The 57,671-nt window shown below is 34.4% G+C and carries 52 protein-coding genes, 2 tRNA genes and 1 pseudogene (1 of these 55 only partly in view); 17 read left to right on the top strand and 38 right to left on the bottom strand.

The window, feature by feature from the left end; all coding sequences use genetic code 11:
- From QZ657_RS02035 to QZ657_RS01975, 13 genes are all read right to left on the bottom strand, one after another.
- Positions 1 to 276, bottom strand: partial view of a hypothetical protein gene (locus tag QZ657_RS02035; protein ID WP_291963667.1) — the 5' portion only. 159 nt of this gene lie to the left of the window's left edge; the window shows 276 of its 435 coding nt (coding positions 1-276); it begins with the start codon at positions 274 to 276; its stop codon lies beyond the left edge, outside the window.
- A gap of 72 nt (positions 277 to 348) precedes the next feature.
- Positions 349 to 951: a hypothetical protein gene (locus tag QZ657_RS02030; protein ID WP_291964626.1), complete on the bottom strand. Its 603-nt coding sequence runs from the start codon at positions 949 to 951 to the stop codon at positions 349 to 351.
- A 7-nt stretch (positions 952 to 958) separates the two neighbouring features.
- Entirely contained in the window at positions 959 to 1,333 is a 375-nt protein-coding gene (locus QZ657_RS02025) for a hypothetical protein (protein ID WP_291964624.1), read from the bottom strand.
- Between the two features lie 233 nt (positions 1,334 to 1,566).
- Entirely contained in the window at positions 1,567 to 2,661 is a 1,095-nt protein-coding gene (locus QZ657_RS02020) for an alpha/beta hydrolase (protein ID WP_291964622.1), read from the bottom strand.
- 170 nt (positions 2,662 to 2,831) lie between these two features.
- Entirely contained in the window at positions 2,832 to 3,959 is a 1,128-nt protein-coding gene (locus QZ657_RS02015) for a nuclear transport factor 2 family protein (protein WP_291963706.1), read from the bottom strand.
- 109 nt (positions 3,960 to 4,068) lie between these two features.
- Positions 4,069 to 4,968, bottom strand: a complete 900-nt coding sequence (locus QZ657_RS02010) for a helix-turn-helix transcriptional regulator (RefSeq protein ID WP_291964621.1) — start codon at positions 4,966 to 4,968, stop codon at positions 4,069 to 4,071.
- Positions 4,969 to 5,154: 186 nt separating this feature from the next.
- Positions 5,155 to 5,709 carry a hypothetical protein gene (locus QZ657_RS02005; RefSeq protein WP_291964619.1) on the bottom strand — a complete coding sequence of 185 codons (555 nt, stop codon included), beginning with the start codon at positions 5,707 to 5,709 and terminating at the stop codon, positions 5,155 to 5,157.
- 330 nt (positions 5,710 to 6,039) lie between these two features.
- Positions 6,040 to 6,249 (bottom strand): hypothetical protein, encoded by a 210-nt coding sequence (locus QZ657_RS02000; RefSeq protein WP_291964617.1) that lies wholly within the window; start codon positions 6,247 to 6,249, stop codon positions 6,040 to 6,042.
- Positions 6,227 to 6,817, bottom strand: coding sequence for a DJ-1/PfpI family protein (locus QZ657_RS01995; protein ID WP_291964615.1), 591 nt, complete (start codon positions 6,815 to 6,817; stop codon positions 6,227 to 6,229). The genes QZ657_RS02000 and QZ657_RS01995 overlap by 23 nt, the downstream gene beginning before the upstream one ends.
- 88 nt (positions 6,818 to 6,905) lie before the next feature.
- Entirely contained in the window at positions 6,906 to 8,543 is a 1,638-nt protein-coding gene (locus QZ657_RS01990; protein WP_291964613.1) for an ABC-F family ATP-binding cassette domain-containing protein, read from the bottom strand.
- A gap of 93 nt (positions 8,544 to 8,636) precedes the next feature.
- The gene (locus tag QZ657_RS01985; RefSeq protein ID WP_276473307.1) at positions 8,637 to 8,795 is read right to left on the bottom strand and encodes a lmo0937 family membrane protein; all 159 of its coding nucleotides are present in this window, start codon (positions 8,793 to 8,795) and stop codon (positions 8,637 to 8,639) included.
- A gap of 2 nt (positions 8,796 to 8,797) precedes the next feature.
- On the bottom strand, positions 8,798 to 9,142 hold the full coding sequence (locus QZ657_RS01980; RefSeq protein ID WP_291964611.1) for a hypothetical protein: 345 nt from the start codon (positions 9,140 to 9,142) through the stop codon (positions 8,798 to 8,800).
- A gap of 132 nt (positions 9,143 to 9,274) precedes the next feature.
- Positions 9,275 to 10,438 carry a DUF3095 family protein gene (locus tag QZ657_RS01975; protein ID WP_291964609.1) on the bottom strand — a complete coding sequence of 388 codons (1,164 nt, stop codon included), beginning with the start codon at positions 10,436 to 10,438 and terminating at the stop codon, positions 9,275 to 9,277.
- A gap of 595 nt (positions 10,439 to 11,033) precedes the next feature.
- Between QZ657_RS01975 and QZ657_RS01970 the strand changes: the two genes are divergently transcribed.
- From QZ657_RS01970 to QZ657_RS01960, 3 genes are all read left to right on the top strand, one after another.
- Positions 11,034 to 11,711 carry a DUF481 domain-containing protein gene (locus QZ657_RS01970; protein WP_291964608.1) on the top strand — a complete coding sequence of 226 codons (678 nt, stop codon included), beginning with the start codon at positions 11,034 to 11,036 and terminating at the stop codon, positions 11,709 to 11,711.
- Between the two features lie 141 nt (positions 11,712 to 11,852).
- Positions 11,853 to 12,914: an endonuclease/exonuclease/phosphatase family protein gene (locus tag QZ657_RS01965; protein WP_291964606.1), complete on the top strand. Its 1,062-nt coding sequence runs from the start codon at positions 11,853 to 11,855 to the stop codon at positions 12,912 to 12,914.
- Between the two features lie 296 nt (positions 12,915 to 13,210).
- Positions 13,211 to 13,834 carry a LysE family translocator gene (locus QZ657_RS01960; RefSeq protein ID WP_291963511.1) on the top strand — a complete coding sequence of 208 codons (624 nt, stop codon included), beginning with the start codon at positions 13,211 to 13,213 and terminating at the stop codon, positions 13,832 to 13,834.
- Between the two features lie 170 nt (positions 13,835 to 14,004).
- On the opposite strand, the gene QZ657_RS01955 is transcribed toward QZ657_RS01960, so the two are convergent.
- Positions 14,005 to 14,078, bottom strand: a tRNA-Met gene (locus QZ657_RS01955).
- Between the two features lie 138 nt (positions 14,079 to 14,216).
- Between QZ657_RS01955 and QZ657_RS01950 the strand changes: the two genes are divergently transcribed.
- On the top strand, positions 14,217 to 14,600 hold the full coding sequence (locus tag QZ657_RS01950; RefSeq protein WP_276473313.1) for an START-like domain-containing protein: 384 nt from the start codon (positions 14,217 to 14,219) through the stop codon (positions 14,598 to 14,600).
- 52 nt (positions 14,601 to 14,652) lie between these two features.
- The gene (locus tag QZ657_RS01945; RefSeq protein WP_291964603.1) at positions 14,653 to 15,510 is read left to right on the top strand and encodes an aminotransferase class IV; all 858 of its coding nucleotides are present in this window, start codon (positions 14,653 to 14,655) and stop codon (positions 15,508 to 15,510) included.
- Here the strand turns inward: QZ657_RS01945 and QZ657_RS01940 are convergent.
- The 5 genes from QZ657_RS01940 to QZ657_RS01920 form a co-directional block, all read right to left on the bottom strand.
- Complete coding sequence (locus QZ657_RS01940; RefSeq protein ID WP_276473315.1) at positions 15,507 to 16,067, bottom strand: YqgE/AlgH family protein; 561 nt, start codon at positions 16,065 to 16,067, stop codon at positions 15,507 to 15,509. The two genes, QZ657_RS01945 and QZ657_RS01940, sit on opposite strands and share 4 nt — an antisense overlap.
- Positions 16,068 to 16,178: 111 nt before the next feature.
- On the bottom strand, positions 16,179 to 16,454 hold the full coding sequence (locus QZ657_RS01935; RefSeq protein ID WP_276473424.1) for an HU family DNA-binding protein: 276 nt from the start codon (positions 16,452 to 16,454) through the stop codon (positions 16,179 to 16,181).
- Positions 16,455 to 16,624: 170 nt separating this feature from the next.
- Positions 16,625 to 17,572 (bottom strand): methionyl-tRNA formyltransferase, encoded by a 948-nt coding sequence (fmt, locus tag QZ657_RS01930; RefSeq protein ID WP_291960370.1) that lies wholly within the window; start codon positions 17,570 to 17,572, stop codon positions 16,625 to 16,627.
- Position 17,573: 1 nt separating this feature from the next.
- On the bottom strand, positions 17,574 to 19,469 hold the full coding sequence (locus QZ657_RS01925; RefSeq protein WP_291964600.1) for an ATP-dependent DNA helicase RecQ: 1,896 nt from the start codon (positions 19,467 to 19,469) through the stop codon (positions 17,574 to 17,576).
- On the bottom strand, positions 19,462 to 20,031 hold the full coding sequence (locus QZ657_RS01920; RefSeq protein WP_291964598.1) for an ATP-binding protein: 570 nt from the start codon (positions 20,029 to 20,031) through the stop codon (positions 19,462 to 19,464). The genes QZ657_RS01925 and QZ657_RS01920 overlap by 8 nt, the downstream gene beginning before the upstream one ends.
- An 87-nt stretch (positions 20,032 to 20,118) precedes the next feature.
- Here QZ657_RS01920 and QZ657_RS01915 point away from each other — a divergent pair, with 87 nt between their 5' ends.
- The 3 genes from QZ657_RS01915 (at position 20,119) to murA (ending at position 22,468) form a co-directional block, all read left to right on the top strand.
- Complete coding sequence (locus tag QZ657_RS01915; RefSeq protein ID WP_291964596.1) at positions 20,119 to 20,406, top strand: DUF493 family protein; 288 nt, start codon at positions 20,119 to 20,121, stop codon at positions 20,404 to 20,406.
- 81 nt (positions 20,407 to 20,487) lie between these two features.
- Positions 20,488 to 21,144 carry a DUF4290 domain-containing protein gene (locus QZ657_RS01910; protein WP_276473320.1) on the top strand — a complete coding sequence of 219 codons (657 nt, stop codon included), beginning with the start codon at positions 20,488 to 20,490 and terminating at the stop codon, positions 21,142 to 21,144.
- Between the two features lie 16 nt (positions 21,145 to 21,160).
- Positions 21,161 to 22,468: a UDP-N-acetylglucosamine 1-carboxyvinyltransferase gene (murA, locus tag QZ657_RS01905; RefSeq protein WP_276473321.1), complete on the top strand. Its 1,308-nt coding sequence runs from the start codon at positions 21,161 to 21,163 to the stop codon at positions 22,466 to 22,468.
- Positions 22,469 to 23,100: 632 nt separating this feature from the next.
- Here murA and QZ657_RS01900 read toward each other — a convergent pair.
- Entirely contained in the window at positions 23,101 to 24,528 is a 1,428-nt protein-coding gene (locus tag QZ657_RS01900) for an amidohydrolase (RefSeq protein WP_291964595.1), read from the bottom strand.
- A 260-nt stretch (positions 24,529 to 24,788) separates the two neighbouring features.
- Between QZ657_RS01900 and QZ657_RS01895 the strand changes: the two are divergent.
- Positions 24,789 to 25,838 (top strand): annotated as a pseudogene (locus QZ657_RS01895) (DUF6340 family protein).
- A 1-nt stretch (position 25,839) separates the two neighbouring features.
- On the opposite strand, the gene QZ657_RS01890 reads toward QZ657_RS01895, so the two are convergent.
- From QZ657_RS01890 to QZ657_RS01880, 3 genes are read right to left on the bottom strand one after another with little or no spacing between them, the layout of a single operon-like run.
- Entirely contained in the window at positions 25,840 to 27,150 is a 1,311-nt protein-coding gene (locus QZ657_RS01890; RefSeq protein ID WP_291964593.1) for a cryptochrome/photolyase family protein, read from the bottom strand.
- Entirely contained in the window at positions 27,151 to 27,840 is a 690-nt protein-coding gene (locus QZ657_RS01885) for an SDR family NAD(P)-dependent oxidoreductase (RefSeq protein ID WP_291964591.1), read from the bottom strand.
- Positions 27,841 to 28,338 carry an SRPBCC family protein gene (locus tag QZ657_RS01880; protein ID WP_291960384.1) on the bottom strand — a complete coding sequence of 166 codons (498 nt, stop codon included), beginning with the start codon at positions 28,336 to 28,338 and terminating at the stop codon, positions 27,841 to 27,843.
- Positions 28,339 to 28,507: 169 nt separating this feature from the next.
- Here QZ657_RS01880 and QZ657_RS01875 point away from each other — a divergent pair, with 169 nt between their 5' ends.
- Together QZ657_RS01875 and QZ657_RS01870 are read left to right on the top strand one after the other, a co-directional pair.
- Positions 28,508 to 29,716 carry a hypothetical protein gene (locus QZ657_RS01875; protein WP_291964589.1) on the top strand — a complete coding sequence of 403 codons (1,209 nt, stop codon included), beginning with the start codon at positions 28,508 to 28,510 and terminating at the stop codon, positions 29,714 to 29,716.
- 75 nt (positions 29,717 to 29,791) lie between these two features.
- A complete protein-coding gene (locus QZ657_RS01870; protein WP_291964587.1) occupies positions 29,792 to 30,637 on the top strand; it encodes a DUF2911 domain-containing protein in 846 nt (281 codons plus the stop codon).
- A gap of 74 nt (positions 30,638 to 30,711) precedes the next feature.
- On the opposite strand, the gene galK is transcribed toward QZ657_RS01870, so the two are convergent.
- The 8 genes from galK to QZ657_RS01830 form a co-directional block, all read right to left on the bottom strand.
- A complete protein-coding gene (gene galK, locus QZ657_RS01865) occupies positions 30,712 to 31,869 on the bottom strand; it encodes a galactokinase (protein WP_291964586.1) in 1,158 nt (385 codons plus the stop codon).
- A 19-nt stretch (positions 31,870 to 31,888) separates the two neighbouring features.
- On the bottom strand, positions 31,889 to 33,625 hold the full coding sequence (locus tag QZ657_RS01860) for a sodium:solute symporter (protein WP_291964584.1): 1,737 nt from the start codon (positions 33,623 to 33,625) through the stop codon (positions 31,889 to 31,891).
- Positions 33,626 to 33,736: 111 nt separating this feature from the next.
- A complete protein-coding gene (locus tag QZ657_RS01855; RefSeq protein ID WP_291964582.1) occupies positions 33,737 to 36,268 on the bottom strand; it encodes a PIG-L family deacetylase in 2,532 nt (843 codons plus the stop codon).
- 83 nt (positions 36,269 to 36,351) lie between these two features.
- A complete protein-coding gene (locus QZ657_RS01850) occupies positions 36,352 to 36,930 on the bottom strand; it encodes a mechanosensitive ion channel domain-containing protein (RefSeq protein ID WP_276473333.1) in 579 nt (192 codons plus the stop codon).
- 3 nt (positions 36,931 to 36,933) lie between these two features.
- A complete protein-coding gene (locus QZ657_RS01845) occupies positions 36,934 to 37,881 on the bottom strand; it encodes a septum formation inhibitor Maf (RefSeq protein ID WP_291964580.1) in 948 nt (315 codons plus the stop codon).
- A 13-nt stretch (positions 37,882 to 37,894) separates the two neighbouring features.
- Positions 37,895 to 38,491, bottom strand: coding sequence for a Maf family nucleotide pyrophosphatase (locus QZ657_RS01840; RefSeq protein WP_291964578.1), 597 nt, complete (start codon positions 38,489 to 38,491; stop codon positions 37,895 to 37,897).
- A 3-nt stretch (positions 38,492 to 38,494) separates the two neighbouring features.
- The gene (locus QZ657_RS01835; protein ID WP_276473336.1) at positions 38,495 to 39,022 is read right to left on the bottom strand and encodes a KdsC family phosphatase; all 528 of its coding nucleotides are present in this window, start codon (positions 39,020 to 39,022) and stop codon (positions 38,495 to 38,497) included.
- The gene (locus QZ657_RS01830; RefSeq protein ID WP_291960392.1) at positions 39,006 to 39,770 is read right to left on the bottom strand and encodes a Rossmann-like and DUF2520 domain-containing protein; all 765 of its coding nucleotides are present in this window, start codon (positions 39,768 to 39,770) and stop codon (positions 39,006 to 39,008) included. Before QZ657_RS01830 ends, QZ657_RS01835 begins: the two co-directional genes overlap by 17 nt.
- A 139-nt stretch (positions 39,771 to 39,909) precedes the next feature.
- On the opposite strand from QZ657_RS01830, the gene ccsA reads away from it, so the two are divergent.
- Positions 39,910 to 43,089, top strand: coding sequence for a cytochrome c biogenesis protein (gene ccsA, locus QZ657_RS01825; protein WP_291964648.1), 3,180 nt, complete (start codon positions 39,910 to 39,912; stop codon positions 43,087 to 43,089).
- 169 nt (positions 43,090 to 43,258) lie between these two features.
- Here the strand turns inward: ccsA and QZ657_RS01820 are convergent, their stop codons facing one another.
- Positions 43,259 to 44,527 (bottom strand): M14 family metallopeptidase, encoded by a 1,269-nt coding sequence (locus QZ657_RS01820; RefSeq protein ID WP_291964576.1) that lies wholly within the window; start codon positions 44,525 to 44,527, stop codon positions 43,259 to 43,261.
- A gap of 273 nt (positions 44,528 to 44,800) precedes the next feature.
- On the opposite strand from QZ657_RS01820, the gene QZ657_RS01815 reads away from it, so the two are divergent.
- Together QZ657_RS01815 and bshB1 are read left to right on the top strand one after the other, a co-directional pair.
- Positions 44,801 to 45,952, top strand: a complete 1,152-nt coding sequence (locus tag QZ657_RS01815) for a trans-sulfuration enzyme family protein (protein WP_291964574.1) — start codon at positions 44,801 to 44,803, stop codon at positions 45,950 to 45,952.
- A 25-nt stretch (positions 45,953 to 45,977) separates the two neighbouring features.
- Positions 45,978 to 46,694, top strand: coding sequence for a bacillithiol biosynthesis deacetylase BshB1 (gene bshB1, locus QZ657_RS01810; protein WP_291964572.1), 717 nt, complete (start codon positions 45,978 to 45,980; stop codon positions 46,692 to 46,694).
- Here bshB1 and QZ657_RS01805 read toward each other — a convergent pair.
- Both QZ657_RS01805 and QZ657_RS01800 read right to left on the bottom strand, forming a co-directional pair.
- Entirely contained in the window at positions 46,691 to 48,781 is a 2,091-nt protein-coding gene (locus QZ657_RS01805; protein ID WP_291964570.1) for a tetratricopeptide repeat-containing sensor histidine kinase, read from the bottom strand. The genes bshB1 and QZ657_RS01805 overlap by 4 nt on opposite strands.
- Before the next feature lie 205 nt (positions 48,782 to 48,986).
- A complete protein-coding gene (locus QZ657_RS01800; RefSeq protein WP_291964568.1) occupies positions 48,987 to 51,035 on the bottom strand; it encodes a tetratricopeptide repeat-containing sensor histidine kinase in 2,049 nt (682 codons plus the stop codon).
- Between the two features lie 156 nt (positions 51,036 to 51,191).
- Between QZ657_RS01800 and QZ657_RS01795 the strand changes: the two genes are divergently transcribed.
- Positions 51,192 to 51,267 (top strand) — tRNA-His (locus QZ657_RS01795).
- A gap of 132 nt (positions 51,268 to 51,399) precedes the next feature.
- Here the strand turns inward: QZ657_RS01795 and QZ657_RS01790 are convergent.
- From QZ657_RS01790 to QZ657_RS01780, 3 genes are all read right to left on the bottom strand, one after another.
- Positions 51,400 to 52,950, bottom strand: coding sequence for a M28 family peptidase (locus QZ657_RS01790; protein ID WP_291964567.1), 1,551 nt, complete (start codon positions 52,948 to 52,950; stop codon positions 51,400 to 51,402).
- Positions 52,951 to 53,041: 91 nt separating this feature from the next.
- Positions 53,042 to 53,710 carry an SGNH/GDSL hydrolase family protein gene (locus QZ657_RS01785; protein WP_291964565.1) on the bottom strand — a complete coding sequence of 223 codons (669 nt, stop codon included), beginning with the start codon at positions 53,708 to 53,710 and terminating at the stop codon, positions 53,042 to 53,044.
- 26 nt (positions 53,711 to 53,736) lie between these two features.
- Positions 53,737 to 54,159 (bottom strand): hypothetical protein, encoded by a 423-nt coding sequence (locus tag QZ657_RS01780; RefSeq protein WP_291960400.1) that lies wholly within the window; start codon positions 54,157 to 54,159, stop codon positions 53,737 to 53,739.
- 150 nt (positions 54,160 to 54,309) lie between these two features.
- Between QZ657_RS01780 and QZ657_RS01775 the strand changes: the two genes are divergently transcribed.
- Positions 54,310 to 54,765, top strand: coding sequence for a hypothetical protein (locus QZ657_RS01775; protein WP_291964563.1), 456 nt, complete (start codon positions 54,310 to 54,312; stop codon positions 54,763 to 54,765).
- 5 nt (positions 54,766 to 54,770) lie between these two features.
- Here QZ657_RS01775 and QZ657_RS01770 read toward each other — a convergent pair whose 3' ends face one another.
- Positions 54,771 to 56,255 carry a S10 family peptidase gene (locus QZ657_RS01770; protein ID WP_291964561.1) on the bottom strand — a complete coding sequence of 495 codons (1,485 nt, stop codon included), beginning with the start codon at positions 56,253 to 56,255 and terminating at the stop codon, positions 54,771 to 54,773.
- A 222-nt stretch (positions 56,256 to 56,477) separates the two neighbouring features.
- On the opposite strand from QZ657_RS01770, the gene QZ657_RS01765 reads away from it, so the two are divergent.
- Positions 56,478 to 57,614: a Gfo/Idh/MocA family protein gene (locus QZ657_RS01765; RefSeq protein ID WP_291964559.1), complete on the top strand. Its 1,137-nt coding sequence runs from the start codon at positions 56,478 to 56,480 to the stop codon at positions 57,612 to 57,614.
- Positions 57,615 to 57,671 lie beyond the last annotated feature (57 nt).

Raw genomic sequence — 57,671 nt, 5'->3', positions numbered from 1 at the left:
TTTGGGGTAAAAAGTGAGTCCTTTTTTTGTAATTTTTATATTATCGGCATCCATTTTAAGAACAGGAAATGTTAACTGCATTGCATGTTGTATTTCATTATAGAAGTAAACATTGCCTTGTGTGGCATTTATTTTTGCATAGTAATTTCTATTACCCTCACTATGTTCTTCTATAAAGGTATTTATAGTTTCCACTTGTGTTTGTAATTCTTGAGCTTTGATGGTTTTCACAAATGTGATGGTAAGAACAATGGCAATGAGTGCTTTTTTATACATGGTTTGTAATGTTTTATGTTGAATTTTATAAACGTTTGTAATACTACTTTGTTGCTTACTATAGGGTTGAGGTTATTTAGAGCAATTATTGTAATGTTCCACAACTGCAACGATATCCTCTTTTCTAACCGTTTTATTTTTTAATTTCTCAACCAGGGTAGGGCAATCCTTAAAATAGTCCATAGCACGACTTTTAAAAGATTTTGAAGGTCTCGCGGTCAATAGTGGCGTGGCAATATCTTCTTTTGCCCTTTGGACATAAAATTCATTTAAATGGTTGAAAGTAAAAGTGCCCGGTCTTGTTGTGGTCATGCTCACAGATCTGCCATATAAGGTAACTGCGCCCGTGGTTACAATGCAGAAAATTTCCTGTTTCTTTTTAGAAACCGGTATGTAATTAAAATAGGCTATTTCTCTTTCAGAGAATACAAATTTTATAAAGTCCACTTCCCCTGCATCAAATACAGATTTATTACCGGTAATTTTATCCCTGACCTTAACTTTTGATTTACCGTTAAAATGTATCAAATCTTTTGATACGACTGGTATTTTTACTTCGCCGGAAAAAGTGTTTCCATTTTTTAAGATTACTTCCCCATTTGTCCATGTATATTGAGAAAATGAAATAGCGTAATACAACAGGAAGGCAAAAGTTATTATGGTTTTGTGAATCACTTAAAATTTATTTGGTTATCTCCCAATCTGGACCTTCGTATTCTCCCCAGGAACAGTCTGCCGGTTCTTTTAATACACCTTTGACCATTTCAATAAGTTTAGAATCCTCATCCTTAAAAATGCCTTCACCACCCATAATTAGAGCCCTGCTTAAATCATCGTACATTTTCTCTTTGTTCTGTATTAAATAATTTAATTGTCCTAATCTTAAATGTAAAAACGGATTGCCTACTGAATCTTTAAATTTCATAGCAAAATTAAAATTGTCAATAGCATCTTCGATCAATCGTTCCGAAAAGCATACTTCCGCAATATGTATAATTACATATCTGCCTGCTCTAGTTCTTTTTTGTTCATCAGTTAAAGATTCATAAATTTTCATGAGCTTGTTAACCCTAGACTCCACATCTAAATCATTATTTGTAGTAATCTGGTCAATGTTGGCTACCTTATCTTTAATTGATGCTGGTATGTCAATGTATTGCTTGATTTTTGCAACGTCCGGTTCTTTTTTAGATTGTAATTGAACATTCTCCTGCTTTTATCACTCTTTTTTAAAAAATCAAATAGCCCCATGAAGTCAAGTACAGTTGTTGTTATTGATAAACTATGTTGTTATTCTTCTTCTTTCAATTTTAACAACACCTCTTTTGCATGTTCATTGTCAGGGTTTAACACAATTGATTTTTTATACATTCTTATACCTTCATCTTTCTTTCCCGCTATCAATAAAACTTCACCATAACTGTCATATGCATTAGCACTTTCAGGAAATAATAGTGTGTTTGTTTTAAATACGTTTAAAGCCTTATCTATTTCTTGGGTTTGTAAAAATGAATATCCCAAAGAATTTAAATCTTGTTCTGAACGATTTTGAACCTTAGTTTCAATTGTTAAGTCAATTGCATTGTTTAATGCCTTTTGTAATACTAGGTTTTGTTGACTTTTGTCTAAAGTTTCAGCATAGGCTTTAATAATGGCATTGATGACTAATGCAGGATTATCATGAAATACCGCATGCCCACTGTTTTCAGCTATTATGTTAGTTATGTTATTGTTTTTCTCGCCTAAATCTACATGCATCTTTTTCCATCTATCGGAATATTCTTTTGGAAATACTGGAGCAGATTTATCAGGGAAAATGTTTGTAACCGGAATATTTTCAGGAAACTGTGTGTTTCGTAATGAACGTATAATTTTGTTGTAATTATAATTCAAGTAATAATCTCCAGTACCTTTGGGTATGGTGTTAATGTCTACGTGCATATCTCTCATTGCCAAGAAATCTTCATTCCAAAAATCAGTAAGCGTTGCATCTATTAAAACAATGGATCTTACTTTTTTAGGATGTTTATTTGCATATAATAAATTATAGAGACCACCGTAAGAATGTGATACCAGAATAATATCATCGTAGTATCCTAATTTTGCGAGTGCGGTTTCTAATTCTTTAATCCCGTTTTCTATTCCGAAATCTGAATCGTTTTTTAGTTTGGGATTGAGTTCGCTTTGACCAAAACCCGATCGGTCATAAGTTATTAACGTAGTACCGGTAACCTGATGTATTCTTTCTAAAATAGGTGCCCAAACAGTACTGTTATCACCACCACCTGCTTCAAATAGAATAGGAGTGCCATTGCCTTTCATAATATTGAAATGCATGTTGTAATCACCAATATCTACCGTTGTAGCCGTAGTTTGGGAATGCATAGTAAAAATTGAACAAAAAAACATCAATAAGATACAATAGCACTGTTTCATTTTTTTTACTTTAATAATTCATAGATATAGGAGCTAATTAAAAATAAATTTCTTTACGTTCTCGTGCCCACTATTTTAGTTGCCTAAGTGTTAGACTTGTAAGATAGTATTCTTTCTGATCACTTGTTTTTAACAGCATTTAAACTTTCAATTATTTTTAATGCAACACCTCTAGATGATAAATAGTTCTGACCAGTAATTAACTTTCCATCAACTTCTACGTGAGCGTTGTTTCTTGGTGAAAAATTAAAAATGGCACCCCTGTCTTCTAAAGTTTTCTGTATTAAAAAAGGAAAATGTTTAAAATAATCCGCATCTTTTTTTTCAAAAGAATCTGGATATCCACTTACCGTTTTCCCTTTAAATAGATATTCCCCATCTTCAGTTTTAAGATGTACTACACCTGCAGTGCCATGACAAACAGATGAAACAATACCATTATGCTTTTCATATATTGCCATGGCAATATGCTGTATTTCTTTATTTTCTGGAACTCCGTACATGGCGGCACCGCCCCCTATATAATGCACTGCTTTATAATTTTTAGGTTCTATCTCATTTGGTTTCTGAGTATTTTTTAGAGCATACATGAAATCTGAATTATATAGATATGATAGGCTTAATGAATCTGATGTGTCTATATATGAAAGTGGAACGGTACCACCTTTTGGACTAACAAAATCTACCGTGTAACCTGCTTTCTTGAACGTGTCATAGGCATTCACTAGTTCAGAGAAGCTATTTCCGGTAGGAATATCTGAATTGCCGTACTTAGCCGCATTAGAAACTATGAATAGAATTTTATCTTCTACAGAACTAATGCCGTTGTTATCTTTTGTAGCGGCCTTGCTAATTATTTTCCAATGACTATCTATTTTTTTTAAAAGAAAAAGGTCTATATACCTTGTTCCATCTTCTGGAAATAGTATTTCTACTTTTGCGGTGGCAATAGTATTTGTATAGTCTATTGATACTACATTTCCTATTCTACCATTAAATTCCCCTTGCTTTTTATTTTTATACCAACTTTGGTATTCATTAATGGGAACGATCCAAAGTTCTTGTTCTTTATTATCTAAAAATAGGTTTGCGTTGGTATAAAATGCTTTTTCTAAAAGTTCAGGTCTATTATATGATGTTCCATTTACATAATCTAAAAGCACATTTTTAATTTTGGTCTCTTCTGTTTGACCATAAATTAAAGAGTTTAAAAGAATAAGACTAAATACTAAAATTGAATTTCTCATAAAATTATTATTTGTTTAGATGACAATTTTAGTTGAAATGTTATTCGTAGACATTAAGCACATATATTATAGAAGTCCTGATGTATACATCAAGAATCTATAACTAAGCTTATTTTCCAACGTATTTTGCTGGTGTAGTGTTAGTTATCTTCTTAAAAGTGGCATAGAAGGTACTGTTTGAATTGTAACCGCATTCCTCAGCTATGGTTTCAATTTTTAAATGAGGTTTTGTTCTTAAAAGTTTTTTTGCCTCTTCGATCCTATATTCGTTTATGAAAAGTGAAAAACTTTTGTTTAGATTGTTATTCAATAATTGCGAAAGCAATTGTGGACGAATGTTAATTTTTTTTGCCAAAAGCGGCATGGTTATATTGGGATTCTTATACAGCTTTTCGTTATCTAGTGTAAATTCAATCTTTTCTAATAGCTGTTCAACTTCGGCATCGTCAATAATGCTATTTGCATATTTCTCTTTCTTTTTAGAAACTACAAACTCTTTTTTTCTTTTATAATAAATAAGTAATCCGGTTAGATAAAAAATAAAGGAGAACGATAAAGCCCCAACAATATATGAAGTATAAGAAGCTGTGTTATAGGCTATCCAAATTACTAAAACTCCAAAGAAAATACTAACAAGCCAAACTTCATCATAGTTTAATCTTTTACTTTCTGACAGTAATTTTTTACAAACCGTATTTAATAAAAATGCCGAGAGGATAATATATATTAACCATTGAATATTGATAATGTAATAAAAGTAATCTACCCAAAGCTCTATATAATATTTGTAAGGGTATAAAATGCCAACGCCCAATATTACTATTATAATCAATAATAGGTGTAAGTTTAAAAAACTGTTTGATGCTTTTGTTTCTGAAACTTTAGATTTAATGTAAAAATATAAGAACGGACCAATTAGAAAACATGCGGAAAGCCCAATTTGTAAGTATGTTTTAGAAAGCTCTGGATTAAAATAGAAAAATAAAGATTTCCAAATTCGAGTACTCAAAGCTAAGAGTAACCCACCTAAGTAATAGCTAGCGTTATTTTTAGCGCTATTAAAAAACAAAAAATAAATACTTAATACAACGCTGTTAAAAGCACCTAATGCACTGAAGAAGAATACTAAGTTGTTATTTAGGTTCAATTGATTGTACTGATTTTTTAACCAACCTTATAATTTACTCGCGCAAGGTTATAAATTTTCATTAATGCAACTAGCTCCTTTATTGATTGCTTTTATTTTTTTCTTTGTTCGTCCTTTAGCTTTTAAATCTATAAATTCTCCTTCATCCGTATCCGGTATCCTTATAATATCAATTTCAGATTCTGCCAAATTTTTCAACTCTGTTTCTGTAAGATTAAAAACAAAGGAATATGCAGTAAAATTTTCAGAACTTGATGTCGTCATTCCGCCTCCAAGGCCAGAAAAGAATCCATTAGAAGATGTAATACTTTCAATCTTTGGTTTGGACTTTTTAACTGTTCTTAATTCAACTTTAGAACTATTTTCAAGTTTTAATAAAACTTCTGTATTCCTGTCAAATATATGTTCTCTTTCACCCCAGTAATTGAAGGTAATATCAAATGTTATGGTATCATTTTTAATTTCAAAATAGACCGTTTTATTATTGAAATTGAACGATGTTATTTTATCGTTCGTAAAAGGATCGCGGTCCGTTTTACATTTTTGAGAATAAGATGTTATTGATGATAAGATGAATAATACTAATGTAATATTTTTGGTCATATTTTGTTTTGCTGTTAGCGTAAAGCAAATAGGTTGAGCATTATAAAAGGAAAAAGAAATTTTTATTCCTGTTAGAAACAAAGCTATAGATTATTTTTTTTATGGTCAAAACTATAAGATTAAAGGGTACATAAATTGGACACGGTTAAATTTAATTTGAAGAAATTCATCTCTAGTACTATTTTATTGGCACCGCCAAAGGGTATAATACCCCTAGGCTTGCCTCGAATTTAAAAGTTTGTTTTTTTTGAATGTTTCCTGGGCTTTCCCTGAGGTGTTTTACTATTATTTTGATGCCTCTTAAACGTTTAAAAGCTCAGTTACTAAGGATTAATCGGTTTTATTGATCATTTTTAGAACTTCGTCAGCTACAAATTCTCCACTATTTGCAAAAGAGGCAGTTATTAATCTGTTCTCATAATCAACAATTTCATAATTTGTCCTCTTCTCGTGATCATATACTTTTAAATTGGCGCCTCTCTTGTATAATTCAGCTTCCATATCATAAGGTAATAGTTTACCATAGTCTGATTGTTTCATTATATTTTTTTTCATTCCATGAAGGAAAACTTGTCATAGTTTTATTCTTAACCAAAAATTCTCCAGATTTTAATTTTACATCGATTAGCGTAGCAGTTCCATGGCCAATAGATCCAATAATTCCACCAAAATCATATATCTCAGAAATTATATGAAGAAGGTTCTTATTTTTATGAGTGTCCCAGAATTGTCCGTATCCACCGGGAATTATAACGGCGATGTATTCTTTCGGATCAATGTCAAGTGGTTTTAAACTATTTTCTGTTTTATCTATGAATAATTCATTTTGTATAATAGACTTGACCAAACTTGTAGTGTCTCCACTATGATAAATGGGAATTTTTCCTCCTTTGGGTGAAACAATGTCTATATCGAGACTATTTTCTGAAAATTTTTTAAAGGGAATAGCTAATTCAATGAGGTAGGTGCCGTTTGGTTCGTTTTTCAATTCACTAACATTGGTTGTAATGAAAAGAATTTTCTTGTTTTCTTTATTCTTACTGCATGAAATTGTTAAAAAAACGAATATTAATATGGTAAGAACCCTGTTTATTATATTTTTTTTCATGTGTATCTCAATAAAATTAAACTAGTGTACTATATAGCTTGTTTTAATTTTTCTGAAATTTATGACTTTGATAAAAGGAAAGAAATAATTACTTCATCAAATTGATTTCTGCAATACTCTTTATTCTATTGCGCTCTAAGAAAGCATCAATTGTTTCAAAGTGTTCTATAACGCGCTGCTCTTTGAATTCAAATACTTTTTGCGATAAGCCTTGTAGAAAATCACGATCGTGAGAAACCAAAATAAGCGTGCCATCATAAGTGGAAAGTGCTTCTTTTAAAACATCCTTGGATTTTAGATCTAAGTGATTGGTGGGCTCATCCAAGATTAAAAGGTTTACTGGTTCTAATAACAATTTTACCATTGCCAAACGTGTTTTTTCTCCACCGGAAAGCATGCTAACTTTTTTATCGATATCATCGCCACTAAACATGAAACGGCCCAAAATATTCTTAATTTGGTTACGTATATCACCAAAGGCAACCTCATCTACGGTCTGGAAGATGGTTAAGTCCGGATTTAGCAATGATGCCTGATTTTGAGCAAAATATCCCACTTTAACATTGTGCCCTAGCTGACAGGTGCCTTCTACAGGAATTTCACCTAATATGGCTTTTATCATGGTAGATTTTCCTTCTCCATTTCGCCCAACGAAAGATACTTTTTCACCTCTGGAAATAGACATGTTCGCATCCTTAAAAACAATATGGTCATCATAAGATTTAGAAACATCTTTTACAGTTACAGGGTAATCACCAGATCTAGGGGCAGGAGGGAAGCGAAGTTTTAAAGATGAATTGTCTATTTCATCTATTTCTATAATCTCTAATTTTTCTAACATGCGCTCGCGCGAAGTTACTTGATTGGTTTTTGAGTAGGTACCTTTAAAGCGTTCAATAAAGGCCATGTTATCTGCAATGAATTTTTGCTGTTCCTGGTAGGCTTTTATTTGGTGTGATCTTCGTTCTTCGCGTAATTGTAAATAGTGGCTGTAATTTGCCTTATAATCGTAAATACGCCCCATGGTCACTTCTATGGTACGGTTGGTAATGTTATCTATAAAAGCCCTATCGTGAGAAATAACCATTACGGCATTGGCTTTGTTCAATAAAAAATCTTCTAACCAAATAACAGATTCTATATCTATATGGTTTGTAGGCTCATCTAAGAGTATCAAATCTGGTTTTTGTAATAGAATTTTAGCTAGTTCTATGCGCATTCGCCACCCACCACTAAACTCGTTCGTTTGTCGTTGAAAATCATCTTGCTTAAAACCGAGTCCTTTTAAGGCTTTTTCAACCTCGGCATCATAATTTACCTCTTCCAAGGCATAATATTTTTCTCCAAGATCGGAAACCTTTTCAATAATGCTCATGTAGGCATCACTTTCATAGTCCGTTCTAGTTTCTAATTCTTTGTTAAGCCTATCCATTTCGTCCCGCATATCAAAAACATGTTTAAATGCTTTTGCAGCTTCCTCAAAAACGGTGCAATTATCTTCGGTCAGCAAATGCTGCGGTAAATAGGCTATAACAGTATCCTTGGGTACTCTTACATTACCACTTGTACCATTTTGTTCACCGGCAATAATTTTCATCATGGTAGATTTACCCGCTCCGTTTTTGCCCATTAAGGCTATTTTATCGGTTGGGTTTATAACAAATGAAACGTCACTGAATAGGGTAGTGCCACTAAATTCTACGGCCAGGTTATCTACTGAAATCATGCTACTAGTTTTAAAAGCAAAACTAGTAATAAGTTATCATGCTTATTACCAAGTACATTAAAAATTTATAGCGCTACTAGCAGTATTTCAGTTTTACGTTGTGGTCTTGTTACTTAACCAATTGTAAACCAAAAGAACTACGGCCAACAAAAGTAGTAGATGTATTAACGCTCCCATTACCTTAAAAACAATAAAGCCTAAAACCCAACTTATGACCAGTGCAGCAACCAAAATATATATTATCTTTTTCATGGCTATTTAGATATGTTCCAGTTCATGATTTCATCATGGATTTCTTGTTCGCTTTTTTGCCTTCTTTTAGCAATATTACTGATTAAAGCCTCTACGACGTCTTGCTCTCCATTACTATCAATATCTTGCGTTTCAGGAAAATTGGAGAAATATTCATCTCGTACCGCTAACCACTGCTTTTCTAAATGTAAATCATATTTTGCCGTGGCTACTCCGCCATTATTTACTGGTTTTGTTGATGTTTCGTTGACATTTTCTTTTAAGAAAACACCTTTGTTTTGTTGTGTTTCATTTTCTAATCCGCCAGTGCTTTTAGTTTTATGAATACTTTTATCTTCTGTTATCATTTGTATATGCTTTTATATTATCAATGTCAGCAAGTTACCCACATCAACAGACATAGATTTGCTCTAATATTATATTAATTGACCTTATAAAAATGATAGCTAATTGCCTAAAACTCTTTTTTAGGGAAAAATTTATAGAGCGTTGGCCTTTCGCTTTACCTTAAGCATTTTGGCCGCAGATGTATAACCGCCTTCGGTTCCGTCTACAAAATGGGAGTGACTTGTTTTTCTGTCAAGTACATAGCAAGACATAACCGATGCGTGTGTAATATGAATGCCGTATATTATCTTATGTTCGCTTTCCAATTGGTTCAGAAAATCTATAAATACATCTATTTTATCCTGATCTGCGGTAAAAATGGTATTGATCATACCGTCTAACATAAAGGAATGTGACAGTTGACCTATTTGCTTTAAGTACTGTTTTCCACTTTTAGACAGGCTAAAGTACGCATGGCCAATATTGGTCTTTATCCAATTTTTAATGATGTAGAGCCAATTTTTACGTGCTAGGCTTATCTTCATCTCTTCCCAAATTTTGTTTAAGCTGGCATCCAGTTTAAGCTTTTCACTTTTTATAGGTTGCCGATCGGTAAAAGTGCCAAAGATGTCATCCATTTTGGTAAGTACTTGCCTATAAACATCTTGCTGGGCTTTTTCTTCGACGGCATCTAGTAATAAACAAACCACTTTAGCTTTGTTTTGCTCCGGGTTCACTTCTTCCCATCTACACTCCATACCTTCTAAATTCAATAAACTTTCATTGAATTCCGTGTTTGATAGCTCCTTGAAATTGGCTTTGATCATTTCTTCAGCTTTATGTAAGCCGTTTCCAAGTATAATGGGAATTGCCAATTTTTGGGTTAGTTGATGCTTGGCAATTTTCAATTGACATTGTTTGGCTAGTAGGTGTTTCACAGGTACATGGCCCACCCGCAAAATCAGTTTGGTTTTTCTTTTAATATGAATACTGTAATTGCGTAATACGTTTATTACTCTGTTCAATAAACTATCCGGTATAAGAAAAGTGGCGCCGTCACCACCAAAAAAATATGGAATTTCTATATTCTGCTTAAATTTACGAACGGTGTTCAAAACCGAAATAATACTGCCTGTAGCTGTTAAGTTAACTTCGTGATGGTTACCATTTATTACCGCACGGGTAGAATTTTGTATATCTACGACGACTACATGCCAGGATTGCGGCACTTCTAAAAAATTAGACTCGTTCGCGAAAAGTTCTGCCAACGGCTTTTTTGATATTTTTAGCTCGTTATAAAATTTTGTGTTTTTCATTGACAGACAACTGGTCGTAATTAATAGTGAAAATACATGTTTATTTCCTCATTTACTGGTAATTGAATGATGATGCTAAGGGTATTTTAAATTATACGGTATTTGTTGATATGCTTTCACTGCGGATTTAGAAGTTGCTTTGTAAATGAGATGTACCGCTATACTATTCTAAGGTTTAATATAGTAAAGTGCCACATTTTAATGAAAGTGAATGATTTGTACAATAAAAGATCATTGCCAATAATGATATCTGTTTACAGCAATAAAGGTTACAAGATAACGTAAGATGTTTTTATACGAATAGGGTGGATGCTGTTTGTATACATTGTGCAGTAGAGGAAAATATAGGTACAGACTATAATGCTAACTTCGTTTTAAGAATATGGTTTTGAATTAAAATGTTAAGTAAGTAAAAGAAAACCGAATTTCTAAAGTTTTTCAGAGAAAGTATTTAGCGATAGTTTTGCACAAGGAAAAAATTGTGACTTTTTATATGAAACTGACTTTTGATTTTTGCAGGTACATCTGTTTTTTTTCAATATTTATTCTAGCATATTCGGTAAATGGACAACTAGTAAACATTGAATCTAAACGTATGCATACAGATTCTATAAGATTTGTATTAAGCAGTGATCTTTTGTTCAATTATACGGATAACAATGGAGAGTACATTCTACAAATTGGGTCTAACCTTACTACTCAGTTAAAGTCTAAGAACCTTAAAAGTATTTACTTTTTTATTGGTAATGTGAATTTGATAAGATCCAAAGATGAAGATTTTCAAAATTCATATTTTTTACATGCTAGATTTAATCAGAAATTGACCGAAGTATTTCGTTTTGAAGCATTTGTGCAAAATCAAAATAATCAGAAACTAACTATATCCGAAAGAAATTTATTGGGTCTAGGGCTACGTCTAAAATTATTATCAAAAAGTGGTTCTCTTGTGTATTTTGGTAATTCATACATATATGAAATTGAGGTTGTTGATGATACAGGTCAGAAGTTCTATAACCATAGAAACAGTAGTTATATCTCATTGAACCAAAATTTTAAGAAGTATAATTTAGATGTCACGGGTACATTGTATTTTCAGCCATTGTACAATAACATAAGCAATCATAGAATTTTAAGCCAGTTTAAAGCACAAATGCCACTGACCAAAAGAGTTTCTTTTTCTGCACTCTATAATTACTCGGTTATCAATTTTAATTCTGAATTGGAAGATAACCGCTCCTCCAATGTAAGTTTCGGGTTCACTTTAAATTTATAATTGATTTTAGATCTAAGTTGTTTTCTGAAATTATAATTGTAGTGTGTTAATATTCCATTTTATTGAAGTAAAAGATGGAAGTTAGTTTACATACCTTGTGGAGCAATAATCAATATTAGCTCTAACAGGTTCTTTTTACTAATGTCAAAATTAAAACTCTTTCTGCGAGGCTTCGCACTTATCGCAATTGTTCTAACAATTTTTCCGTATATACCTCTTAATACATGGGTGGTACGGGTGTTTGATTTTCCCCATCTTCAACTTACGGTTTTAACCGTCAGTGCATTTTTAACCTATTTCTTTAGGTTTGAAATAAAAAATAGAATAGACCAAGCTTTTATCATATCATTATTGATCTGTATTACGGTTCAATTTCAAAAAATTTACACATATACTCCTTTAGCGGCATATGAAATACATGAGGGTAGCAAAAATGCCAAAACAAGTATTTCTATTTACGCAGCTAATGTTTTACAAAAGAATAAGAAAAAAAATCTACTGATTAAAGATGCTGTAGATAAAGAGGCGGATGTATTATTATTTACCGAAACTGATCAATCTTGGATTATAAAATTAAATGAACATTTTAGTAATACTTATAAATTTAAGGTTGAAGTACCTTTAGATAATACCTATGGCATGTTGCTTTACTCAAAATTTGAGTTGTTGAACCCCAAAGTAAAATATATTGTTGAAGATACCATACCTTCCATACATACCAAGTTGGTGTTGCCTTCTAAAGACACTATTCAAGTTTTTGCAATACATCCTGCTCCGCCCACTCCCCAACACAACCCCTCATCAGTGGACCGAGATGCGGAGATGATGAAAATAGCTCTAATGACAAGAGAATCAGAATATCCAGTTATTGTTATGGGCGATTTTAATGATGTTGCCTGGTCCGAAACAACTAAGCTTTTTCAAAGGGTAAGTGGTTTGCTTGATTCAAGAAAAGGTAGAGGTCTGTACAATACTTATAATGCCAAAAGCTATATAATGAGATGGCCTTTGGATCATGTTTTTTCATCTGCGGCATTTAGGGTAAAAGATATTCAGGTGGGTGACGATATAGGTTCTGACCATTTTCCTTTTTTCACAGAGTTCACTTATGAACCTAGATTATCCTCTGAGCAAGAATTGCCAAAAGCTTCTGCACAGGAAATAAAAAATGCAAAAAGCCAGATCAAGGAAGAGAATTCCTAACCCACTATTACTCTTTGCAATTTTTTTACTGATAAATAAATTGTTAATGTGGATATAAATCTATGTTCATCTATAAGCCATTAGGCTACGTTCTGCGACCAGAAAGCTATGTTGCCGTTTATTAATTCTTTTCTTTTAGTTTCTATAATATTCTACAGCTGTAAGTAACTATAGTATTGTAATAAACTTCCGTTATGTTTAGTGGTATAATTTTAAGAGTTAGAATTAACGGGTAATGTATCAACTACTGTGCGCGTTTATGTTTTTATTTGTCATTGAAATAGAATATATAGTTTATGAATGCTCTTGTTTACGTGCTAATTGGTTTTTTAATTGCCTCTTTAGGTAGTATTACACCTAGTTTTTTGAATTTAACGGTGGTAAAGTATAGCTTAAGAAATGGCATTAAAGCCGCGTTGTACATTATTGCAGGTTACGCTACGGTACTATTCTTTCAAGCAAATTTAGGAGCATATTTGGCTAATGTTCTAATGAAGAATTCTGAATACATTACTTTAATTCAACAAATTGGTACAGGTATACTTTTTCTTCTCTCCATTAATTTTTTTAGAGTTCATTTTCAATCCAAAGAAAAAGTACCTGAAAAAGAAATTCCAAAATCCAAATCGTATTTCTATGGTGTAATGATGTCCTTGCTGAATATGATGGCAATACCGTTTTATTTTACATTTATTTCGCTATCCATCGCATTTAAATATTTTGAGTATAGTTTTGTAAATGCACTTTATTTTTCAATTGGTTCTACAATAGGCTCTTTTACCCTGTATTCTCTTTACGCAATCATAGCAAAAAGAATTGAAAATAGATTGGATTTTATTGCCTCTAGAATGGATTTTATTTTAGGATGCTTAACGGGAGTGGTTGCAATAGGTAATTTTATTTATCTGCTAATTAAATAATTTTTCAGTTTTATTACAAATAGGCAGTTTTATCGCAAAGGTTTAGTCGGTACAAAAGTTTAACGACCTCTTGTCTTAATGAATTATAAATCACAGATATACTTATAAATTTGGCATAAAAAAAACGGTCTAACTTAAGTTAAACCGTTTATAATGTGCCTGTTATTCTGTAGCGAGAGGGGGGCACGATCCCCCGACCTCCGGGTTATGAATCCGACGCTCTAACCAACTGAGCTACCTCGCCGTATTATTTTTAAACGGCTGCAAATATAGTGGTAATTTATTTGTTCTTCAACAAAAGTTGATTAAAAAAATAATACTGGTCATTTATTTTTTTATCATTTAGAAATATATATATTGCCCGTATTAAAGTAGCATGAACATGAGCGATAAAATAAAATTTGAAATAGAGTTTGTAATTCAGTCTTCCCCACAGATGTTATATCAATATTTGGCAACACCTTCTGGACTATCGGAGTGGTTTGCGGATAATGTGAACTCTAGAGGGGAAAAGTTTACATTTATATGGGACGGAGCTGAAGAAGAAGCCAAATTACTAAAAAGAAAAACAGACGAATTTGTACGTTTTGCTTGGGATGAAGCAGAAGATGATAGCTTTTTTGAAATGAAGATTATTGTTGATGAAATTACTAAAGATGTATCGTTGTTCATAACAGATTTTGCCGAAGAGGACGAAGTTGACGAATCTAAAATGCTTTGGACCAATCAAGTATCTGATTTAAAACAGGTACTGGGATCATCATAAAAATATGCTTATTTACAGTCTCTTTGAGCCTTAATTTTTTAAGGCTTTTTTTATGTTCAATTTTAATGGATCTCTTCTTGATGATGATACCTCTTTTTTGAATGAGAAGAATAGGGGGGTACAGCTTGGCGATGCGGTTTTTGAGGAGTTACGTGTTCTAAACGGTGATATAATTTTTTTGGAAGACCATTATCTGCGCCTAATGTCGTCCATGAGAATTTTGAGAATGGATATACCTATGAACTTTACTATGGAGTTCATGGAACAAGAAATTTTAAAGTCTATTTCTGAAGGTGAACTAAAGGAAGCAAAACAAATAAAATTTACTGTTTTTAGAAATAGTAGTAACGATTTTTCTAAATCCGATAATAGTATTTCTTACTTCATTACCCATAAAACTTTGGCTGATCCATTTTTTATTTTAAATGATCAAGCCTATGAAGTTGAGCTATATAAAGATTTCTATAAGAATTCTAGTATGCTCTCTAATTTGGATACCAATAATAAGATAGTAAACGTTGTAGGGGCTGTTTATGCCCAAGAAAACGATTATCGAGATTGTTTGCTGCTAAACGAAAGAAAGCAGGTTATAGAGTCCTTAAATGGCAATTTGTTCGTTGTAAAGGGAAATCAAATTAAAACAGCACCGGTTACGGATGGTTGTGTAAACAGTATTTTAAGAAAAAAGCTTATTGACATCGTATCTAAACTCAATGATTTTGAATTTTTAGAAGAAAGTATCTCACCTTTTGAACTTCAAAAAGCAGATGAGTTGTTTATTGTAAATAATATTGAAGGTATTATTTCTGTAACAAAATATAGAAAGAAAGATTTTGTGAACGTAACTGCAAAAAACTTGATCGGTAAATTAAATGCTGCAGCTAGAATGTCCTTGACTAAAAGCGTTTAGTTTAAACTAGGATTTTCCGGTGCATTAGACCACAATAAATAGTCGCCACCTAACTGAATCATATTTTCTTTCCAAATTGCCTTGGCAGCTTTTTGAATAATTCTGCTTTCATGCTCGTTTTCTACAACGATCCATGATTTGGACGTTAGTTCTTCATCTAACTGTAAAGAAGACCAACCAGAGTATCCTAAAAAGAACCTAATATCATTTTCAGAAATAATTTCTTTGTTAATGAGCTCTACCGTGGTTTCAAAATCACCGCCCCAATATATACCATCGGATATTTCTACGCTGTTATCTATTAAGTGGGGTACTTTATGAATAAAATATAGATTGTCCTGTTCTACTGGACCACCATTATATACTTGAAAGGGAATTTCAATTTCGGTTACAAGCTCGTTAATATGGTATTCCAATGGTTTATTTAAAATAAAACCAACAGAACCTTCATTGCTGTGTTCTGCTAACAAAACAACAGACCTGTTAAAAGAAACATCTCCTGTTAAAGATGGTTCTGCTACAAGTAATTTTCCTTTAGTTGGCTTTAATGCTATCATATATTTACTATGATTATATACCTAAAGTAAGACAAATCCTTCTAAATGCAAAAACATAGAAATAAAAAAAGCGCCAATTAAGGCGCTTTTTATAAATTTATCTGTGTAAAATTAGTTTACAGCTTTACCTAAATCAGCACCTGCTTTAAACTTTACTACATTTTTAGCAGCGATTTGGATAGTTTTTCCAGTTGATGGATTTCTACCTTCTCTTGCATTTCTTTTAGATACGGACCAAGAACCGAAACCTACTAAAGAAACTCTATCTCCTTTTTTAAGAGATTTTTCAACATTTCCCAAGAAAGATTCCAATGACTTTTTCGCCGCAGCTTTTGTGATGCCAGCGTCAGCTGCCATTGCATCGATCAATTCTGTTTTGTTCATAATGTGATAATTAATTGTGATTAAATAATTTATACCTACTAACAAATTTATATGGATTTCTGGGCAACGCAAGTAAAACAAGGGGAAATCCCTTGTTTTGTTGATAACTCAGCGCGTTTGTTAATAAAGTAGGTTTTTTTCTACGATTCTCGCAGCCCAACAAACACGGGGTCTCAACCCATTTTTGCGTTTTTTTCCAAATTCAGGCCGTTCAATAGATCTTTTACCATCATCCTTTTCTTGCCTTGTAGTTGAATTTCTTCAAGATTTAGATACCCTCCCTGTACTGCAACTTTCATTTCTTTTTTAGTAAAAATCAGAGATCCCGTTGGTAACTCGTGTTTTCCTTCCTCTATGCTTGCGCTATAAATTTTGGTAATAATAGTTTGGTCACCGTTTGTTAATGTGGTCCATGCTGCCGGGTAAGGGCTTAGGCCCCTTATAAAATTGTAGATGTCTACTGCAGTTTTGTTCCAGTCTATTTCACAGGTTTCCTTAAAAAGCTTGTGGGCATCTTTTAAATCACCTGAATTAGGTTGTTTTGTTGTTTTAAAATTTCCTTCCTGAATTCGTGCTACGGTCTTTAGAACCGTATCTGCACCCAAATGCATTAATTTGTCATGTAAGTCTCCGGCATTATCTGTTTGTTCTATTACGGTTTCATCTTGCATTATAATGGCGCCGGTATCAATCTTTTCATCGATAAAGAAGGTTGTAACGCCTGTTTTTGTTTCTCCATTAATAATTGCCCAATTAATTGGTGCCGCCCCTCTATATTGAGGTAACAATGATGCGTGCAAATTAAAGGTTCCGTATTCTGGCATGGCCCAAACCAGCTTAGGCAGCATTCTAAAAGCAACTACGATCTGTAAATTGGCGTTCAAGGATTTTAAGGTGTTCAAAAACTCCGGGTCTTTTAAATTGGTAGGCTGTAGAACATTCAAGTTCTTTTCAACGGCATACTTTTTAACTGCAGATTCGTTCAATTTGCGTCCTCTTCCTGCCGGTCTGTCCGGTGCTGTGATAACACCAACTATATTGTGTTTCTCTTGAACCAGCTTGTCTAAAATGCCCACGGCAAAATCTGGTGTTCCCATAAATACAATTCTCAATGCTTTCATATTATAATAGTTGGTATTCGTTTGTTGTGTTCAATGATATAATGTTGTCTTCTAAAAGTTCTTGTATTGCCATAATCAACACTTCTTGTGTAACTTTTAATTGCACTTGTAATTCTTTAGAATTTGCAGATTTTTCCTTTAATAGCTGAATGATTTTAATTTTGGCACGAACAATATGGGTGTTACCTGTTTTTTGGCTAATACATACATCGCATATACCGCATTCGTTTTCTTGAACTTCCCCAAAATACGCTAATAACTGGATACTTCTGCATACCGTGTCATTTTCAATAAAGTTAAGCATCTTAGTTACTTTCTCTATTTTCAGTTGGTTCTGTTCTTCAATATTTTTGGCGAACATGTTTATGGTACGATCATCGTCTCTTGGAACTAAAAAAACCATTTCCAAATCACTGGATACACTTTGGTATTCTATAATCTCGTCTTTTGCAAGTTGTTCAAAATTTTTATGTATCAATGCTTCGGAAAGCGAGGTTTTCTTTGAAAGCAGATATGTGTTGATCTGGGTATCGAATTCAAAAAGACCACCGTAGGTGCGGAGTACAACCTTAATAAATTCAGCTAGTTTAAGATTGTTGTCTATGTATCTGTATAGGGTGTCTTTTTCGGTAACGAACTTTATAGTAATTTTTTTAGAGAAATTCTCTGATAGCGATATCACAGAATTTCTATCTAGCAATTGTAATGCGTTGTAGGTCAGTAATGTATTTAGTTTATAAATACTGCAAAATTCATTAAAATTTAAGTGGAATTTGGTCTCTGTAAATTCTCCGTATCCTATTTGAAAGTACGTGTTCAGCTTTTTATAAATCATTTTTACATAGGCCACATCTGGTAATATTTCAATGAACTGTTTTTTTACCAAAATCTTATCGGTTGTATTGGTAAGTAATATTGCTTTTGAAAAATCTCCATTTCTACCGGCTCTTCCTGCTTCTTGAAAGTAGTTTTCCAGACTATCAGGTATTTGGTAGTGTACTATTAGTTCAACATCTGGTTTGTCTATTCCCATACCAAATGCGTTTGTGGCTACCATAATTTGAACTTTGTCTTCTAGCCAAATATTGAGGCGCTCAGTTTTCTTTTTTTGGTCAATGCCACCATGATAAAATGTTGCTTTTAAGTTGTTTTGCACAAGATATCTAGATAGTTCTTCCGCTTTTCTCCTGCTCCTTACATATATTATGGCACTATGTGCTATTTGTTGACAATGTTGTTTTAAACGGCCATTTTTATCTTCGGTAGTAATAACTTCAAAACCTATGTTCTTTCTGAAAAATGTGTCTTTTACAACGAAAGGATAGGTGAGGTGCAAGGATTTAATAATATCATCGCTTACCCGCTTTGTGGCAGTCGCCGTTAATGCTATTACGGGTGGGGCGGGATGCAATTCTCGCAATATGGAACAACCTAGATAGGCGGGTCTAAAATCATGCCCCCATTGCGAAATACAGTGTGCCTCGTCAATTACGAACATAGATACGTTCATTGCCTTTATACGTTCTTGAACCAACTCTTGCTGCAAACGTTCTGGTGATAGGTATAAGAATTTATAATTGCCATAAATACAATTATCCAGTAATTTATCTATCTCGGCAAATTTGAGTCCACCTTTTAGACCTATGGCTTTAATGCCAAGCTTCTGAAGGTTGTTGACTTGATTTTCTATTAATGCGATCAAAGGGGAGATAACTATGCAAATACCTTCTGTCATTAATGCCGGTACTTGAAAGCACAACGATTTTCCTCCACCTGTAGGCAATAATCCTAAAACATCTTGCCCATTGGATATGGCATTGATGATTTCTTCTTGAGAGCCCCTAAAGCTATCAAAACCCCAATATTTAGATAAGATTTCTTTTGGTGTTTTATTCACCCGCTTTATTTATAAAATCCACTACAAATTGCATTCGATTTTTAATAGTGCCAAAAGGAACTTCAATTGGGGTGTAACCCAAATCAACGTAGGTTTTTTCAAGCTTTTCGTGAATACCGCAAGCTTGATCAAAGTTTTCCATTCGTTCATTGTCCTGAACGTATATTTCTTTCCAAGGCGGCAGTATTAAAACCTCGTCATATCTGTGTTCTAAACATAGGTCCGTATAATGTTGCTCAGAAGGCTGACCAAAATAGTTCATATAGGCAATTACATCGGGCAACCCACGATCATAGAATATATGATCTTTTTTTATTTGGCTCCCATTGATAAAATGTTGTAAACGGGCATTGATCAGTTCATCATTGAAACTTTTGGAATCTTCCACGAAATCTATAGGGTTCACTAATTTATCATCTACACCAACATCACTTAAGGCGTCTAAGGTCATGGTCCTTATTACTTCATGAAAACAATGATATCCGTTTTCTTCAAGTGAAGCTATTAATACCGTTTTACCCGTTCCCGGTCCTCCTGTTACAACAATTCTCTTGCTTTTCAAACTCTTTATTTATAAAAGCAAAAGTACAATAATCGGCAGTATTAAAAAACTGGTACATTACACTTATCTTTGCATAAAATACTAGTGATGGACGAAAATAACCCAGAAGAATTTTATAAAAAATTACACGAACAATTATCGGAAACATCCAAATGGCCTTCGGACTATCTGTACAAGTTTATTGTGGAGACGGCATCTGATAAGATCGATAAAATAAATACTATTTTTGATAATACGGGAGCGGTCATCAATTTAAAGAAATCTAAAAACGGTAAATATACCAGTGTTTCTATAACAGTTAATTTGAAGAGTCCGGATGCTGTCATTGAAAAATATAAAGAAGTGGGTAAATTAGAGGGTGTAATATCCCTGTAAAATAGCATTTCATCTATAATTTTCTTAATTTGGCATCGTTATAAGAATACTTCTCAAACACATTAAGCTAAAATTTTCAATTTGCAATTAGTAGAAAACCTAGAATATAATACAGAGCGTGAGCATTTGATTATACCAGAGTATGGGCGTCATTTTCAAAAAATGGTGAACCATGCCATATCAATTGAAGATCGTGAAGAAAGAAATAAAGTAGCTCAGGCAATTATCAGCGTCATGGGAAATATACAGCCCCATTTGCGAGATGTGCCCGACTTTCAGCATAAACTGTGGGATCAGTTGTTCATCATGTCCGATTTTAAGTTGGATGTGGATTCCCCTTTTCCTATTACTTCAAAAGAGGTATTGCGAAAAAGACCCGATCCTTTAGAATATCCTCAAAATTTTCCGAAGTATCGTTTTTACGGTAACAACATTAAACGTATGATCGATGTTGCCGTAGAGTGGGAGAAAGGTGATAAGCGTTCTGGTCTAGAATATGCAATTGCCAATCATATGAAAAAATGTTACTTGAATTGGAATAAAGATGTAGTTGACGATAAAGCTATTTTTAAACATTTGTTCGAATTAAGTGACGGTCGCATAGATTTAGCCTCAGAAGGTGAAAGTTTAACGGATAGCGGACAGTTCCTTAAGAACAGAGTTGCAAAAACGCCTCGTTCAAATAATTCAGGAAAGAAAAATCAAAGAAATAATAACCGCGGTAAAAAACGCTATTAAATTTCCACTTCTCTAGATGGGGACATTCAAAATTGAAGGAGGGCACCAGTTATCTGGTGAAATTACACCTCAAGGAGCAAAGAATGAAGCACTTCAAATACTTTGCGCAGTACTACTTACAGACGAAAAAGTAACTATCAGCAACATTCCGGATATTGTTGATGTAAATAAGCTCATAGCTCTTTTGGAAGACCTAGGGGTAAAAATTCAAAAGAAGGGTAAAGGCTCTTATACTTTTAAGGCAGATGATATTAACCTGGACTATTTACAATCTGATCAATTTAAACAGGATGGTAGGGGCTTAAGGGGTTCCATCATGTTGGTAGGTCCATTATTGGCCCGTTTTGGTAAAGGATATATTCCCAAACCAGGTGGTGATAAAATTGGCCGTAGAAGATTAGATACCCATTTTGAAGGTTTTATAAAACTAGGTGCCAAATTCCGTTACAATCGTGAAGAATATTTCTACGGGGTAGAAGCGGATAAGCTGAAAGGAACTTACATGTTGTTAGATGAGGCTTCAGTTACCGGAACCGCAAATATTGTTATGGCAGCGGTACTGGCAGAAGGTCAAACAACAATATACAACGCGGCATGTGAACCATATTTACAACAGCTTTGCAAAATGTTAAATAGAATGGGCGCCAAAATATCTGGAGTCGGTTCTAATCTTTTGGTTATTGACGGTGTAGATAAACTAGGTGGTACAGATCATCGTATGTTACCGGATATGATTGAAATTGGTAGTTGGATCGGTTTGGCGGCTATGACCAAAAGTGAACTAACTATCAAAGATGTTAGTTGGGACGATTTAGGTCAGATACCAACCGTTTTCGGTAAGTTAGGTATTACCTTGGAAAGAAAAGGTGATGACATATATATACCTTCCCATACCGACGGATACGAAATACAAAATTACATTGACGGTTCTATTTTGACCATTGCGGATGCGCCTTGGCCAGGGTTAACACCTGACCTTTTAAGTATTATTTTGGTTGTTGCAACCCAATCTCGAGGTGAAGTTTTAATACATCAAAAAATGTTTGAGAGCCGCTTGTTTTTCGTAGATAAATTATTGGACATGGGAGCAAAGGTTATTCTTTGCGATCCGCATAGGGCTACAGTAATTGGTCATGATTTTCAGTCTACTTTAAAAGCGACTACAATGACATCACCAGATATTAGAGCGGGTGTTTCCTTATTGATTGCAGCTTTATCGGCAAAAGGGACCTCTACCATTCATAATATTGAACAGATAGATCGTGGTTATGAGAATATTGATGAAAGATTAAGGGCTATAGGAGCTAAAATTACAAGAGTGTAGTTTCTATATAGCAAGTAAGTATAAATATAAAACTCCATAATATGGTTCTTAACCAATTATGGAGTTTTAACTTTTTAATAGACTGCTCTATTGCTTTTTTTTAGATATGTTATCATGTAATGGCACAAAAATTAAGAAAGTTGAAATCCAAGCTAATAATACCATTATCAAGTATAAAAGACTAAGGTAACTTAGGTCTAGGTAAATCTGTATTGAGCTAACAACCAATTGGGTAGTCATTAATGGTATTACAACAATTGCTATCCGTTTGGTATAGATCGTATGCCATTTATGTAAATCTTCATGTTTGTAATAAGAAAAACTTGGATATATAATCAGCTGTACTATCCATATCAATACCAATAGACCGCTATCACAAATTAAACGTATGGTTTCTAGCATTTACTTTTTAATTAAGTTGCCATCTTACGATTTAGCGGATTTTCCATCTCCGCTTTACACGTTAGGTCTGTATGGCACCATGGGCAACCGCCAAATTTGGTCGTTTTAAAATTATTCTTGGCGTTTTGTAATTCTTGATTGGTATTTATTACAAACAAACCTTATTTGGCAGCAGTCTTTTTTATTAATTTATCTTATAATGCAAGGATTCTGGCTTCTGTGCTAATTTTTTATTCTCCATCCAATGGTGGAGGTCCGTCTATCATAGGTTCATAAACCTCGTCTCCTTTGCGGGTTTTAAACTCTTCTTTTACCTTGGTCACTAATTTAGGGTTTTGAAATAAATCTAGCATGGTCATACCCATTGCTTTAGAGGCATGGATCATTCCCTTATGGCCAATTGACATTCCTCCACAGGCTACTACTGCCCATGAATGCCAAGGTGTACCCGTGGGTGCAACTGAAACACTTAGATTAATATTTGGTACGTTCCAACTAACATCTCCTACATCTGTAGATCCCCCACCGGGGTTTTCTAGCGTTTCCCTTAACGGATGCACAGTACCGTCAAAACCAACTTCTGGTTTGCCGGTAGCTTTTTGAATCGCTTTTCCAAAAACAGTTTCTTCCTCTGTGTAAGTTATTGGACCTAATAATTCTAAATTGTTCTGCATTATTTCTCCACCAGAGCGGTTTACCAATGTTTCATAAATACCAGAAACCAAAGAAATTTTATAATCCACGTTTGCCATAATAGCAGCGCCTTCTGCCATAGCCTTTACACGCTCATATGTAGGCAACATTTTTGATCTTTTAGGGTCTCTTACTCTTACCCATAGCTTGGCATAATCTGGTACAACGTTTACCACTTGGCCACCGTCCTGTATATGATAATGAATTCTGGAACTTGGTAAAATATGCTCTCTGTAGTAGTTGATACCTGTAGTGTACAGTTCTAAAGCATCTGATGCGCTACGGCCGTTCCATGGGTCCATGGAGGCATGTGCGGCTTGCCCATAAAATTCAACCACAAAATCAATGAGAGACAGACCGCTTTGTACGTCTGCTTCTATTCCTGCGCCAGGGTGCCAGCTTATATTAACATCGACATCATCCCACAATCCGGCTTTTACCATCCATACTTTTGCAAAATACTTTTCTTCGGCAGGCGTACCCAAAAATTTTACTGTACCCTTAATCTTCCCTGTATCCATTAACTCTTTAATTGCAATTGCAGATCCTAAACTTGCCGTACCGAACATATTGTGTCCGCAACCATGACCTGCGGCTCCTTCTTTGAAAGGTTCTTTAATTGGCGATGCTTTTTGGGATATTCCCGGTAGGGCATCAAACTCACCTAAGATACTGATAACGGGACTTCCTGATCCATATGTTGCCGTGAATGCAGTAGGTATATCGGCTACACCTCGTGTAACGGTCATTCCGTTTTTTTCTGCGTAATCGGCTAAAATTCTTGAAGATTCATTTTCATCAAATGCAGTTTCGGCAAGTGCCCAAATAGAATCGCTGATTTTTATAAGTTCTTCTTTATGCTTTTCTACAGAAGAGATTATAAGATTTTTGTCCTTACTCATTTTTTGGGAAAAGACCGATGCACTAATGCAAATGCATAGCACCATTAAAATTGTTTTTTTCATCATAGTAGTTTTGGTTATTCTAACTTCAATTCTGACCATTGGTACAAAACCTATTAAAGCCTTAGTAAATATACCAAATAAAATGTCGTAATTGATCAAGTTCTAAGAGCTCCCAATATGTGTATATGGCAGTTTCTGATCTTTTCATTTCTATTTTGTCAATTTAAATATTTATCTAACCTATAGTCATTAATTATATAATTTACAGTCATAAAATTCGTTATTAATCAAACTCTTGGTTTTTAAAAAAATATCGAATTATGAATCGTAATGCTTTTAAATTGTTTTTGTTCACGGTATTATTTTCGGTTATCGCGTGTAGCTCTACCAACAGAATGACCATGGGTATTACGCAGCCTGCTCAAATTTCTATACCAAATGATCTTGTTAACGTAGGAATCGTTAATAGAAGTAGTGCTTCTGAAAACAATAAGATATTGGATGATATTGACAAGATTTTGTCTTTAGAAGGACTTGATTTAGATAAAGAAGGCGCTAAAAATGCTGTTTCTGGACTTAAATATGAATTGGAAAGGGGCAACAGATTTACTACTGTTAAAGTTATTGAGAATCAAAAAGATATAGAAAAAGGGTTAAGTGTTTTTCCTGCTGAGATTTCTTAGGATGTCGTGGATCGTATTTGTAATGAAAATGGTGTTGACATATTATTTTCTTTAGAATATTATGATACCGATTCTTCTGCGAACTATGAACTGACGACGGTTACAATACCAAACAATTTAGGAATTGAAGCTAATGTTCCTGGTCATAGAATTGAGCTTAATACAGCTATTAAAAATGGATGGAGAATATACGATCCTGCCAATAGAAGGGTTTTAGACAAGTATGTATCTAACAACAATCTTTTTTCAGTGGGCGAAGGTGTTAATCCTATAAAGGCATTTGAAGCTGTAGTAGGTAGAAAAGAGGCAGTATTAAGTTCTAGTACTAAGTTAGGTGCCAATTACGCATTGAATACTAGACCCGAAAAAATAAGGATTGCTAGAAATTATTTTATTAGGGGTAGTGAAAATTTAGAAATTGCAGATAGACGTGCAAAAGCTGGTGATTGGGAGGGCGCCGCGGAATTGTGGAATGCAGATTTAACCAATACCAAAAATAAAATTGCCGGTAGGGCATATTACAATATGGCTATTAGCAACGAAATTAACGGTGAATTAAATAAGGCCACAGAATATGCTTCTAAAGCATATACAGATTATGAAAATAAGGATGCATTACGTTATATCAACATTCTAAAACGAAGAGTAGTTGATCAACAAGAATTAAACAGACAGTTAGCAAAGTAGTTTAGCTAACTGCTGCCTTATATGTTTCTAAACATCTCTCTCTGGCCATTTTATGGTCTACCATTTTTTCCACATACCTATCCGTGCCATATTCCGGTATCCATTCCTTAATGTATTTTTTACTTTTATCAAACTTGTCTACTTGGGTCATAGGATTAAATATTCTAAAATATGGGGCGGCATCAACACCGCTACCTGCGGCCCATTGCCAGTTTCCAACATTGGAGCTTAATTCATAATCCAATAATTTCTCGGCAAAATAAGTTTCTCCCCAGCGCCAATCAATGAGTAGATGCTTGCAAAGAAAGCTTGCTACCAACATACGAACCCTATTGTGCATGTATCCTGTTTCATTTAACTGGCGCATACCTGCATCTACCAAGAGATAACCGGTTTCCCCATTTTTCCATTTTTCAAATTCTTCCACATTATTTCTCCACTCTATGCGGTCGTATTTTGACCGGAAAGCATTGTCTACGGTATGGGGAAAGTGAAAAAGAATACTCATAAAAAATTCTCGCCATATCAATTCGCTCCAAAATACCTTATTATCTTCGGCGATAGCCTTTTTCATCATTTTACGAACAGACACGGTACCAAATCTTAAATGAGGGCCTAAACGAGATGTTCCGTTCTCTTTTGCAGGAAAATTTCTCGTGTCTTCATAATTATCAATTAGGGTAGGAGTAACATCATAATCAGGAACTTCTATTTTTGACTTTTCAAAGCCAATATCACTTAGTGATAGATTTGGTAAGCGCGAATTTTTTATCAGGTTAGATAAATATTGATTGGTATAATGAATCTTTAAATCCTCATCCTCATTAAACTGTTCCTGCCATTTATTTTTATATGGAGTGTAAACTACATAAGGTTCCCCATCTCCCTTTACAATTTCAGACTTTTCAAAAATTACTTGATCTTTAAATGTTTTAAAGGAAATATCTTTTTTGGATAAAAAAGAAGCTATTGATTCATCGCGCTCTTTTGCATAAGGTTCGTAATCTCTATTCGTATAAATGGACTTTACGTTATACTCCTCTGTTATTTTTTTAATTACATCTAAAGGTTCGCCATAAAACATTGCCAATGAGCTTTCGTTCTGTTCTTGTAGCTGATTTCGCATATGCTGTAATGTCTCATATATGAACGTAAGCCTTGCATCGTCTTTTGGTAATTTGGAAAGAATTTTTTTGTCAAAAATGAAAATAGGCAATACGGGATGATCTCCTTTCAAAGCTTCAAGAAAACCAACATTATCGTCCAATCTTAAATCCCTTCTAAACCAAAAAATAGATACTTTTTTTGACATTTAATTAATGTTTAAAGTTGATAATCCCCCATCCACGCCAATTACCTGCCCTGTCATCCAAGTGCTTTTATCGCCTAGAAGGAAAATAGCTGCATTTGCAATATCTTCTGCATTACCTACTCTTTTTAAGGGGTGGCGCTCATTCATCATCTCTCGTTTTTTATCATTGTTCAAAAGTCTTTTAGCCAAAGGCGTGTCTACCAAAGAAGGTGCTACGACATTGATTCTAAGCTTAGGTGCATATTCCGCCGCCAATGATTTAGCAAAACCCTCAATTGCTCCTTTAGCTGCTGAAACACTTGTATGAAAGGGCATACCGGTACCTACTGCAATAGTACTGAAAAATACCATACTTGCGCCGTCGTTCATTTTTGAAATGATTTCTTTAACCACTCTTACCATAGAAAAGAAATTTAATTCCATATCTGTTTGTATGGTATCTAAAGACATCATTTTAAATGGTTTAAGATTTATGCTTCCAGGGCAATACACAAATCCGTCTAATTTTTCCGGTAAGACCGATATATCCAAAACGTCCGTAGTAACATCAAATGGTATATGCGTAATATTTTTGTGCTGTAGGTCTTCTACCGTACGTGATGCTACAAATAATTTATGGGTTTCTTGTAATTCTTTAACTATTGATAGTCCAATACCATGAGAACCACCGATCAATAATATATTTTTCATTTAAAATGATTTTAGTTGTAGTTGATTTGGAATGGAGTCTACCACACCAAATAATTCTTTTAATTTTTGCTCTCGGAATTTAAAAATTTCCGTCAATTGTTTTTTTACAATTAATGGATGCGCTATTTGTCCCAATATTCCGAAGGGGATTTTGTAATCTATAATATCTTCCATTTCAACACCTTCCTCAATTTCTTTTATAAAGTGTTTATGGTGCCACAATGCGTAAGGACCAAACCTTTGTTCATCTACAAAATAATTTCCATGATCTACATGTGTAATTTCCGTTACCCATTTAGTAGTATACCCTGGAAATGGTGATACTTTATACTGAATAATTTGACCAGGAAACATTTCTCTATCCGCACCATCAAGTATATTAAAACCCATGTGTTCCGGGGTTATTACTTTTAAATTTGCTGGGTCCGATAAAAATTTCCAAGCAACTTCTTTGGTAATCGGCAATGCTTGTTTAGAATGTAATTGATATAACTTCATAAATGCGATGTTGAAAGTTTTGACAAATTTATGTCTAACTTAATTCAAAAATAGTTAAACAAATTTAATAATGCTTTTTTAAAAGTTTAAAAATTAACTTTATCGATTAAATTGTATTCAGGTCTTTTAAATACAGTTCATTAATATTATTCTAGTTTACTTTGTAACTATGAAATTCTTTGTTCAACAATTGATTGTAATTCTTGTTTTCTTGTCTACAGCTTCATTAGCTGCACAAGAGAACCTGCAAACAGTAGGGGAACTGCCCAATGAGGTATTTGAAACATCTGGATTATTATATTTTAACTGTAATTTAATTACGCACAATGATTCCGGTAACGAAGCCATACTTTTTGAATTGGATACATTAACATTATCCGTTCAAAGAAGAGTTGTTGTCAATAATGTGACCAATGTTGATTGGGAAGCATTATCGCAAGATGAAGATTTTATCTATATAGGTGATTTTGGTAATAATGTGGGTTCAAGAACCAATTTAGCTGTTCATATAATCTCAAAACAAGATTATTTAAGTTCAAATACCGTATCTGCCACCACGATAAACTTTTCTTACGAAGATCAACAAGATTTTGAAAACAATGGAAATAGTGATTGGGATGCAGAAGCATTTTTTATTGTTGACGATAAGGTAGTTGTTTTGACAAAGCAATGGCAATCATTAGGATCGGTTGCTTATGAGTTTTCAAAATTTCCTGGAACTTATATGGCACGTAGAATAGGTGATATTGATGATGTTGGTTTAGTGACCGATGCTACTTTCAATGCTGAGACCAATAGATTGGTAGTACTTGGGTATTCATCTATATTGAGCCCATTCATAGGTATTGTAGAAAATTTAGACTTTAATGATGTCTTTGAAGGATACAAACAACAAGATTTAGGTTTGAATTTTATTCAAGCGGAAGGGCTGACACAGAGCGAAACAGGTAATTATTTTTTTTCTTCGGAGTATTATACCAGGCAAACCCCAACTATTGAATCACCTTCACGATTGTTTTCTTTTCAGATACCGGTCACAGGGCCAGAAGAACCGGTAAATCCTGAAAGTCCCGAAAATTCTGAAGAAGAAGAAAATACAGATGAACCGGATGATTCTTTATTACCTGAAAATATGGGTCAAGATGGTGAACTGATCATATATAGGGATAATTCTTCTAGCCAATATTATTACTCCATTGCCACGGATAAAACAGTTTATGGGCAAGCAATCTACGATTTGTCGGGTAAAGAGGTTTGGCAAAATACCGGCGAAATAGATAAGAGTGGAATAATATCTCATCAATTAGAAACTTCAATTTATTATTTAGCCATGTTTTTGGAAGATGGTGTAGTGACCACTTCTTTTGTTGTTTATTAGTATTTAAGAAATTGTTAACAGTTCTAACTCTCCTTTATAATTAGTTTTGCCATATAACTAATTAGTAAAAAAATCATGAACAAAGTAGTACTCTTTTTATTGGCAATTGTTGCTTCCTTAACTGTTGAGGCACAAATAAATACACCTGCTCCTAGTCCAGCGGCAAAAATTATGCAGACTGTAGGTTTGACAGAGGTAAGTATTGACTATTCTAGACCTTCTATGAGAGGTAGAAAGATTTTTGGCGACCTAGTGCCTTTTGATAAATTATGGAGAACAGGAGCTAATGGATATACTTTGGTAACTTTTGACTCTGATGTAACAATAGGAGGAAAAGAGGTAAAAGCAGGTACATATTCTATATTCACTAAGCCAGGAGCTTCTAATTGGGAAGTATTTGTGTATACTGATACCGTTGGTGGTGGTACACCTAGTAACTGGGAAGATAACAAGGTCGTTGCACAGTTAACTGTGCCGGTCTACAAAATGGAAATGCCGGTTGAAACTTTTACGATTACTATTGACGATGTAAAAAGTAATGGTGCAAATATTGGTATCATTTGGGAAGATACTTATGTAGCTATTCCTTTTACAGTTGATACGGACACTACTGTAATGAGCAGTATCGATAAAGCTTTAAACGGTCCATCGGCTGGTGATTATTACGCTGCTGCCGTGTACTATTCAAGTGAGGGTAAAGACATCAACAAAGCTAAAGAATGGATGAATAAAGCTATGTCCATGACAGAAAAGCCGGCATTTTGGCAGCTAAGACAACAGTCTTTGATTTTAGCAAAAGCGGGCGATAAAAAAGGTGCTATTGAAGTAGCTAAAAAATCATTGGCGGGTGCTACTGCGGCCGGTAACAATGATTATATAAAAATGAACAATGATTCTATAAAAGAATGGAGTTCTAAATAAATTACAATTTGTAAAATTAAAAAGTCCGTGTTGAAGAACACGGACTTTTTTTTATACTATAATCTTTGCATTTTTTATTCAAAGACTTTTACACCGTCATCAATTGCTAAATGGTAATATTCCGCATCAATATTCGTTTGATTCTTATACTGTTCTAGCATAGATTTTATATTAAAATCTAAATTTTCTGTTTTCATGAGGTTAATGGTGCAACCACCAAATCCGCCTCCCATCATTCTAGAACCTAAGACCCCTTCTAGGTTTTCACCAATTTTTACCAAGGCATCCAGTTCAGCGGTAGTAATCTCATATTGTTTAGACATTGCCCAATGCCCTTCTTTTAGTACATCACCAACAGCATAAGCATTACCTTCCGTTAGTACGTGCATCATTTTGAGAACCCTGTTATTTTCTTCAATTACATATTTGGCTCGTTGCGCATCTATGCTGCTAACGTCATTTTTAACGGTAACTAAATCTTGTAAGGTTACATCTCTTAAAGATGTTATTTCCGGTCTGTTCTTTTGAACTTCTTTTACAATGTTTTCGCAAGAAACGCGCCTTTTGTTATATTCAGAATCAACGGCCAAATTATGCTTAATATTAGAATTCACCAGTACCCAACTGTAGCCATTTAAATTAATAGGAATATAACTATGGCTTAAATCTTTACAATCTAAGAAGAAGGCATTTCCTTTTTTGCCGAAGAGCACGGCATATTGATCCATTAATCCGCAATTAAGGCCAATTTTATGTTCTGCCTCTTGTGCTATTAAAGCAATATCCTCTCTTGAAATCTCTTTGTCCGATACTTTGGTAATTGCGTAAATAAATCCGCAACAGAGTGCAGCAGAGGAGGAGAGGCCGGATCCAATAGGTATATCTCCACCAAAAACACAATCCATTCCTTTTAATGGGTATTTTTTTGCAATAAGTATTTCTATAATTGCTTTAAAATAGTTTCCCCAAAAAGATGTGAACTTTTCATGTTCGCCACTTAATTGAAAAACTATTTTTTCTGGTTGGGTTAAAAAAGTTTCAATTTGAATATTATCATTGTTATTGCCCGATACAGCAAAATAAATCCCTTTTTCAATAGATGCCGGTAATACCAACCCTTGGTTGTAATCTGTATGTTCACCAATTAAATTAATACGTCCGGGAGCTTTTATAAGTATGGGCTGGCTGTTGTAATTTTCCGTAAAATAGGATTTAATTTCTTTATGTATCATTAATAGTTTTGTGTTATTCTTAGTGGGTTGTCAATGGTTTTTTTAACATACGGTCAAAAGCTTCAAATATAAATGATATGAAAATGACCAAGGCTGCACCAAAAAAGTTAAGCCATAGGTATCCTAACTTCTCTTGACCAGAAGGGTAGATGTGAATTAAGTAATAATAAATAATACAAATGATTACCTGCGTAACCACAGCTGCGAAAAAAACAGCATTTCCCTTTATGAACTTAAAGAAAAAAGCAATTAGGAATATACCCAGTACATTGCCGTAGAAGATACTGCCTATAATATTTACTAACTGTATTAGATTATCAAATAGATTGGCCACACAAGCAATTAATATGGCAATAATCCCCCAAATCAACGTAAATACCTTGGACGCCTTAACATAATGTTCTTCGGACAGGTTTTCTGTTTTTCTATTTCTTTTATATAAATCCAATGCTGTTATAGTACCCAGTGCATTAAGCTCAGATGCTGTCGATGACATTGCCGCAGATAATATTACCGCCAACAATAACCCGACAAGCCCTGTGGGTAAGTTGTGAAGTATGAAGTGTATGAAAACGTAATCTTTGTCATTGGTCTCAACAGTATCGTTAGCCTGTTTGATCAAAGATTTAGCGGCAATACGGTTGGTGCTGTCCTTTTTATTTATTCGTATAATCTGTTTTTTTGCTTCTTCTACAGCTGTAAATTCTTTTATCTCCAAAGCCGCCGAGAATTTATTTTGAGCAATTCTTTTCTCCGCTTCCAGTGAAATTTGTCCTTCTTGTAACAATTTGTAGTCATCTGCATAATTGGACTCCATTACGGCTTGTGTAGCAGAGGGGTTAAAGTTTAGTGGTGACGGATTGTACTGATAAAACACGAATACCATAACACCTACCAAGAGTATAAAAAATTGCATGGGAATTTTAAGTACTGCGTTGAAAATAAGCCCCAATTGACTTTCTCTTATAGATTTACCTGATAGATAGCGTTGTACCTGACTCTGGTCAGTACCAAAATATGCCAAGAACAAGAATAGGCCACCAGTAATTCCGCTCCAAAAGGTATATCGGCTAGAGGTGTCCAGGTCAAAGTTCAATATTTCTAGCTTGTTACTGGCGCCTGCAATTTTCATTGATTTACTAAAGGTAATGTCCGAAGGTAGATAGCCTAGTATAAAAAAGAATGTAATGAACATACCGGTCATAATAATGAACATCTGCTGTTTTTGGGTTACGCTAACAGCCTTTGTACCACCTGAAACAGTATATATAATCACCAAGGTGCCAATTATTATGTTTAAGGTTCGTAAATCCCAACCCAGCACAGCGGATAGTATAATGGAGGGTGCAAAAATTGTGATACCCGCAGCCAATCCTCTTTGTATCAGAAATAAAATAGCGGCTAATGAACGAGTTTTAAGGTCAAACCTGCCTTCTAAAAATTCATAGGCGGTATATACCTTCATTTTATGGTATAACGGAATAAACACCATACAAATGATAATCATGGCCAATGGAAGTCCAAAGTAGAACTGCACAAAACCCATACCGTCATGAAATGCCTGGCCGGGAGTGGATAAAAAGGTAATTGCACTGGCCTGCGTAGCCATAACCGATAAGCCGATCGTCCACCATTTAGAATCATTACCGCCACGAACGTAATCATCTACGTTTTTACTTCCTTTGGTTTTCCAAACTCCATAGGCTACTATAAAGAGAAGTGTACCGGCAAGAATAATCCAATCTAATCCTTCCATGTTAATTAAATGAAGTCATTACGTAATAGAAGACTAGAACATATATGAGATTAAGCAATAAAACTATGCTATACTCTTTTTTCCAAGTTCTATTTTCATCCCGATTTTTACTCATCCTTTAATTTTGGCTTTCGTTTCAACTTTATCTTTTCCTACGGATAACATATTGGAGAATAGCTTATATGCTCCTGGAACACCTGCTGGCAATTCCCTAAAAAAGCTGAGTCCGGTATAAATATAGTTTCCCTTTCCATACGGGGCAATTAAAAGACTACCTTTTGTGGATTCTTCTCCTTCATCCTGCATTTCTAAAATAGGGGTGAATTCTTCGCTCCATTTATTGGGAAAATACAAACCGCGTTCCTGAACCCAGCCGTTAAAATCACTCTCCTTAATTTCATTTGGAAATTGTACGAGTGAATTATCCCTTGAAATAATTTTTACATCAGAGTTTTCATCGGTAACACGGTCCCTGGATATTTCTAACTCATATGGCGCTATATTTTCAAATTGAGCGCCCCATCTACTTGCCGTATTATATTGTACGACTACATTACCACCGTTTTTTACATAATCTAGGATAAATTTTTGCTTAAATTTAAGTTCCTCAACTACGTTATAGGCGCGTATACCTAAAACGATTGCATCGTACTTTTGTAAAGATTCTCTTGTAATTGTCGCAGGGTCTATTAATTGAACGTTATAACCTATTTGCTCTAAACTAGTAGGTACGGCATCCCCTGCACCCATAATGTAGCCAATATTTTCTCCTGCTTTTTCTATATTTAATCGTACTACCTTAGCTTCTGCAGGTAACAATACGGTTTGTGTTGGCACGTGATCGTACGCTATCGTTATAAGTTCTTTGCTTATCTCTTTCCCGTTCAATTTAATGATAGGGGAGATGTAACTTTCATTTTCTGTAGCAGGCGGACTTAGAATAAAGTTAACCGTTTGTTCGTCACCTTTTTTAGCGATAGAGAACGTTTGCGATGTTTGGTCTACTTGCCAACCTGTACCATATTTTAATTCTACGGTTCCTGAAACATTGTCCTTATGAGCTTTAATGGTAACTGGTATTCTCTTTTGAGATTCATTTGCAAATATTAAGACTTTGTCTGCAAAACTTGCAGTTGCTTCTGGGATGACTTCAAACGGCTGATAAATCTCACCTTTATCGGGTTTTGCATACTTATATACAACAGGTTTTGAAACAGGAAATGCTACTCCGTTTATAATCAAATTAAATATTGCGTTGAACGCCCTGGGGGTTTCTGGTTTCCCTATTAAATTAGTATTCTCTACGGTATAGGTGCCCAATGTTCCTTTTTCCATTAACCAATAAGGACTCGTAAAATTTGTGGAGTCCGGAACGAAAAAATCAATTTCTTTAGAGAACATTTCATTATTGTTCAAAGCTATACTTTCAATGTTGGTGCTCTGCTTGTTTATTAGAACGGATTTTAGCTCAACGTTAATGTTACTTCTATTAAGTGCCTGTATTTCTACGGTAACTTGCTCTCCAGGATTGGTGTAGCCCGTTTTGGTATAAGCCTCTAAGTGAAATCCTGATATCGCGGAAATAATGTCTGTTAATTCGGCAATTTTCAATTCCTTCCAATGCTCGTTTGAAATATTCTGTAGTAATTGATAGGCTTTAAGTAAATTGGGCAAGTGTACCGTAGGATCCTTAAAATTGAAGTTTTCTTCTATAGCATATAGGATATCCCCAATTTCTTTACCGCCTTCAATTCTAGACCATGTTGTATCAATACCATCAAAAAGATTGGTTTTGTCTTTTGGCAAATCGCCCTTTAATAATTCTATATATTCATCTTCAGAGCCTCTTGAGCTTAACCTTCCAAATCCTTGGCACAAATGTTGGCTGCTGGCCAATGAGGAAATTTCATTATTAGACTTACCTAGAATAGGATAGTAGGTGCCTACATCCATATGAAGCAGATTCGTTTTGTCCGCCGCTTTAAATTTTTCTTGGCTACCGTAGAACCACCAAGAAGTATTAAAGAATAATCTTTTTGGTTGCCAGGTACTTGTTGAAGATAATTGCTGGGCATATGCATTTGGATTATTGGCAAGATCAAAGGCTTCATAACTCAGCATGGCAGACGAAGTATGATGCCCATGTGTGGTACCAGGGGTTCTGTGGTCAAATCTATTAATGATGACGTCTGGTTTAAACTTGCGTATGGTCCTTACGACATCGCCAAGAATGGCTTCCTTGTCCCAAATTTTAAGAGTTTCAATAGGCTGTTTGGAATACCCGAAGTCATTTGCACGACTAAAAAACTGCTCGCCACCATCAACACTTCTTGCCGCCAATAATTCTTGGGTTCTTAATACTCCTAACAGTTCACGTAATTCAGGTCCAATTAAATTTTGGCCCCCATCACCTCTGGTTAAAGAAAGGTAAGCGGTTCTAGCCTTTACATTATTAGCTAAATATGCAATTAAACGGGTGTTTTCATCATCTGGGTGAGCTGCAATATAAAGTGCCGTGCCCAAGAAATTTAATTTTTCAATAGAATGGTAAATGTCAGTTGTAGAACTATTTTTATTGCTTTGGGCTTGGAGGGTGTTAAGTATAAAAAGACTACAGGTTAAAAAACCTAATATATATCGCATTTCAAGTTGGTTTTTGGTAGTAGTTTCAAATATAACAAGATTACCAGCTATGCAAACTTGTTTTTACAACTTCTTTAACAAAATCATATGATCTGCTCTTCCTCTTCTTCCATATTCAAAAATTCTCCCTGTTGATAGGTAGAAATAAGAATTACACCTTTTTGAAGTACAAGGTTATTAGGGTATGTTAAAATTTCACCATTGCTTCTTCTTAGGTGTAAGTGAAATGCTCTAATGTCCTCTATAACAAATTGATCTAAATCTGTATTGTTGGGGTCAAGTAATTCTTTATCTAAAATACGAATAGTGTTACCTATTTTAAATGGAAATGAAAAGAATAAAATAACACCCGCGGTTATATTGCTTAAAATTGACCATTGCGCAAAAAGTGCCACACCAATTACAGCAAATACAGACGATAACATAACACCCAGGTCTTGATAATTTACACTCCAGACCAATGTTAATGCTACTATTGCTATAATGGTTAGTGCAATGTTTATGAACTTAATGATCAAATTGGTTCGAACAGGGTTAAAATCACTGATTTTACTGACTTTTTTAACCGCGGTCGTAAACAGGAATTTTAAGACCAAGATAACCAATAGGATAATGAGACTATATATCAGCTCATTGTAATGTTCATTAATAAACTCTTTCATATGCTATAACCCTAAACTATCACGCAAAGATAAATCCTTATTCGATTTCTGCTGCCAATAGGGTGTTGTAATCCTGTTAATTCTTGTTGCTTTTGAAGTTAATTTCTTTTTGTTATTTCCAAATCCGTCATAAAAAGTATCCGTCCAACTTTCTATTAAGTACGGAAACTCGTTTTGAAAATTGATTTTTAAAGTACGTTCTAATTTTGGATAAGTGATTTCATAGGTGCTTATGCCGTTAACCGTTGATAACGAGGTAAATGCTTTGTACGCCCTAAATTCTTTATGGGTAAGTCGTATAAATTCTAAAGAGGGTATTATTGAAATTTCCCCAATTGGTAGATCAGAAGGGTTGATCCTGACTTTGTTCCATATCTCGTTTTCAAGTGTCGCTTTATCTAAATGATACTGTTGGTCACCTTCAGATTCAAAATAAGAATGACTCATAATTTCAAAATCATCTTTATTGTTCAACTGTGCGTAAACATGACCACACCATTCTTGAGATGAAAAAGATAATTTAAGAGCATGTTGATTATCATGTACTGGATAAAAACTGCTTGTCATTATAGAGTAGGGGTAAATGCCTGTGATATAGTTTTTAGTAGAATTAAGTTTTAAAACAGGAATATTACTTTTGTTGTTATTATCAGCTTTTACCTGTGCATCTGGCAAAAAAGGTTCGGTAACATAGATCATCACAGCTGTACCTTCTCTCATTTCACCATATCTAGCTTGTTCTAGTTTATATGAGGTGATTTCTGCGGTACCATTATACCAATAATCTTTAAATTCTTGGGAAAGCTGTTTTTTTGGGATTATTGCCGCAGTGTCCATGTTGGCCATTGCCAAAACGTTACTATTGGTATCGGGTTTATCCTTGCAGCTGGTTACTAATAGAACTAGTGATAAAATGCTGTAAAATGCCGTATTTAATCTTAATAGTTTCATACTTCAATGGGTTTTAAAATTGTTCTGTCACCAATTGGGCCAATGTTGTATAGACCAGCTGTGTGGGTAAGCCAACAACGTTGGTATAGGAGCCCTTAATTTCTTCTATACCAATAAGCCCGATCCATTCTTGAATGCCGTATGCACCAGCTTTATCATATGGTCTATATTCTTTTATATAATGACGAATTTCTTCTTCTGATAAACTTTTGAACTTAACTTCAGTAATTGAATGTTGTACAATTTGTCGTTCAGTTGTGGTGAAACATACAGATGAAATTACTTGATGCCAATCTCCCGATAGCTTTTTGAGCATTTCTTCAGCTTCTGCGCTATCTTCTGCTTTTGCCAAAGATTCGTTATTATGCCAAACTACCGTATCTGAGGTAATTAAAATATCTTTTGATTGTAATTCGGGTAAAAATACATCTGCCTTTAATTTTGCCAGGTAATCTGATATTTCTGCTCCTTTTAATTCAGCTGGATAGATTTCATCCACAGATTTAATCCTAACCTCAAAATCTAGCTCCATTTCCTTAAAGAATTGATGTCTTCTTGGAGAGCCAGATGCTAATATTAAATGGTAATCCTCTAATCTGTTCTTCAACATTTGTTAATCGTTTGCGGCACTAAAGTGGCTGGTCCAATCTCCACGAACCTTTAAAACTTGTTCAATAACGTCCCTTACACAGCCATTGCCTCCATTAATGTGAGAGATGTACTGGCTTACACTTTTTACTTCGGCTACTGCGTTTTGTGGACATGTAGCTAAAGCTACTGCTTTCATTGGCGGAATATCTGGTATGTCGTCGCCCATATACAATATGTTCTCTGGTTCAATATGATTAATACCTATATATTCTTCTAAGGCATCCATCTTGTAATGTGCACCCATGTATATATCCGTAACGCCAAGGGCTTTTAACCTAATACGAACACCTTCATTAGTTCCTCCTGTTATAATGCATACATTATATCCTTTTTTTAGGGCAACTTTTAAGGCATAACCGTCCTTAACGTTCATTTTGCGTAACAATTCTCCTTCGCTGGTAACTAAAAGACTTCCGTCTGTAAAAACCCCATCAACATCAAAAATAAATGTGGTGATGTCTTTTAAATACTCTTTATAACTCTTTTCCATGTTTTTCTTTTATTGCGTTGCTTAAAAGGGTATACAATTCCCTTTGGTGTTTGTCTTTTATAATTTGTAAATGATGGTGTAATGTTTTTTGGTCTCCGCGTTTAGCAGGTCCCGTTTGTGCTTGTAAAGGCGTTAGCGTTTGTAATTTTGCAGCTGTTTCATTTATTAATGGCTTTAATAAGGAGAAATCAATATTATGTTCTGCACAAATGTCAGACCCAATGGTATACATATAATTGGTGAAATTATTAACGAATACCGCCGCTACATGTAATGTTTTTCGTTGTTCAGAATCTATTTCAACGACATTGTTACTAAGGAAATTACCTAGTTTTGTTAATGTCTCTAGATCTTTTTTATCGGTTGCTTCTATGCATATAGGAATATCATCAAATGAAATAATTTTACCTTTTGTAAAAGTTTGTAAAGGGTAAAATATACCTATTTTTTTTACAGAATTTAAAGCTGTAAGTGGGGTTGCACCAGAGGTATGTACCAAGAGTGTGTCTATATTCTTAAAGTATTCCGCAACACTACCAATAGCATCATCAGATATGGCAAGTATATATACATCTGCGTTAATTTCATGTGTAAATTCTGTACTTATGAGCGCTTTGTTCCGTACAAATGCTAAATGTTCTCTATTTCTGCCAATTACCTGTTTTACGGTTACATTTGCAGACTTTTGGAATGCATAAAATAGATTCTGGGCTACATTGCCGGTACCAACTATCACTACTGATATCATGTTAACAAAAGTACGAAGTTTATAGAAGTCTTGTTGTGTTAAAATTAACAGTTTCAATGAAGTTTAAAAGGTGTAAAAGGTATTCGTAAATGATGAAAAGACCTTATTTTTGCATCTTGAAAATCAACTCCTTTCTTCCATGACGGAAATGTTCAAAAAAATATTCTTTTCTACACGTTTAATGTCCATCTTATTTATCGTATTCGCCACTGCAATGGCCTTCGGTACCTTTATTGAAAGCTGGTACAGTACGGAAACAGCACGAATTTGGATTTATAACGCCTGGTGGTTTGAAGTAATCATGGTATTTTTTGTAATTAATTTTTTAGGGAATATTTCTAGGTATCGTCTATTAAGGTTGGAAAAATGGCCGGTATTGGTCCTGCATTTATCTTGGGTATTGATTATTGTAGGAGCATTCGTTACACGTTACATCAGTTTTGAAGGGATGATGCCCATTCGTGAAGGTAAGACTGAAAACGTATTTTATTCCGATAAAACGTATTTGACCGTTTATGTAGATGGCGAAATAGATGGTGAAGCTAGAAGAAAGATTTTAGAAGATGATTTGATCGTTACTCCCGAAGCTATAAAATCTAACCTTCCTTGGAAAACCGATTTCAATGGTGAAAACTTTGAAATATCTTATGTTGAATTTATTAAGGGTGCAAAACAAGGACTTTTGCCAGATGCCAATGGGACAAAATTTTTAAAAATCGTTGAAGCTGGTGATGGCGAGCGTCATGATCATTATCTGGAAGATGGTAAGGTGGCTAGTATACATAACGTGCTTTTTGCATTGAACAATAAAACAGACGGAGCCATCAATATAATGACTAAAGATTCCGTTTACCAAATCTATGCACCTTTTGATGGTAACTTTATGCGTATGGCGGATCAATTTCAGGGACTTTTGGTGAAAGATAGTTTGCAACCTTTACAACTTCGTTCTCTTTACAATACTGCCGGTATGCAGTTTGTAATTCCAGATTCTGTAACACAAGGCTCTTATGGTATTGTGGAAATACCGGATGCGGAGAAAACGAAAATAGATCAAGATGCCATTGTTTTTGATGTTACCGCCAATGGTGAAACAAAGCAGATAAAGTTATTAGGTAACAAAGGACCTTCTGATTTTAGTGAAAAAGTAAACGTTGGCGGCCTCAATTTTTCTATTCGTTATGGCTCAAAAGTTCATGAATTGCCTTTTGGTATTAAATTGAACGATTTTATTGCCGAAAAATATCCTGGAACGGAGAAAGGGTATTCATCATACATGAGTAAGGTAACTGTTGAAGATGAGCGTCCTTTTGATTATGACATTTTTATGAACCATGTTTTGGACCATCAGGGATATCGCTTTTTTCAATCGAGCTTTGATCCAGATGAAAAAGGGACAACGTTGTCCGTAAATCATGATTTTTGGGGAACCTGGATCACCTATATTGGTTATTTTCTTTTGTATATTGGTTTAATGGGCATAATGTTTTTTGGAAAAACACGCTTTAAAGATTTGGCGGATTCTTTGGATAAACTAAAAGTAAAGAAGAAAAAAATGTTTGGGGTTATAGCCGTTTTAATGGCATTCTCATTTTCGTCTTTTGCGCAAGACCAGCATTCACCAGAAGAAGGTCATCAAGAAGCACCTTCTAAAGCACAGATAGATTCTTTGCTAGAAGTTAGCATGGTCAGTAAGGAGCATGCAGATAAGTTTGGCAAGTTAGTGATACAGGATGAAGGTGGGCGTATGAAGCCAATTAATACATTTTCATCTGAACTTCTTCGTAAACTGAGCCTAAAAGATTCTTATTTAGGATATACCTCTGATCAAATATTGTTATCAATGATGATGAATCCGGCGGTTTGGTACAATACCGAATTTATTGCCTTGGATAAGAAATCACAAAATGATAGTATTAGAAAAATTATAGGTATACCTTCTGGTCAGCAATACGTTAAGGCAACTGATTTCTTTGATAAAAAAGGACAGTACAAATTAGAACCTTTTTTAAGAGAAGCTACAGCTACCAATAATCCGAATAAATTTCAACAAGATTTTAAAGATGCCAATATTCGTTTGAGTTTACTGAATCAGGCTTTAGGACAGGACATTGTTAAGATATTTCCGCTATTGGATGATGAAAATAACAAATGGATATCAGCAGTAGAATATAGAGGAGGTCAGTACGAAATAAGAGATTCGCTATATTCTAATTTTGTAAAAAATGCGATGCCTTATTATTTAATGACACTAGGGAAGGCGCAACAAAGCGGAGACTATACCGCTGCAGATAAGTTGTTGGCTGCTTTTCATCAAAATCAAATTAATCATGGTAGTGAAGTTTTACCATCGCAACAGAAAGTTGATCTTGAAGTGATCTATAATAAATTGAACATTTTCAATAGGTTGTATCGTTTTTATGCGCTTGTTGGTTTGTTGATGTTCTTCACGTTAATATTCCAAATTTTCAAAGATCGTTCTGTATGGCGGGTGGCAATATATTTCTTTAAAGGAACAATTATGCTGCTATTTTTATGGCATACTGCAGGTCTTGTCATGCGTTGGTATATTTCTGGTCACGCACCTTGGAGTAACGCCTATGAAAGTATTCTATATGTAGCTTGGGCAACTATGGGTATTGGTTGGGCCTTAGGGCGTAAAAGTGATATGACATTTGCGGCGTCTGCATTTGTTACTTCTATGCTATTGTGGATAGCGCATCAAAGTTGGATAGATCCATCTATTGCCAACCTACAGCCGGTTCTGGACAGTTATTGGTTAATGATCCACGTTGCCGTTATTGTAGGTAGTTATGGACCATTGACCGTAGGCATGATCCTAGGTTTGGTTTCATTGATTTTGATGATACTGACGACCAATAAAAATAAAGCTAGAATGACAATCAATATTAAGGAATTGACCATAATTAACGAATTGGCATTGACTACAGGGCTGGTTATGCTAACCATTGGTAACTTTCTAGGTGGTCAATGGGCCAATGAAAGTTGGGGGCGTTATTGGGGTTGGGATCCAAAAGAAACTTGGGCCTTAATTTCAATTATGATATATGCTTTTGTAATACATACCAGATTGGTGCCAGGTCTAAGGGGTAAATGGACTTTTAATTTTATGAGTGTGGTTGCCTTTGGTAGTATTATGATGACTTATTTTGGAGTTAACTTTTATTTAGTGGGACTTCATAGTTACGCTAGTGGTGCACAGGTTATTACGCCAACATTCATATATTATTTAGTTGCAGGAGTTTTAGTGCTGGGCGGAATAAGCTTTTGGAGATATAAAGTTCATTATAGTAAATAGAAATTTTAAATATATAAAAGCCTCATGAAAATCTCCATGAGGCTTTTTTGTTTTTAGTTTCGCTCTTATTTTATTGGCATCGCCAAAGGGTATAATAGCCAGAGGCTTGTATCGAATTTAAAAGTTTGTCTTTTTTGAATGCCTCATGGGCTTACCTTAAAGTGTTTTACTAATTGCTATTTAACAAATCCATTAATTCTTCTGCTGCTACCTTTCCTTTTTCTTTTAAAAAATCCCTAGGGGTATTATCGCCTAATTCAAAAACTATGACCGGCATGTTATGGTTAACAAAAAAGTAATTTCTAGATACCATCGTTGGTTTTATTTCTGTTGATGGTTTTACATTGGTATGCTTTTGCGGTAATCTTTTGGTAATATTGTTGATCCAGTCAAATACAATTTTACCTTTGTCTCCTGTTATTGTTGTGTCTATAGGATAGTAGATATCATCCCAAGTGGAATGAAAATCTGCACCGAACACAAATTCGTATCCCTCAGATTCCTTTTTTATAAGAAAGTCCCTAACACTTTTTGTTTCAGGTTGATTAAAATCTTGCCAATCTCTGTTCAAATCAATTCCGCCCATGTTGTGTCTCCAATGCCCATTATCCACACCATCAGGATTCATTAAGGGAACAACAAATAGTTCATAGTTTTCTCTAAACTTTTTGGCTTTTGGTGAATCTCCGCTCAGCGTTTCAATAAATGATTTCATGGCAAGAAATCCGGTAACCTCTGGCGGGTGTTGTCTAGAAATGACCATAACGGCTTTTTTATGCACTCCAGTACCTACTTGCATTAAATTCATTGCTCGTTGTTCTTTGCTTTTGCCAATTTCGTAGGTTGAAATAAAATCTTTGGTAACTAAGGAATCGATCCATTTTTTTACCCTTGTAGAACCATATAGTTCTTGGGCAGTGATGAATGTAGGTACTGTGCTGATATTTATTTTAATTTCTATCATCTCCGGTACAGCTTTAATTCCAAAATTACCCGTTCCTTTGTTTATTCCTGTAAAATTTGCGCTGTCCAAGGGAATAAAATTTATACCGTCAGTACTGATTTTAGGGTAGTATCTACTTCTGGAATCTTGATAAGTCATTTTTAGGGTAATTGTCTTTGGGGTATTGGACCATACCTTAAAAGCGTACCAAGGACTTACATTAACAGGTGTATTTTCAGCGGTAATTAAAGCGGTATAGTGATTGTTGCCGTTATAAGTAATACCGTTTAATCTACCACTTTCAAAATCATTACTAAAGAATACAGTTTCATTTTCAAAACTCCAAATACCCTTCCATTGTTTTTGCACAGGTTTGGATAAGGTAGATACAATGGCACTTTTACCTTGACCTTGATAACCTTGAACCGTGGGTTTTTGGTTTTTGCATGCGACTATGGTTATAGCTAGTAAGGCTATATAAAACATCTTTTTCATGATTCAATGATTTTTTGGTTCAATGCTGTGTAGTTTGTCTTATAAATCTATTAACTAATAATGAAAGAATGCTGCCTTCAAGAACAAATTTCATGAAGTATTCCATATTTCTTAATTCATGTAAACATTTTTTAAAATATTCGCGAGAATGAATTCTTTTTACAATCGTACTTAATATAATATTCATAAGCTATATTAGAAGGCATCCATAAAATTCTATTGCGGCTGTTTACATTCTAATTCCTTACCTTTATTTTCTTTAATTATTAGCAAATGAATTCGAATAAAAAAGGCTTAAACACCATTTGTACCCACGTAGGTGAATTGGAAGATAAACAACATAAAGGAGCTGTGTCTCCATTATATATGAGTACGTCTTACGCTTATGAAGATGTTGATGTAAAACGTTACCCAAGATATTTTAATACGCCTAACCAGGAGGGACTTTGTAAAAAAGTGGCAGCTTTAGAGCATGCAGAATCTGCTCTTATTTTTGGTAGTGGCATGGCGGCTGTAAGTACTGCTTTATTAGCATTTTTAAATGCAGGGGACCATGTGGTCTTGCAACAGACTTTATATGGTGGAACATATAATTTGGTGAACGAAGAGTTTTCAAAATATGGTATACACTATTCCTTTACGGAAGGTTGGCATGCAGATGCTTTTGAAGCTCAAATTAAAGAGAATACAAAGGTAATTTATATAGAAACGCCCTCTAACCCGTTATTGACAATTACAGATTTAGAAGCTGTTGCTGCTATAGCTAAAAAGCATGGTATTATTACTTTAATAGATAATACATTCGCAAGTCCGGTAAATCAAAACCCTATAGATTTTGGTATTGATGTGGTCATACATAGCGCTACAAAATATATGGGTGGTCATTCGGATATTTGTGCAGGTGCAGTTGCATCTACCGCTGAAAATATAGAGCGTATTTTTCACTTGGCTAAAAATTTTGGCGGTAGTCTTAGTGACTATACGGTTTGGTTATTAGAGAGAAGTATGAAAACCATGGGTATTCGTGTTAGGGCCCAAAATGAGAATGCCTTGGAAATGGCCTACTTTCTTGATGAGTTAACAGATATTGAGAAAGTTTATTATCCAGGTTTACCTACACATCCTGAATATGATTTGGCTAAAAAACAAATGAAAGGATTTGGAGGAATGTTGTCTTTTGAATTGAAAGAAAATTTAGATTCTTCAAAGTTTCAAAAGGTCTTGAATTTGATAAAACCATCTATGAGCCTTGCTGGTGTTGAGAGTACTGTTATATCGCCTACCCAGACATCGCACGCGTTAATGAGCGCAGAGGTAAGGGCCGAACAAGGTATTGCTGACGGATTAATTCGTTTTTCCGTAGGAATTGAAGAAGCAGAAGATTTAAAAGAGGATATTTTACAGGCTATTGCCCAAATAAAATAAGGTAAATATATAGAATTAGAATAGTATGAAGTTGGATATTTTAGTATTTGGAGCGCACCCAGATGATGCCGAACTTGGGGCAGGAGGTACCATTGCAAAAGAAATTGCTCTAGGTAAAAAAGTAGGTATCGTAGATTTGACCCGTGGTGAATTAGGTACAAGGGGTTCTGCAGAAATACGTGATAGAGAATCTGCCGCTGCCGCAAAGATTTTAGGAGTTGCGGTTCGAGAAAATTTAAGATTTAGGGATGGTTTTTTCATTAATAATGAAGCACATCAACTAGAAATCATAAAAATGATACGTAAATACCAGCCTAATATCGTATTGTGCAATGCTATTGACGATCGCCATATAGACCACGGTAAAGGAAGTAAGTTGGTTAGCGATGCCTGCTTTTTAAGTGGATTAAGAAGAATTGAAACTAAAGTAGGAGATGAGAAGCAGCAAGAATGGAGACCTAAACTAGTTTATCATTATATTCAATGGAAGAATATTAGTCCAGATTTTGTGGTAGATATCAGTACGTATATAGATACTAAAACAGATGCAATTTTAGCCTATAGTTCTCAGTTTCATGATCCAAATAGCAATGAACCCGAAACGCCTATTAGCAGTAAGACATTTATAGAAAGTGTGCATTACAGGGCCAAAGATTTAGGCAGGTTGGTTGGTGTTGATTATGCTGAAGGATTTACCGTAGAAAGAATGGTTGCGGTAGATTCGTTAGACCACCTTATTTAAGCAGATTCTTTATACTGTTTTTGAATTCGTGGAATGGTAAAGTAAAAACTAGAACCTTTGCCTATGGCACTATGTACCCATATTTTTCCATTATTTTTTTCGACCATTTCTTTGCATAATGAAAGCCCTAGACCGGTTCCTTTTTCATTATTGGTACCGTAAGTAGTATGGTTAGAATCTTTTTCAAATAATTTGCTAATGATATCTTCGCTCATGCCCATACCATTATCTTTAACATATATCTCGCAAGTTTTAATTTTTTGAATGGCACCAATAACTATTTGACCATTATTTGGAGTAAATTTTAGAGCATTACTTAAAAGATTTCTAATGATAATGTCTATTTGATTTGGGTCTGACCAAATTTGGCAATTAGGCTCGATCCTATTTACAAGAGAAATAGACTTAGATTCTGCTATTTCAGATAACAATGCAATATTTTCTTCAACGATACTATCCAAATTAGTAACAGAATGTTTGGTTATTGATCCGTTCATTTGTGTTTGTCCCCATGACAGTAAATTGTTGAGGGTAAATGATATAGTGTCTATATCTACTTTCAGTTTAGGTACAAAATTCAGAAATTCTTCTTTGGTCATTTCACCTTCCTTAAATAATTTTAGAAGTCCTTGAAATGCACCTATAGGTCCTCTTAAATCATGTCCTATTATAGAAAATAATTTGTTTTTGGTTTGATTTAGCTCGTTCAGGTAAGCTTGTTTTTCTTCTAGGGCCGTTTTTTTATGTCTTAACTGCTGATTCAGTTTTTTCTGCGCTTGTTCGTTTCTGTGAATTAGGAAAGTAATGATTGCAAAGATGAACAATATTACGATAAATACATAAATGTAAATTTTTTGTTTGGCCAATGCTTTTTCATTATCAAGAATCAATTGTTTTTTTTGTTGATCGTAGGCAACTCGGGTTTTAAGCATGCTCAGTGCTTTTTCGTTGCTGATCGCAGAAAGAGATTCATAAGTTGCTTGGTAAATTTCATGATACCAAAGAGACTTTTCAAAGTCTTTTTTGTTCTTGAATATCTTTGATAGTTTTTGTGCACTACTTTTAATACCTAATCTTAAGCCTATTTTTTTTGAAAGGTTAAAGGCATTCAATGCATGTATTTCTGCTATACTATCTTTTTCAAGATTTAGATATGCTTCGGTCATACCATTTAATAAGTCTATTTTACCTCTGTCGTCCTCAATTTCCTCGTGTAATAGTTCACTTTGTTTATACCAGTAAAGTGCCCATGTATTCTTATTTTTTTTAAGGTAGATTTTACCTTTAATTTCATAACAATAGGCTAACCATTCCAATATTTTTTCCTTTTCAAAAGTGGCAATACTTATATTGATATTGTACATGGCATAATCTAGCTCATTCATATCCGCATATGTAGAAGCTATATTACTAAGTGTTTCCGCTAGAAAAATCGGATTACCTATTTCTTCATGAATACTTTTAGATTTCTGTAGAAAAACCATGGCTTGCTCATAGTCTTTTTGTTCCAGATATAGATGTGCAATATTGTCGTTGACAATAGAGATTATATTTTTGTAATCATATTTCTCAGCAATTTCAATAGTAGCCAAATACCATTTCAGCGCTTTTGAGTATTCACCTTTGTACCCATATTCCTTGGCTAAATCGTTTAAAATTCCCGCCTTTAACAAATGATCATCATACTTGTCTGCAAGTTTGTAGGCTTTGGAGAAATATTCAATGGCCTGGTCTATTCTTCCTTTATCAGAATAAAATCCGCCTAAAGCATGATAAGAATTTATTTCGCCGTTTATGTAAGATGCATTTTTGCTAAGTTCAAGACTTTTTTCACTAAGAATTTTTAAACTGTCTAAATAGTGAAAACGATACCTATTGGCCAACTCAAGTAGACTATTGATGTAAACCGTGTCTTTAGAATTAAAATTAGCAGAAAGTTTTATTTGCTCTATTTCATTTATGAGTGTGTCACGATTAGAATCTTGGGCTTTAATAGAATAAAGTATGCCATTAAAAAAAAAGCATAAGACTATACAACCTCTAAAAAGGCCCATTAGTTTATGCAGTTTTATTAATCCTAAATTCATAGATATCACTGTAATGTGAATCTAAAATTAGTTTAGAGCGGTAGGAATTAGGAATAAATGTTGTGAAACGCGATTTATTGTGTGTTTTGACGTCGTATTTGTGTATTTTGTCGATGATTTTGAAAATTTTGGAAGAAATAGTAACCAATTAAATAATTCTGTTGTCTACAATTTTCAATAAAATTATTATAATTAAAATTCACTGTTAGGCGATAGCTAAGGGAAGTTCTACAATAAATTGGCTGCCTTTGTTCGGTTCACTTTTTACCGCTATTTCACCGTTATTCTTAATTACCATTGCTTTAACGAGTCTTAAGCCTAACCCTGTACCTTTTTCTTTATTTGTACCATAATTAGAAAAATTTTCAGAAGAACTAAATAGCTTTTGAACATCTTCCTCTGTCATGCCTACACCGGTATCGGAAACTTCAATGACCAGGTTCCTATTTTTTATCTTGGTAGAAATGGTAATCATGCCATTGTTTGGGGTAAACTTAATGGCATTGTTGATCAGGTTTCTGAAAATGATATTAAATTGTTGCAAATCTGCAAAAACACTGTGGTTAGTAGCAACTTGGTTATTTATACGTATGGATTTCTTGTTAATTTCATTTCTATATAATTGTAAAATTATATCTAATTCTCCTTTGACCTGTATACTTTTAATATTTACCGTACTGCCTTGCATTTGCGTTTTTCCCCAGTGCAGAAGATTATCCATAGTAAATTGCACTTGCTCTAAATCCTCTTTTAGCTGTGGCGCAAATTTTTCAAAATAAGTTTTACCTTCTGGATCTTCCAGGTATAATGCTAAAATTTCATTTAATGAAATTATGGGACCTCTTAGGTCATGACCAACAATTGAAAATAAACGGTCTTGATTTGCGTTAATTTGGGTAAGTTTTTTCTGGTTTTCGTTTAGAATTTCTGCTTGGTTCGCCAGTTTTTTGTTTAATTTTTTTTCTCGTTGATTAGCGCTAAAAATAAGAAACACAATAATCATCAATGTAATTAAACCTGCAAGAGACCATTTAACATATTTGCGCTGTTCGTTTAACGCCAATTCATTTTCTGCTTTTAAACGTTGCGTTTCTTTATCAAAATTCAATTTTGCGTTGAGCATCATTAAATTTTGTCTATTTTTTTTCTTATAATTATCATTAGAGATTTTTTCGGTTAGCTCTAAATATTTTAATGATTCTGTTATTAAATTTTGCTTTTTCTTAATTTCATACATGGTTCTATAAGCTTTTTCCAAACCTGCATCATAATCCGATGATTTATAGAGATCAAGACTTTTTAAGACAAATTCTTCAGATTTAACAAGATTGTTTAAACCTAGGTAGGACCTTGCCAATCCATATTTAATATCGGCTTTAGTTTTGACATCGCTAATTGTACTATGCATGTCCAAAGACTTTTGATAATTCTTTATGGCCTTCTCATAATCGTTTAATTTAAGATAGTAAAGACCTTGGGTGGCGTAGGTCCATGCCAGCCACGTATTGTTATTATGGGTCTCATACATTTTAAAGGTCTCGTCTAGATTACTTTTTGCTACTCTTAAATTTCCTAGTTCTATGTTTAAAAATGCCATGTTGCTCAACATCATGGCTTCTTTTGTTGGGTCATTTAATTTTTTAACAACCTCAAATGCTGCAGCATAGTATTTTAACGCTTCGTCAGAATCTTCTAATCGACTAAAAATTGTTCCTAAATTCATGTTTAGTCGGAACAAATTAAATTCGTCATTAGTCCTTTCCGCAATGGCCAGGGCGTGTAAAAATTGAGTATATGTAGATGGGTAATCGTTTTTGAAAAAATAGGCTTGCCCAAGGGTATTATAAATTTTCATTTCTATTTTGGGATAATCCTTTAGATGAGGATTGTTTACCGTTTTCAAACAAAATTCAATTGCCTTATCTGTTTTTCCTGTATAAAGGTATAAAGTGGCAAAATTTGACAAAGCTTCCAGTTCGCCATAAACGTAATTATTTTTTTTACTCAATTCAAGTGCTCGTTTTGAGTTTATTTTCATCGAATCTTGCGCTATTAACCGTTGGTAATAGGAGAGTTTGTTTAAGTTATCGATATACTCAAAGTCATTTTCAGAAAAATCTGGACATTTTTCTAATTCTAAATTTTTTTCATGATAAAGTTGAACACTGTCTTTTTGTGCTAATGCGGTAAAAATATTTAAACAAACTAAAGCTAAGAGAAGAAAAGTAAGCTTATAATTTGATTTAGAATACATTATGATTTAGGTGTGATATAGGTGAGTTGTTATATTTAAAACTTAAAGTTAAAAGAAATAAATTAAACCATTCTTAAAATTAAATATTTCTTCAAATTTCAATTAAATATTTGTTAGAACTATATAAAAAAATTATCTTTGCACTCGCTTACAAATGGTGGTTGTAGCTCAGCTGGTTAGAGCATCGGTTTGTGGTACCGAGGGTCGCCGGTTCGAACCCGGTCTTCCACCCTAAAGCAGATAGAAAGTCTTGGATTCATTCCAAGACTTTTTTGTTTTATAGGTATTGGTTTTCAGTTTTTTATGTAAAAAAAATAAGTCTTCCACAAAGTGGCAGACTTATTAAATTTAAATAGGTAGATGCTTAATCTACCTTTAATTTTTGCTCTCTATTGGCTATTTCCCAAGCAGTGTGAAATACTAACCTAGTTCTGTTCTGCAATAGATCATAATTGATTTTGTCTGGTGTATCACTTGGTTTATGATAATCAGCATGCGTTCCATTAAAATAAAATATGATCGGAATGTTATTTTTAGCAAAATTATAATGGTCACTTCTATAGTAAAAACGATTAGGGTCGTTTTCGTCATTATACGTATAGTCTAGCTCTATATTCATGAATTTCTTATTCACTTCTTCAGATAGGTTGTGTAATTCAATACTAAGTTTATCAGAACCTATTAAGTAAATATAATTTCTATCTCCCTCACGTTTTGGGTCAATTCTACCGATCATGTCAATATTTAAATTTGCTACGGTTTGCTCTAAAGGAACAATTGGATCAACATCAGTGTAATATTGAGATCCTAATAATCCTTTTTCTTCCCCGGTAACATGTAAGAATACAATTGATCTTTTAGGACCCACACCTGCATTTGATGCTTTTTTAAAAGCTTCTGCAATTTCCAATAGGGCAACGGTACCTGATCCGTCATCATCTGCACCATTATTGATTTCCCCGTCTCCGGTAATACCAATATGATCTAAGTGAGATGAAATAATCAAATACTCATTTGGTTTTTCAGAACCTTTGATCATTGCTACCACATTTTCAGACTTAATTACATCATTAGAACTTTCAAAACTTAAATCAATCTTTTTTGATACTACCTTAGATTCACTATCAGATTCTATACTTGCATGCAAACTCTTGGCAAGCTCTTGATCAATAAATAGGCTGTAGAATTCAGGGGCATTGTTATCAACTACTTCCATTCTGCCACTGTTGTTCTGTTTCATTGATTCAAATCTGCGTTTAAATCTGTTGAAATTGTCCGTATCATAATACAGAACACCTATTGCGCCCTTATCAACCGCTATTTGAATTCTTTTTGTTAACGATTCTGACATATTGCTCCATAAAGAGGTTTCTGTATTGCCGGATATTACGTAATTTCCATCGGACTTCTTTGGCTCACCAGATTTTAATAAAACTATTTTTCCGGTTACATCAATATCATTATAACTAGAATAAGAATCATCTTCAATACCATAACCAACATAAATAATTTCATTTACAGAAGTGTTTGCGGCCGCAAAGGTCAGAACATGCTCCCCAATTGAAAAATCGGTTCCGTTTACACTTAACTTTCCTTTTGGTAGCTTACTTATTTCCAATGGTACATCTTGAAAATAATTTCCGTCAGTTTTAGCTGCAGGAATACCCAATTTCTCATATTCAGCTTTTAAATAGGCAATAGCCTTTTTTTGACCTGGTTGTCCAGTTTCTCTGCCTTCAAATTCATCGGATGCATAGATATATAGATGCTCCTTTAATTCTGTCTCTGTAATAGATTCTGCAAACGTAATTTCCGATGCTGTCGTAGATGCCTCTGTGGAGACATCATTAACTGTTTTTTGAGAGGAATTGCAAGAAATCGCCGTAGCGACCAATAAGAATAGTGTTTTTTTCATTTTGTCGAAATCAAATTTTTTCAAAAATAATCAAATCTTTAGTGGTTTCAATCCGCATTATCAACAATGGGAATAGCACTAAATTGAAATTTTAATTTTTTATAGCTTGGGCGATTGCCGCTTCAACTAATGGCTCCATGACCATATAGCCTTCGGCAGTTGGGTGTACTTCGTCTGCTGCATATTTCTTTGGTAGGCCGTTACGCTCATCAACCATGGCAGAGAAGTAATCTAAATAGATATGTCCATGTGTATTCGCGTATTTTTTTATCATCGCATTAAGCTTTATAATTTTTTCTGCAGGTTCTAAACCCGGTTTCCAAGGGTAATCATAGGCGGGTAGGGTAGAAGAAAGAATTACCTTAATGTCATTTGCATGGGCCATCTCTGTCATACCTTTAATATTGTCCATAATCATTTTTAAGCTAGATGGTCCTGTATTACCTGCTATATCATTGGTACCTGCCAATATTGTTACCACTTTTGGTTTAAGGTCAATGACATCTTGTCTAAATCTTATTAACATCTGTGGCGTAGTTTGACCACTGATACCCCGATTTATATAGGGTTTACCCTTAAAAAACTCCGGACGCGTTTTTAACCAGCCTATTGTAATGGAATTGCCCATAAACACCACACGGTTTTCGTTTTCCGTGGCTTGTTCTATTTTGTCATTAGCAACTTTAAAATGTTTTAAATCTGCCCAATCTTGTGCATTTACAGAGGTTAATCCTAAAATAGATAATATATAGGTATACATTATTGTTTTTATTCTATGCATCTTTACTATGATTGTTGAATTAGTTCTTTTTCTTCAGCCTTTAATGGGATGTTATTTATAATACTTGCCTTATTTGGTCTTTGTGCTGCCAAATAGGCCAATAAGCACACAGAAATAACCAAAGGAAGGGCATTGGCAGTATTGTAATATGCAAACAATCCTATAAAGGCAGGAATTTCAATAAGCGCATATTTGATATGTAAAGCAGATTGATACTTTTTTAGCTTTTCTTCTAAACGACTTTCTGATTTAATATTGGAAGTCATTTTTTTAAAGATCCATTGACTACCAAAATAGCCTAACATTGCAAATACCGGAACTATATATAAAAATACACCTTGACCCGCTGTACTTGTATTAAATGATTTGATCTGTAAAAATACCCAAAGGGTAAAAATGCTTAAGCCTATTAATAGGAATAGATGCATTATTGTAAGACTTTTGATAAAACTTTTTATTTCCATATTTTAATTTAAAATCCTAAGATAATATAAAATTGACCTATGATGAATTTGACGGGTTATTACTTGTAATTATTTAACCTAGGCCATCTATTAGAATTTTTATCTTTGCGCAGTATGAAAAAGATACTAACTATTTCTCTTCTGCTATTTTTAGCTGTCAAAGCTTACGGTCAAATTGAGAAAGATAAGGTTCTCCACTTTTTAGGTGGCAATCTTTACGGACTTGTAGGGGCGGGAATTGCGAACGAAGTTTCAGATGGCAATAGAACATGGACCTTTGTTGGTTCGGTTGGTGGCAGTTTGCTAATTGGTTTGGCCAAAGAGGCTATTGATGAAAATCAATACGGTGGGTGGAGCAATGAAGATTTGTTAGCTACCGTACTGGGTGGTGTAACTGTTGGTGCTACAATTGACATTTTCAAAAAAAGAAAAAAACGTAAAAGGGAACAATTATTTAAAGATGCTACAAAGACGGTAGATTACCGTCATCAAATGAAATTCCCAATAAAAACAACTGAGATCAACTCGCTATATGTATTGGGAATGTCCAGTACGGTTTTAGAAAGGTAGTTTTTCTAATACTTTGCACTTTTTCCTGTAGCAATAGTACGCTTTATAAAATCGCGGATGTCATCATTTGCGGTTTTTAAATCTTCTCTTCGTAGGTACATCATATGACCTGAACGATATCCTTTAAAACTAAATCTATCATTCATGCGGCCACTTGGGTCTACTTGCCACATGGTATATTTTGCATTGAAGTATGTGGTAGCTCCATCATAATAGCCAGATTGTACCAAAACATTTAAATATGGGTTTTGCGCCATTGCTTGTCTTAAATTATCTCTGGTATTGTCATCGTCATTGTTCCAAGGGTGTACCGGACCGAAAATATTATATTTTACATCGGTCTTAAAATTTAACTCTTCCTGTAAGTAATAGTTAATGGCAGGGGTAAAGCTATGTAGCCAAGATGTTAATTCAGAATTATAGTCCGGCTTTGTACCGGCTAGTTGTTTATCTATTCCTAAATATCTTGAATCTAAACGCCCTACGGTATGCCCGCTTTTATCTTTTAGAAGATTTTTCCAAAAGAAAGAAGTAGGTACGGAAAGGTTGTGGTCAAGAATGTCTTTTTTGTTCAATCCTGAGTAATAAGCCATTTTATCTGCTACGGCTTCTTTTTCAGAAGCCTCTAAAAATCCTCCTTTAGCCAAAGCCGGTATTAGCTTATCAATTGTATATGCTTCAGACTCCGGTAGAATTTCTAAAAGATCCTTACTCTGTAAGGCAGGTGGTAAAACTTTGTGATGCCATGCCGCTGCTGTATAATAAGGTAGGTTTATTGCTTCGGCAACGGGTCCGGAATTGCGTATCACTTTATAATCGGCCGGTGAAACCATTATGACACCGTTTAAATACATCCATTGTTGATTTTGTAGAGCCAAAGAAAGACCCATTACACGTGTGCCCCCATAACTTTCCCCGATTATATATTTTGGCGAGCGCCATCTGTTGTTTCTGGTTACAAAGGTGTTCAGCCATTCTGCCAAATATTTAATATCGGCATTTATGCCAAAGAATTTGTCGCGGTCAACTTCTTTTCCGCTTGCAGGAATAGTTCTGCTATAACCTGTGTTTACAGGATTTACATAAACGATATCCGCAATATCTAAAACTGAATGCGGATTATCATTTACACCATAAGGTTGAACAGGATATCCTTCATTATCAATTTTTAAAACCTTTGGTCCGGTATACGCCAAATGCATCCATACCGAACCTGATCCTGGACCACCGTTAAATGAAATCAATAGCGGTCTAGCAGCACGATCCTTGATGTTGTTTCTAGTATAATAGGTATAATGCAAAGAGGCTATGGGTTTTGCATTTTCATCCCATACAGGTTGGGTCCCGGTCTGTGCGGTGTACGAAAAACTAGCACCATTAATGGTAGCGTTGTGTTCTGTTGTAATAACGGTGTCTACAGATAATTCCCTAGACTGGCCAAAGGTAAATGCAGTGACCAAACAAATGGTAAATTGTACTATTATTTTCATGGTTTGATAAGGTTCTGTTGTAAAACGAAAATAAGCATAATTGTGCTATTTTATTTCTTGTTCGGACCGATTGAATTTGAATTGTCAAATTTGTAATTATGATGGTTTTAAAAATGGAATGTTTAAAATTTTTTGGCTGGTATTCATAATGTTAATACAACCTAAATAATTATGGAATTACCTGATAATTATTTACTTTTCTAATTCATACAACTAATACTCATGAAACAACTTACAAGACGATCATTTAATGGTTTGGCTACTAAAGGGCTGTTAGGATCCGCTTTACTAGCAAACATGCCGTTGGCAAATGCCTTTACAAATAATAAAAGCAGTAAAAAGTTGGGTGTAGCCTTGGTTGGTTTAGGGAGCTACAGTACTTATCAATTAGCACCTTCTTTATTGGATACGGAGCATTGTTATTTGGCAGGAATTGTAACCGGTACCAAAGAAAAGGAATCAGTTTGGCAAGAGAAATACAATATACCCAAAGAGAATATTTATAATTATGAGAATTTTGATACCATTGCGGATAATGACAGTATAGATGTTGTTTATGTAGTACTACCCAACAGTATGCATGCGGAATTTTGTATTCGTGCGGCAAAGGCAGGTAAACATGTTATCTGTGAAAAACCAATGGCCGTAAGTGTTGCGGAATGTGATGCAATTATGAATGCCTGCAATGAGCATAAGGTTAAGCTTTCTGTTGGTTATAGAATGCAAAGTGACCCTTATACCCATGAAGTCAAAAAATACGTTAGGGAAAAAACTTTTGGCGATGTTTTGTTTGTTTCATCTGATGCAGGATATGTCTCTAACGGTAATCCAGATCAATGGCGACTAAATAAAAAATTATCTGGTGGCGGAGCGCTAATGAACATGGGTGTGTACGCTATACAAACCAGTATTTATGGTACAGGTCAAAACCCTATTTCAGTTTCTGCACAAGAATTTAGTACTAGACCAGATTATTTTAAGGATACCGATGAAACCATTACCGCTCAGTTTAAATTTGAGAATGGTGCTGTTGCACATATGATGACGTCGCATAATGCAAATGGTAATAGATTAAAATGTCATTGTAGTAAAGGTTGGTTTGAGTTAGATCCAGCCCATAGTTACGGGCCAATAAGTGGTAGAACTTCTAATGGAGATGTCTTAAAGTTTCCACATAAAAGACAACAGGCTTTACAGATGGATGATTTTGCAAAGCATATTTTGTTGGACAGTAAAAACGTGGCTCCTGGTGAAATGGGAAAAAGAGATATGATAATTGTAGAGGCTATTTACAAATCTATTAGCGAAGGTGGTCAGGAACAGATATTGTCATTAGGTGATTTAGGTATTGTGTTGTAATTGTATGATTTACAATTGATTGCAAATTAACTTAAATTTAATTTCAAGTTTTGATCA

Source organism: Maribacter sp., assembly GCA_020629415.1.
GTDB classification, from domain to species: domain Bacteria; phylum Bacteroidota; class Bacteroidia; order Flavobacteriales; family Flavobacteriaceae; genus Maribacter; species Maribacter huludaoensis.
The sequence above is the reverse complement of the archived record's forward strand: the minus strand, read 5'-3'. Positions and strand labels throughout refer to the sequence as shown.

What these genes read in the sequence shown, in the direction of transcription:
- QZ657_RS01900 (WP_291964595.1), bottom strand. Translation starts at nt 24,528, where the DNA reads ATGAAAAAAACAATTTTAATGGTGCTATGCATTTGCATTAGTGCATCG.
- QZ657_RS01860 (WP_291964584.1), bottom strand. Translation starts at nt 33,625, where the DNA reads ATGGAAGGATTAGATTGGATTATTCTTGCCGGTACACTTCTCTTTATA.
- QZ657_RS01965 (WP_291964606.1), top strand. Translation starts at nt 11,853, where the DNA reads ATGTCAAAATTAAAACTCTTTCTGCGAGGCTTCGCACTTATCGCAATT.
- QZ657_RS01780 (WP_291960400.1), bottom strand. Translation starts at nt 54,159, where the DNA reads ATGCATCTATTCCTATTAATAGGCTTAAGCATTTTTACCCTTTGGGTA.
- QZ657_RS01890 (WP_291964593.1), bottom strand. Translation starts at nt 27,150, where the DNA reads ATGTCAAAAAAAGTATCTATTTTTTGGTTTAGAAGGGATTTAAGATTG.
- QZ657_RS01975 (WP_291964609.1), bottom strand. Translation starts at nt 10,438, where the DNA reads ATGAAAAACACAAAATTTTATAACGAGCTAAAAATATCAAAAAAGCCG.
- QZ657_RS01990 (WP_291964613.1), bottom strand. Translation starts at nt 8,543, where the DNA reads ATGATTTCAGTAGATAACCTGGCCGTAGAATTTAGTGGCACTACCCTA.
- QZ657_RS01815 (WP_291964574.1), top strand. Translation starts at nt 44,801, where the DNA reads ATGAATTCGAATAAAAAAGGCTTAAACACCATTTGTACCCACGTAGGT.
- QZ657_RS01945 (WP_291964603.1), top strand. Translation starts at nt 14,653, where the DNA reads ATGTTCAATTTTAATGGATCTCTTCTTGATGATGATACCTCTTTTTTG.
- QZ657_RS01805 (WP_291964570.1), bottom strand. Translation starts at nt 48,781, where the DNA reads ATGAATTTAGGATTAATAAAACTGCATAAACTAATGGGCCTTTTTAGA.
- QZ657_RS01970 (WP_291964608.1), top strand. Translation starts at nt 11,034, where the DNA reads ATGCATACAGATTCTATAAGATTTGTATTAAGCAGTGATCTTTTGTTC.
- QZ657_RS02025 (WP_291964624.1), bottom strand. Translation starts at nt 1,333, where the DNA reads ATGAAAATTTATGAATCTTTAACTGATGAACAAAAAAGAACTAGAGCA.
- QZ657_RS01960 (WP_291963511.1), top strand. Translation starts at nt 13,211, where the DNA reads ATGAATGCTCTTGTTTACGTGCTAATTGGTTTTTTAATTGCCTCTTTA.
- QZ657_RS01835 (WP_276473336.1), bottom strand. Translation starts at nt 39,022, where the DNA reads ATGGAAAAGAGTTATAAAGAGTATTTAAAAGACATCACCACATTTATT.
- QZ657_RS01770 (WP_291964561.1), bottom strand. Translation starts at nt 56,255, where the DNA reads ATGAAAATAATAGTACAATTTACCATTTGTTTGGTCACTGCATTTACC.
- QZ657_RS01775 (WP_291964563.1), top strand. Translation starts at nt 54,310, where the DNA reads ATGAAAAAGATACTAACTATTTCTCTTCTGCTATTTTTAGCTGTCAAA.
- QZ657_RS01915 (WP_291964596.1), top strand. Translation starts at nt 20,119, where the DNA reads ATGGACGAAAATAACCCAGAAGAATTTTATAAAAAATTACACGAACAA.
- QZ657_RS01995 (WP_291964615.1), bottom strand. Translation starts at nt 6,817, where the DNA reads ATGAAAAAAAATATAATAAACAGGGTTCTTACCATATTAATATTCGTT.
- QZ657_RS02000 (WP_291964617.1), bottom strand. Translation starts at nt 6,249, where the DNA reads ATGAAACAATCAGACTATGGTAAACTATTACCTTATGATATGGAAGCT.
- QZ657_RS01950 (WP_276473313.1), top strand. Translation starts at nt 14,217, where the DNA reads ATGAGCGATAAAATAAAATTTGAAATAGAGTTTGTAATTCAGTCTTCC.
- QZ657_RS01830 (WP_291960392.1), bottom strand. Translation starts at nt 39,770, where the DNA reads ATGATATCAGTAGTGATAGTTGGTACCGGCAATGTAGCCCAGAATCTA.
- QZ657_RS01800 (WP_291964568.1), bottom strand. Translation starts at nt 51,035, where the DNA reads ATGTATTCTAAATCAAATTATAAGCTTACTTTTCTTCTCTTAGCTTTA.
- QZ657_RS01765 (WP_291964559.1), top strand. Translation starts at nt 56,478, where the DNA reads ATGAAACAACTTACAAGACGATCATTTAATGGTTTGGCTACTAAAGGG.
- QZ657_RS01885 (WP_291964591.1), bottom strand. Translation starts at nt 27,840, where the DNA reads ATGAAAAATATATTATTGATCGGTGGTTCTCATGGTATTGGACTATCA.
- galK (WP_291964586.1), bottom strand. Translation starts at nt 31,869, where the DNA reads ATGATACATAAAGAAATTAAATCCTATTTTACGGAAAATTACAACAGC.
- QZ657_RS01850 (WP_276473333.1), bottom strand. Translation starts at nt 36,930, where the DNA reads ATGAAAGAGTTTATTAATGAACATTACAATGAGCTGATATATAGTCTC.
- ccsA (WP_291964648.1), top strand. Translation starts at nt 39,910, where the DNA reads ATGACGGAAATGTTCAAAAAAATATTCTTTTCTACACGTTTAATGTCC.
- QZ657_RS01845 (WP_291964580.1), bottom strand. Translation starts at nt 37,881, where the DNA reads ATGAAACTATTAAGATTAAATACGGCATTTTACAGCATTTTATCACTA.
- QZ657_RS01840 (WP_291964578.1), bottom strand. Translation starts at nt 38,491, where the DNA reads ATGTTGAAGAACAGATTAGAGGATTACCATTTAATATTAGCATCTGGC.
- QZ657_RS01785 (WP_291964565.1), bottom strand. Translation starts at nt 53,710, where the DNA reads ATGTATACCTATATATTATCTATTTTAGGATTAACCTCTGTAAATGCA.
- murA (WP_276473321.1), top strand. Translation starts at nt 21,161, where the DNA reads ATGGGGACATTCAAAATTGAAGGAGGGCACCAGTTATCTGGTGAAATT.
- fmt (WP_291960370.1), bottom strand. Translation starts at nt 17,572, where the DNA reads ATGAAAGCATTGAGAATTGTATTTATGGGAACACCAGATTTTGCCGTG.
- QZ657_RS01940 (WP_276473315.1), bottom strand. Translation starts at nt 16,067, where the DNA reads ATGATAGCATTAAAGCCAACTAAAGGAAAATTACTTGTAGCAGAACCA.
- QZ657_RS01820 (WP_291964576.1), bottom strand. Translation starts at nt 44,527, where the DNA reads ATGAAAAAGATGTTTTATATAGCCTTACTAGCTATAACCATAGTCGCA.
- QZ657_RS02020 (WP_291964622.1), bottom strand. Translation starts at nt 2,661, where the DNA reads ATGCATTCCCAAACTACGGCTACAACGGTAGATATTGGTGATTACAAC.
- QZ657_RS01985 (WP_276473307.1), bottom strand. Translation starts at nt 8,795, where the DNA reads ATGAAAAAGATAATATATATTTTGGTTGCTGCACTGGTCATAAGTTGG.
- bshB1 (WP_291964572.1), top strand. Translation starts at nt 45,978, where the DNA reads ATGAAGTTGGATATTTTAGTATTTGGAGCGCACCCAGATGATGCCGAA.
- QZ657_RS01875 (WP_291964589.1), top strand. Translation starts at nt 28,508, where the DNA reads ATGAAATTCTTTGTTCAACAATTGATTGTAATTCTTGTTTTCTTGTCT.
- QZ657_RS01870 (WP_291964587.1), top strand. Translation starts at nt 29,792, where the DNA reads ATGAACAAAGTAGTACTCTTTTTATTGGCAATTGTTGCTTCCTTAACT.
- QZ657_RS01980 (WP_291964611.1), bottom strand. Translation starts at nt 9,142, where the DNA reads ATGATAACAGAAGATAAAAGTATTCATAAAACTAAAAGCACTGGCGGA.
- QZ657_RS01880 (WP_291960384.1), bottom strand. Translation starts at nt 28,338, where the DNA reads ATGAAGTTATATCAATTACATTCTAAACAAGCATTGCCGATTACCAAA.
- QZ657_RS02015 (WP_291963706.1), bottom strand. Translation starts at nt 3,959, where the DNA reads ATGAGAAATTCAATTTTAGTATTTAGTCTTATTCTTTTAAACTCTTTA.
- QZ657_RS01855 (WP_291964582.1), bottom strand. Translation starts at nt 36,268, where the DNA reads ATGCGATATATATTAGGTTTTTTAACCTGTAGTCTTTTTATACTTAAC.
- QZ657_RS01790 (WP_291964567.1), bottom strand. Translation starts at nt 52,950, where the DNA reads ATGAAAAAAACACTATTCTTATTGGTCGCTACGGCGATTTCTTGCAAT.
- QZ657_RS02005 (WP_291964619.1), bottom strand. Translation starts at nt 5,709, where the DNA reads ATGACCAAAAATATTACATTAGTATTATTCATCTTATCATCAATAACA.